We start from the raw sequence: 56,374 nt of genomic DNA, 5'->3' as shown, positions 1-56,374 counted from the left end.
GGATTGTCCACCACTGGTACTGATAGCCGAAATCCTCGCCCGGTCCGGCCGGCTCTGACCCCTCATCGGGAACGGTGGCTTCCTTCACCCAGTCCGCAGAGACGACCTGCGAGCCACCTTCCGAAAGACCATTGTTCAGAAACATCAGGCCGAAACGGGCGTGATCCCGGGCCGTCGCAGCAAGACCGGCGCCGAAGAATTCCCGGCCGACGGACGGCGGACCATCCATGATCCAATAAGCATCGTTTTCCATGCCGGCCGGCTTCCACAGTTTCTCGGACATATACTGCGCCCCGGTCATGCCAACCGCTTTCTCCAGCACACACCCGAGAACGCTCGTGTCGAGCGTGGCATAGTTGAACGCCGACCCTGGAGCGTTGGGACCTCGCCTGGATTCATTTACCGCGTAATCGCACCAGCGATACTTGTAGGCGACAAGTGCATTGTCGTGGACTTTCGTCAGCTGCGTATCGCTGCCGAATTCATAGACCTCAAGCCACTCCACGCCGGAGCGCATACGCAACAGGTCGCGAAGCGTCGGACCGTCGTAACCGCTTCCCTTCATGTCTGGCAGATAGTCGGTAACCTTGTCGTCTAGACTTTTGATAGAGCCATCGGCAAGGGCCATGCCGATCAAGGTCGAAACATAGGACTTTGCAACCGAAAACGTCAGAAATCGGGTGTTTTCATCGCTACCGTTTCGATAGGTTTCGAAAACGACATTCCCATCCTTCACGACGACGAGTGCATTTGTGGATGTGCTCTCGAGAGCTTCCTCCAAAGTCAGTTTCTTCCCATCGATTTCATACTCCCCCTCCAGGGAGACAGGTTTCGAGGGCAGCGCCTTGGCGTCTTCTGCCGCCGCGACCGTGCGCGTCGCGAACATCTGGTCCATGTGCTGGAATGTCAGAAAATTCAAGGCAGGGTCAAACATGCTGGCGCGGCCGTTGATCATTGTCTGAGACAACCAACGTGTGTCGTCGTCGGCAGACGCGGCGATGGGTTGGCTCAGCAGTGCCATCGTCAACACCGCCGAAAACGTCCGAATATTTTTATGAACCACAAGAGCCCTCCTCCAGGCTTCCGATTTTCGTAACGATATGCCTCAGCCTCCGCCGGGCGTGAGACCCGGCGTGGTTTGGCGTTCCAATCAGAGCAGGTTGGCAAGAGCTGTACAGACACATAATGTTGTCTACTGACAACAAAGAGTGGTCACTTAAAGTGAAAACACACCAACTCAAGGCCCTTATAGCGCTTGCCGAAAGCGGCTCAATTCGCGCAGCAGCGCGTGACATGGGCCTGTCTCAGAGTGCGCTGACCAAGACGCTGCGCGAGCTCGAAACGCAAACGGGGGCCGCTTTGCTCGTCAGGGCCTCCCGTGGGACGCGTTTCACACCTGCGGGAAAGGTCCTCGTGGACCACGCACGCCTGATCCTCACCACCATGCGCCGCGCCGAAGAGGAGGTCCGGCGGATATCGGGGCAAGCGATTGCGACTGCGCGCATCGCGGTTACGCCCGTGGTTGCGGTGACGAAGCTCGGCGGGATCATTCACGAATTTCAACGCCGGCATCCGCAGGGCCAGCTTGACGTTGAAACCGGCACGCTGGGGAATATCGTGCCGCGTCTGCTGGATGGGCAGCTTGATCTTGCCCTTGGTATCGCAACGCCCGAAGCATTACCGGCGGATCTGGCGTTCCAACCGTTCACGGAGGTGACGATCTCGCCTGTCAGCCGCTCGAAACGGTTCGCCAATCGGGTGGTTACCTGGGAGGAACTGGCAGGCGAACGCTGGCTCCTCAATCCCGCCCCCGGAAGTGCAGACCAGGTTGCCCTCGATTGGTTGACGCAGAAAAAGATAACACTGGCTCACCCGCCAACCCTGTGCCGCTCCCCCTTTCTACTGGCCGCCTTGAACCGCTCGACGGACCTCATCGCCTTCTGCCCGCCTCAAATTCTGGATGATTCCTTCTGGGGCAGCGGATTGTGCCCGATAGAAGTTCCCGACCTGCCTCCCAAAATGCAGCTGGGTGTTCTAACCCGCAGGTACACACCAAACTCGCTGGTTTCCCGCGATATCATAGACATCTCGACCCGTCTGATCGGAAGCATCTGAGCCTTTCGAAGCATCAGCCGTTTTTCCTGGAATAGTCGACTTGGCGCCAGACCCCACACCCAAGCTCTTGCTGCGTATGAGACGAAGCCAGTTGAGCCAGAGAAGCGCGCATCGGGCTACCCGCTCAGCGGCTCACAACTCGGTTGAAAGAAATAACATCTCATGGTTGCGCATTCACGCACAACGAGGTCAAGATAAGCCATTTCTATCGGTTATAAGGCGGCGCCAAATTGAAAAACAAATTCCGTACTACAGCAGCTTTGATCGCTGCTTCTTTTTTCATAATCAAAATCTTGGTTGCGAGCGACGCGGTCTTGGCTGCGTCCAAAGATTTCCAGTCGGTAGCACAGGGTTTGGTAGGCCTTCCCTATGATGAAGCGAGGCCAATTGTTCTGGAGAACAGTTGGCAGCCTTTCGAAAACCCCGCTCCCGGCGATCTCTTTTTCGTTGCACGCGCAATGTTCGAGGAAGGCTATTTGGAAGTTGGGGCGTGTTCTCCTGTAGGGGACGCCCCTTGCAAGTTTTATTTCCACGGACCCGCCGGACGGTACCTTGAAGTCATGACGAGCGGAGAGATACCACACGTCACACAGGCAAAGGTTTTGACAGCTGAAGAGTTTGACGAAATACGCGCACTCATGTGGGGAGAGTGAGTTGGATATGATCGATGAAGAGAAATTTGTTCAGTCGAAAAGCTCAAATCTGACTGCACACTTTCGTGTCGTGCTTTTCCTGTTTTCAATCACACTTGGCCTGAATCTCGGCATTGGTGTCTCATTGGCTGACGTCTGGACATTCGAAACACCGTCGGAAAACATTCAGTGCACCGTTGGCGAGGACTTCAATGTTCTGTCCGATATCACTTGTACGATTATCGAGCGATCCGGACCGCCTGCACTGCCGAGGCCTGGAGGCTGCAGGCTCGATTGGGGGCATACCTTTACCATGAGAGAGAAAGGCCCGGCGGAGGTCCTGTGTGTTCAAACGGATAGAAACAAAGGCGGATTTGATCGAGCCGAATATGGCGTGACCGGCGAGTTTGGCGGCTTTATCTGCCAGTCCTCACGCAAAGGGTTGAAGTGCAGCAATCGCGACGGTCATGGATTTTTCTTGTCCAGGGCCAAACAAAGCGTTTTCTAGGTCTTTGCGGTGATTGATCGCGCGACGTTTCAGGCGTCGACCGTTGCCTTCACCGAGTTGCGCTCGACCAGCGGACATTCCACCTTTATTTGCGCGGGTCCCGCCTGGCGACCATTGGCATTGTCGAGAAGAAGCTCGAATGCAATCTCGCCCATTTCGTAATGCGGCAGGAGGAGCGTCGACAGCGGTGGATGCATGCTCTTGGAAATCTCGCGATTGTCGAAGCCGATCACCGCAACATCTTCCGGAACCCGGAGGCCGCGCTCTTTCAAGGCATCGTAGCAGCCAAGTGCCATCAGGTCATTGGCGCAGAAAATCGCATCGGGTGGCGTGTCGAGATCGAGAAGCGCATGGGTGTGCTCGTAGCCTGAAAGCGGCTCCCAGTTGCCGGGTTTGACCAACTCGCTGTCGAACGGGATATCGTGACTGGAAAGGGCCTGTCGGTAGCCTTTCAACCGATCTCTGGAAGCATCCACACCCTGCTGCCCGTTGATGAGGGCGATGCGATGGTATCCGGCATTGATGAGATGATCGGTCGCGGTGCGTCCGCCTAACACATCTCCCGGAACCACGGACGGCAGGTCGCGCTCGGGCCGATAGCAGTTCAGCAACACCGTGTGCTGGTCGTCAAAAGCCGGCGACAGATCAACCCGGCGGGTCAGAATTGTCCCGTAGACGATCCCCAGCAACGGCATGTGGCTCATCTGCGAGATGATCATCTTTTCGGTTTCTTCGTCGCCGTGGCTGACCGCAAGGCTGACGTGAATGCCGTATTCATAGGCCTTGTCCCGGACACCCTCGAACGCGAGAGCCATCCAGGGATCTGTCGTGATCTCGTCGGCAATGAACAGGATGTTGGTGCGGTCGCCCATGACCGTTCGGGGGCCGCGGCGCACCAGGGTATATCCGAGCTGCCTTGCAGCTTCGTTCACCCGTCTGCGCGTCGCATCACTCAGTTTCGCGCCCGGACTGCCGTTCAGAACAAGGGAAACTGTTGCCTGCGAAACTCCGGCTGTCGCGGCAACATCCATCATCGTAGGACGTCTATCTGTTCCGAGCCGGCGTTTTTTTGACATTAGTTTCCGGTTTTCCTGACCGTTGAACAAGGTGGCTTTGAAGCCGGCGAATGACTATCCGTATTGCATTGCAAAAGCAATAATTCCAAAGTTGTCATCGCCGGCCAGGTTCACGGTTCTCCAGTGCGTTCAGTCGCTTGAGCTCAAATTTCGGATACGGTCAAAGGCAACGGCAATAATGATGAAGCAGCCGATGAACATTCCCTGCCAGAAGGTCGAAATTCCAAGCAGTATCAGCGAGTTCCGTATAACTTCGATCAGCAGCGCTCCGATCACCGCCCCAAGAGCCGTTCCCTGGCCACCAGCAAGGTTCGCACCGCCGATGACTGCGGCGGCGATCACCGTCAATTCCATTGCCTGACCGAGATTTGTTGTCACGCTGCCGAGCCAGCCAGCCATGAGAATGCCTGCAACGCCGGCTGTCAGCGCAGAGAAGACGTAAATCGAGACCTTGATTCGCTTGACCGGAATGCCCGTGAGCGTCGCCGCCTGTTCGTTGCCGCCGATTGCGAACACATACTGTCCCCATCTCGTCCAGCGATAGACGACGCTCATCACTGCGGCCAGGAAGACGAGAACGTAGATCGGGTGCGGCAGACCGAGGGTCGAGCCGCCGCCAACCCAAAGCAGCAGATCGTGATCGGGTCCGAATTCCCATATCATCTTGTTGTTCGACAGGACCATCGCAAGTGATCGCGCCGCAGACAGCATACCGAGCGTCACGACAAAGGGCGGCATGCCGACATAGGCGATCAAAACGCCATTGAGCAAACCGACAGCAGCGGCAGCGGCGAGCGCGGCTACTGCGGAGATCCAGAACGGATAGCCGGTCGACATCAGCACGCTGATGACCATTGCAGCCAGCACCACCGTGGAGCCGACCGACAGATCAATACCGCCGGAAGCAATCACGGTGGTCATACCGATTGCGATAAGGCCGACGAAGGCGAAGTTTCGCGTGACGTTGAAGAGGTTGCGTTGGGTGGCAAAGGAATCCGTCAGCAGTGTAAGCGCGAGACACGCCAGAACGGCGGCTGCGAACACCCAGAAGATCTGGGAGCCGAGGATCCGGGAGACCGGGGTCCGGTGCTGGCTGAAGTCTATTGCTTGTTCGAGAGTGGTCATCGGAAACTCCTCCTCACGCCGTTTCGATGGCGCCGGTAATCAGGCCGGTCACTTCTTCCGGTGAGCTGTCTTTGGCCAGTTTGCTGGCGACCAGTTCACCCCTGCGCAAGACGGCAATGTGGCTGCACACCGCAAAGACATCGGGCATGCGATGGCTTATCAGGACGACGCTGATGCCCTGGTCGCTGAGCCGGTGGATCAGATCAAGCACCTCGGAGACCTGACGCACCGAGATTGCGGCGGTCGGCTCGTCCATCAGCACGATCTTGGCATTCGACAGCAGCGTCCTGGCAATGGCAACGGCCTGGCGTTGCCCGCCCGACATACGCCTGACGAGGTCCCGAGGCCGGGTTTCCGATTTCAAAATGGCAAAAAGCTCCGCCGAGCGCCGGTGCATGGTGGAGTAGTCGAGAAAGCGGACCCCGGCGACGCGGCGCCTCGGCTCGCGACCGAGAAACACGTTGGAAGCTGCCGACAGGTTGTCGCACAGCGCCAGATCCTGATAGACGACTTCAATTCCCTGCCGCTGCGCATCGCGCGGCTTGTGAAAGTCCACCGTGTCGCCATCGATGGAGATCGATCCGTGCGTGGGTCTGAAATTGCCCGCGACAATCTTCACCAGCGTCGACTTGCCCGCCCCATTATCACCCATCAGCCCCAGCACCTCCCCTGGAGCGACCTCCAGCGAGACATCGCTCAGGGCCTGGATGGCGCCAAAACTCTTTGAGATTCCCGTCAGCCGCAGCCTCGACATTCGATCGCTCCTCCCCAATCGCGGTTCGGTCCGGTTCTGCGACCGTTGCCGACCTCAGCGGTCCGGCAGCGGAGACGACCATTATCATCCCGCCAACCGCTCCCCTGAGACACCGCCGTTCAATCAATTTCGATCCTTGACTAACTAATATTAATAAATACTATTTAATAAACGCAAGGGGGACGTTGAATGAAATTGCTGCTCACTGGTGCCTCCGGAAAGGTTGGACAAAACTTTTTGCCGGAGTTCCTGTCTTCGGACCGGTTCCGGGAGTGGAGCGTCGTGGCCCTTTGCAATAACCGGATGATTTCCGGTGGTGAGCGCGTTGAAGTCGTTCAGGGATCGATTGCCGATCCTGCCGCCGTCGCAAGCGCCATGAGCGGCATAACCCATGTCCTGCATATGGCGGCGGTCAAGGAATCCCCCGATCTGGCAATGGATGTTTCCGTAAAGGGCATGTTCGTTCTTCTGGAGGAATTCCGCAGACAGAAGACCGCCAGTCAGTTCGTTCTCATCAGCGGAGACTGCGCTGTCGGCCATGCCTTTCAGCCATATGAAGGCCCGGTGACGGAAACCTCGGAGCGCAAGGCCTATCCGGGCTGCTATGCCCTGACGAAGGTGCTGGAGGAAGTGATGCTGGAGCAATACCGGCATCAATACGGCCTGAACGGCTGTGTCCTGCGGGCTCCCTGGATCATGGAGAAGGATGACTTCCGCTTTGCGTTCTCTTTCGGGCCGGACCAGTTCGGCGGCCCCCTCTGGACGGAGCTGCTTCCGGAAGAGGATTTACACACCTATGCAGACGGGAACCACGTACCGCTGCTGAAAGACAGGAACGGTCACCCGCTGAAAAGAAATTTCGTCCATGTGGACGACCTCGTCTCGGCCATTCTGGCAGCTCTCGATGCGCCGGAAGCGGAAGGACAGCTCTTCAACATCTCGATGAACGAACCGGTCGACTATGGATGCGCCGCGCATCACCTCGCCGAAACCCGTTCACTGAAGATCGCCGAAATACCGACATCCATGCACAGCAACTGGCTCGACAACACCAAGGCGCGTCTGCTGCTCGGCTGGAGCCCGTCGGTGGACCTCAAGGCCCTCATTGAACGGGCCTGGAATTACAGAAGGGACGAAAAAGATCCCCGCATGATCTGGTACCCGGGGTAATCCGCGCCGGGGCCTGAAAAACAGAAGGGAGTGATACGCATGAGACACAAGATACTGATGTTCGGGACTGCGGTCGTAATGGCTCTTCAGATCGGCTCCGCGCCGGCGCAGGACAAGAAGACGCTCGCGATTGTCGTGAAGGGTCTCGATAACCCGTTCTTCGAACAGATTAATCTCGGTTGCCAGAAATGGATGTCCGAAAACGCGGACAGTGAATACGAGTGCCTTTACACCGGCCCGGCATCGTCTGCTGACGAAGCAGGTGAAGTGCAGATCGTAGATGACCTCCTGACCCGCGGCGTCGCGGCAATCGCGATTTCACCGTCCAACGCACCTGCCATGGCCAACCGCATCCGCCAGATCGCGCCGAATGTCCCCGTCATGACGATCGATGCGGATTTTCTGGCGGAAGACCGGGATTTGCGCAAAACCTATCTGGGAACCGACAACTACCTGATGGGCGTCAAGATGGCTGAGGAAGCGGCCAAACTGAAGCCCGACGGAGGCACTGTCTGCCTGCAGCTCGGCAACGTGGCTGCGGACAACATCAACGCCCGCGCTCAAGGCTTCCGCGACACGGCTTCCGGCGCTAAAGGCACCGACCGGCTGACCGGCCAGAATGGCTGGAGCGAAGTGGACGGCTGCCCGGTCTTCACGAATGACCAGGCTGATCTCGCCAACCAGCAGATGGCCGATACCTTCATCGCCAACCCGGATCTTGATGCATTCATCCTTATTGGGGGATGGGCACAATTCGCGCCACAGGCCTATACGCAGGTCACCGATCAGGTGATGGACAAGCTGAAATCGAAGGATCTGATCATCATCGCGGGCGACACGCTTCCCCCGCAGACGAAGGCGTTCCGCGATGGCAGAAGCCATGCCCAGGTCGGACAGCGCCCGTTTGAAATGGGCTATCGCGCTCCTGACGTGATGATCCAGCTGATCAAAGGCGAAAGCGTCGAGGATCCGCTCTATACGGGCTTGGATGTCTGCAACCAGGAAGATCCGGGGTTCTGCGCGAACAACTAACCCACCAGCCTCTCCTCTGGCCGCCGGATTTGCGCATTGGATCCGGCGGCACTTTTTCTGGAAAGGCTGACAGGGAGAGGCTCCGGCCGGCACGCCGGAAGTGCGAAATCGTGTCTGAAATCAACCTTTAAACAACGAGTGCGGAAGCTTGCCGTAACGGGCCGGACCGCTGAGAGGACCTCCGTCGCTTCCCAAGTATGGCTTGAACTCATTCATTAATAATATTACTAATAATTTGTCGGACACATTAGTTCTGACGTTCTTCACAGGGAGGAGAATATGAAATTCGGGAAAACTCTTTGCATCGCGGCCATTGCCGCCCTCACCGCCACAGCGGCTCAATCCCAGGACAAGCCGCAGCTCGCCTTCGTCGTCAACGCAGCTTCAGATTTCTGGAAACTGGCCGAGGCCGGTGTGAATGCCGCACAGGCCGAATTGCCGGGCTATGATCTGCAGTTCCGTTACCCGGCCCAGGGAACGGCCGCGCTTCAAAACGCGCTGATGGACGATCTCGTGGCCGCCGGTACGGACGCCATCATGATTTCGTCGGTCGATCCGAAGACGTCAATCGACGCCTTCAACCGCATCGCGGCACAGGTTCCGCTGTTCACCACAGACAGCGATGCCCCTGAAAGTGATCGCATCGCCTATCTCGGGTCGTCAAACACGCTTGCCGGCAATCAGGCGGGCGAAATCGCCAAGAAGGCCCTGCCGAACGGCGGCACCTGCATGGGCTTTGTCGGCTTCCTCGGGGCGGATAACGCCAAGGAACGCATCGCCGGCTTCCGGGAAACGGTCAAGGGATCGGGCATCGAACTTGTCGACGTGCGCGGCGATGATGTCGACTTCCCCAAGGCCCGCCAGAATGTCGACGACGTCCTGGCCGCAAATCCTGAAGTCGACTGCATGGTCGGGTTCTATTCCTATAACCCGCCCAAGATCTACGAGGCGCTGCAGGCCGCAGGCAAACTGGGCGAGATCACTGTCATTGCATTCGATGAAGACCCGATCACGCTCGGCGCCATCCGCGAAGGCAGCTTTGCCGGCACGGTGGTGCAGGATCCCTACCAGTGGGGCTACCAGGGCATGCACCTGATGGCAAAGTTCCTGGAAGGCGACAAGAGCGGCATTCCCGGGGACGGCCTCATCATTGTTCCGACCAAGATCATCGACACGTCGAACGTCGATGGCTTCGAGGCAGAACTGAAGGCGCGGATCAAAGGCTAGGCGGAAACTCCCAAGCCAGCCAGCAGGCTGCGCGGACCGAAGATTGCGGCCTGCGCAGCCTACGCCACCGACCTATTGGAGCCAGACCCTTGCCTTCCGGTTTTCAGAAGATATCGCTCGAACTTTCCCGGGTAACGAAGGTCTATCCGGGTGTTGTTGCCCTGCAGGATGTCGATCTCAGTATCTCCGGCGGAGAGATTGTCGGGTTGATTGGCGAAAATGGTGCCGGCAAATCCACCTTGATGAAAGTGCTCGGCGGAGCGGTCTCACCTGACGGCGGCGGCATTCACATCGACGGCCAGCATTATAACGCTCTTTCGCCTGCGGAAGCCGGCCATCTCGGCATCGCTTTCGTTCATCAGGAGCTCAATCCCTTTTCCAATCTCGACGTGACCGCGAATGTATTGCTTGGGCGTGAAATCACGTCAGGTCCGTTGCGGTTGCTCGACCGGCGGGCCATGGAAGCCAAGGTTGCTCCGATCCTGCAGCTGCTTGGAACCCGTTTCGGTCCCGCGGACCCTGTTTCCGGCCTTTCTCTTGCCGATCAGCAATTACTTGAAATTGCAAGAGCGCTTTCGATGAACGCGCGTCTTGTCATCCTCGACGAGCCAACCTCCAGCCTGACCCTTTCCGAAACCGAGAGACTTCTGTCCGTCATGCGGCAACTGCAAAGCCGGGGTGTCGCTGTTCTCTTTATCAGCCACCGCCTCAGCGAGGTTGAAAACGTCGCCGACAGGGTGGTTTGCCTGCGGGACGGAAAAAATGCGGGCGAATTGACCGGGCAACAGATCTGCAAGGACGCGATGGTTCGGATGATGATCGGCCGGGACGTTCACCAGTTCTACGAAAAATCCGCACACGGGGTGTCAACACCTGTTCTTTCACTGCGGGGCGTCCGTACCGGCACCTTTCCTGCTGCCAGTGTCGACCTCGATCTTCATGCGGGTGAAATTCTCGGCGTGGCGGGGCTTGTCGGGGCAGGAAGAACCGAGCTTGCACGGGCAATCTTCGGTGTTGATGCCCTGTCGGAGGGCACGATCCATCTCAACGGCACCGAGTTGAAGTCTCATTCGGTTCCAGAGGCGATTTCAGCCGGGCTTTCGCTTGTGCCCGAAGACAGGAAGGAACAGGGGCTCCTTCTGGACTTTCCGATCGCCGATAACATTTCCCTGCCGTGCCTCAATCACCTCTCGCGTTTCGGCATTGTCGACAGGGAGCGCGAGACAGCCCTTGCCCAGGCTTCACAGGCCCGCCTCGCCATCAAGACGAGTTCCGTATTCCACTCTGCTGCGGAGCTTTCGGGGGGAAACCAGCAGAAGGTCGTTCTGGCGAAATGGCTCGCCACGAGTCCGAAGGTGATCATTTTCGATGAACCCACCCGTGGCATCGATGTCGGCGCCAAGGCAGAGGTCTACCACCTGCTTCAAGCGCTCGCGCGGGATGGGGTCGGCATTCTCATGATCTCAAGCGACATGGAAGAGGTCATCGGCGTCTCCGACCGTGTGGCGGTCATGCGCCGGGGGCATGTCACGGGAATCCTGAACTCGGACGAACTGACGGAAGAAAACATACTCCGGCTTGCAGTCGGATAATCGGTGAGGAATACGAATGCAAAAGAAGGATATCGGGCTGGCCCTGCTCGTTCTGGTCGTCGGATCGGTTGTTGCCTTGATCAATCCGAGGTTTCTGTCGCCGATCAACCTTGCAAACACAGCCAACCTCATCGGTCTTTTCGGCCTGTTTTCTCTGGCCGAGGCCTTCGTGATCGTGACGGCTGGCATCGAGCTGTCCGTCGGCTCCCTCATTGCGCTGCTTGGCGTCCTGTTTGTTGATCTGATCGTCGTCCAGGGCGTGCCCTGGCCGATTGCCGCCGTGATCGTGCTGACCTGCGGCGCCATCTTCGGCACAATTCACGGTTGGCTGATCACGCGTTTGCAGTTGCAACCCTTCATCGTCACCTTGTGCGGTCTTCTGATTTATCGCGGTGTTGCCCGGTTCTATACCAAGGACGGAACCGCCGGCTTCTCCTTCGGCGACGAATTTCCCGTGCTGGAATGGTTGATCTCCGGGCGAACCGGCGGCGTGCCGCACTCGATCATCGCCTTTACCGTCATCGCGGTGATCGCCTGGTTCGTTTTGCACCGAACAGTGTTCGGCAGGCATCTCTTCGCCGTTGGAAAGAATGAGGAAGCTGCGCGCTTCACAGGCATCAACACCAGACAGGTCATCGTACTTGCCTATGTCATCTGCGCCGTTCTGACGGGTCTTTCCGCCATCTTCTTTGCCATGTACACGCGCTCGATTCACCCGGCCTCGCACGGCAACTTCTACGAACTCTACGCAATCGCCGCGGCCGTTCTCGGCGGATTTTCCCTGCGCGGCGGGGAAGGGTCGGTTGTCGGGGTCGTCCTCGGCGTCATTCTGCTGCAGGTCCTGCAGAACCTCGTCAATCTGCTCGGCATTCCCTCTTCCCTCAACTTTGCGGTCATGGGCAGCGTCATCCTCATCGGTGTCATCGCCGACACACAGATCACCAAACACAGAAATTCCAGACGTCAGGCCGTTGCTCTTGCCACGATCAAGGGCGCGGCCCCCAAACCTCAGTCCCTGCCCGAATGACAAAGAGTGCCCAGAACGAGTAGCGCCGCCTGTTTCGCAACGCTCCCGGATCAGGTTCAAGATATCAGGCTTGCCGCCTCTCATCGCGCCGCCAGCCCGAACAGGGATTTAGCCAGGGCAAGCCGCCCTTCCGCCGCCCGCTCGCAACACGCCCGGAAGTAGCCCCCAGGTGAACTGATCTTCTCCGGATCCCGCAGCGCCTTTTCTGCCACCATCGCCAGAATGGCCGCCGCAACATGCCGTCCCAACTTGCCGCATGCCTCGGTGAAGCCTTTTTCGCTCAAGCCGATGCCGATCCTCAGCACATCTGTTGCAGAAATGAGATCAGGCCAGCTTTTGAGAGCTACGCCGAAATCGCTCTGGATGGACGTACACGCGCTTTCCAGCAAAGAGATCGAAACAGCATCCAGGGTTTCAGAACGGACAAAATCCGCCTTACCTGTGCCTTTTTGCCCGGAATAACGCTGGTTTGAACCACCACCCCGACCCGCTTGCTCCTTTTCAGGAGCCATTTCGGCGCCGTAGGCGACGTCAGAATTGATTTGATTTTCATCTGCGTTAGCAGATGTCCGGTTATTAGTATAAGAGTCTGGTGAGCTTGTATTAAATATAGGGGTGACATTCATGTCATCTTCGCATGACGTATTATTGTTTTTAAAGCCTTTTTCCTGAGTATCCGAAGCCTCTTTCAAGGTTTCCATCACAAGATCATAAAGATCCAGAAGCGCTTGGGCTTTGACCTGAATATCCTGCTGGCTTTCCAAAATGGCATGCATCTGATCGAGGAAACCCGTCAGATCTGCATCTTTCGTCGCTTCGACAATATCGACAATTGCTCTGGAAAGTCTCGCAACAGTTCGTTTAGCTTCACGTACGGCATTCAGATGCGCCTGCCACTCGTCTGCCTGCCGCTTGATTTCACGGTAGCGCACTCTTGCCGGCGTAAAATCGAGACCATAGGCAAACGTGATGTCGCCACTGTCATTACGGTGCACCCACCTGCGGCCGGTAGAACTGTCCCGGTAGGCCAGAATACGAGCCTCTACGAGCTGTTTGATGGCACGAATGACCGTGCGTTCGCTCTTGCCGACGTAAGAGGCAAGCTTCTCGTTCGAGATGGCTACGACCGGCCTGTTGTCCCCTTTCCAGTCATCCGGCTTCGAAAGACCAAGTAGGATGTCCAGGACATGATAGGCTGTGGACGTCAGCCCGATCGGCTGCGCCGCCCTTTTCAAGGCAATTGCGACTTCGGATTTTCCAATATCGGGAATGTCGTTCGACATTGCCAGACGCTGGGACGCAAGCATTCCCGGCGTCACCTTCCGAAAGGAAGAGACGTTCGAAACAGCAGGCATGACAACCTCCGTTCGCCGACACGGGCAAACGTGCGGCGTTATGCGTTTCAGGAGGTTCAACTTCGGGAAATCGGCCGAAATCCACCGTTCACACAAGATGGTTCTTGCGCGTGATTCGGAATTCGCCTAAAACAGGGAAGTGTTGAGGTTCCTGTTTGGACGTTCCAAGTTGAACCGTGATTAAAGAGACTGAACGGTTGCCGCCGTTTCGGTCTCTTTTCATTTTGTCTCTATGTGTCTCGCACCGTCTCCTTCTTTAAAATCCCTGGCCGAACTCAGGCCTGTAGTCGAACTGGCTCGGGACGGTAATCATCGAACACCTGCCCCGAAACCTCGTGCGTCCGGCACATCTCATCGAGATGTGCCGCAATCCTTCTCACCCTTTCGGCCGTCCCGTTCCTTTCCGTTGCTGCAGGAAATCGCTGTAGACGTCCGGGAGGTTCTCTTCCAGCCAGCGGCCGAATTCTGCTTCGGTTTTCGGTATCGAGAACACGGTTGCCGCCGATGTTCTCTTCAGTTTCGCCACGACGGTTCCGTTCGAGGTGATCTCCGCAGCAGGATGAGCTGATGAAGCAGACTTCTTTTGCTTGCCCCTTGCCGCCTGCATTGCCATGGCCATTCTGTCCTGGGCCGCGGCAAGCTTGAAATCCTCACTGTCGAGAACTTCGCGTACGCGCTGCTCCGCTGCAGGGTCCTCGAACAGCTTTGCCAGTTCCATCCACGCCGGCCGGCCAACATTTCTGGCCCGTCCAATCGCACGAATGATGTCGTGCGGGATGCTGTCGGCGATCTTGCGCATATTGGAAATGACGGTCTGCACCTGGCCAAGCACAGGCTGCATTTCGCGCTGTTTCAGACCGGCTTCGCGCAACTGGACAGCCCAAAGCACCATTTCGGCGAAAGTCAGGTTCTCGCGGACACCATTTTCAAGAGACTGTTCCTTGATCAGCTCGGCATCGCTCAGCTTGCGGACATAGGCCTTGACCTTGAACGTCTCCGGCTTGCCGGCTTCCGCCATCAACGCCTTGATGGCAAAGAGCCTGCGATGACCGTAGGCAAGCTGATACCTGTCACGTTCCGTGGGATGTGGCCGCACCAGAACCGGGATCTTCTGACCCTCGTCCTGGATGGAAAGCTTGAGCTCTTCCAGGGCCTCCTCAGCTTCGTGGTCGGTTTCGAAACGGTCTGAGAACGGGCTTGGGTCGATTTTCGACGGATCGAGCGCAACGATGCTGTCCTCGCGCATATGCGACAAGGCCCGCCCCATGGAGTTCACCACGGGCGCGGTCACCTTCTGGCTTGCGACAGGCGCCGGCGGCTCCTTCTTGTCGGCGGCGGCCGCCGCCGCATCGGACATCATTTTGACGATCGACTTTTTCATCGTCAAACCTCCCTGCCCCATACACTCTTGATCAGATCGAGAATTTCGGCGTTGACGCGGTCTGCGCTTTCCAGCGCCCGCTTCAGGGTTTCCCGGCCAACTTCACCGGGTTCGATTTCGTAAAGGCTTTTCTTGGCAACTCCGGCAGATGCGATGGCGGTCGATTCAATCGCTTCAGCCACCAGCACGTCCGTCCCGAACAGGTCGCGCATGGTGCCGGACATGATCTTCTGCGGTCCGTCATTGGGGTTGACCCTGGTCAGCAGAAATTTCGTGAAGTCATGTTCGAAAACTGCACCGCCTTCGGAAAGCGTGTGGGTCACATCCGAGATCATCTTCAGGAACTGGGAACACGAGGACACGTCGAGCATGGCCGGATGAACGGTGATGATGAGGCCGGTTGCAGCGTAAAGCGCGGCCATCGTGGTGTATCCAAGCGACGGCGGCGTATCGAGGACAACGATGTCGAAATGATCCTCCACCGACTTGATCACCGCATCGAGCCGCTGGAAGAAGAGGCCCAGCTCATCGGTCGTCCGTTCGGCCAGCGCAGTCGGCGTGTCGTATTCGAAATCCATCAGGCGCAAGTTGCCGCAGGCAAGGTGAATGCCCGGGAAGTAGGTTTCGCGAATAACCTCGGAAAAAGGCACCCGGTAATTGTCATAGCGCAGCGCGTCGTAGGTCGTGTCGGTGCGCTCGTCATCGTCCTCGCCGGAGCGAAGGTCGCGGTCCGGCTGAATGCCGAACGTCGTGGTCATGGACGCCTGCGGGTCCAGGTCAACGCAGAGCACCCTGTATCCCTGAATGGCCAGATAATGCGCCAGATGAACCGAAGTGGTCGTCTTGGAGCTGCCGCCCTTGAAGTTCGCGGCGGCAATCACCTGCAACTTCTCCCCCGCGCGGCGATGCGGCACGAGACGATGGGCGTCATCCGGCCGGAGTTCCGCCAGGAACTTTCTCAACTCCCAAACCTGCTCAACCGTATAGATCCGCCGGTTGTTTTCGGCGCGATGCGGCTGAGGTCCCTTGCCTTCAAGGGTGAGGGTGCGCAGCGTGCTTTCGGGCACGCCCAGCAGGCGCACCAGATCCGTGGTGGAAAACGTCCGGCCGAAAACCTTGCGGGCTTCCGGCGGATAGGTCATTTCGCGCATCGTCTGCAAACGGTCCGAAAGCTTCTGAGTGAAACTTTCGATCTTTGCGGTCGTATCGCGTCCACCGGAAAATTGTTCGGTAACGGCCATCAATGCCCTCTGACGGTTTTATGCCCGATATGAGCGGTAACTCCGTCATGGATGCCGGATTCCGGTAGATGGTGCAAGGAAATTTAAGTTAACGAAACCCTAACCCGCCAGAGTTGAACAAGCCGTTTCGGGCTTCCACGACGATTTTCCACCGCGGTCACAATGAACACCAGCGGGTTTTCCTGCTGCGCGCTTGCCAAGCGACCTATTTTTCTCCTTTACTTTCAATATTTTATCCTGACCTTCCAAACACGTGTGCACCGCGGGCTCTCGCGCTCGCGTTTTCTCGGACGGACCCGAAAAGGCTCATTGAGCTCAAACTTGTCCTGGAATTTTTTTGAGGTGTTTTGCCGGAGAAACGGAAATTTCGCGATCTATCAACAGAATCGCCTGTGTCAAAAACTGTAATGACCACGACAACCGACCGCTACGGAGCTTGCCGGCGTATCCAGTCCTGAGCGGCACAAACCTCAAGAACAAACATCGGCAGAGCGCCGGACATGGTCCCGCATGAAGGAGTGGTTGGCGTCGAGTGGGCATTTCGCAATTTCAGTTGGAAGACTGGACCGAAGTGCAACGACACACTCCAGGGGAGGCGATCAGCAGGTTGCGGCTGTGAATAGAAGACCGCTTGAAGTCATCAGGGCAATGTCTTCCGAATGACGGAACCCGCCTTTCACTGCCTAAATGCCCCCTTCTAGGGATCGTTGAAACTGAAGATATGCGGCGGCGGCTTCAGTCCGGTTCGAAACACCCATTTTCGAGATGATGTGATGGATGTGGAGCTTGATGGTGTGCTCCGACAACGAAAGATTTGCCGCTATATTCTTGTTTTGATGCCCCTGCGCGATCAGCGCCAGCACTTCAAGTTCTCTTGGCGTTAGCGACCCGACCATGTCCACTCCGCCGTTGTTTTTGGTATCTTGAGGACCGCGCGCCTTTTCAAGCCGTGTGCCTGGACCGGCGTCAAGCAGCTCGACAAGATCGGGCGGCATATAGGAACCACCCTGCAGCATTATCTGGATGGCGTAGAGCCACAGATCCAGCCTCAGGTTCATGGGGATGACGTTGTTGATGACGCCGGTGTTCAAGCAGTCCCGGATGTGCTGCCTTGAACCGTATTCACCGTTGAACGTCAAACAAAGGACCGCATTGGGAAACTTTTCCCGAAACTCAGGCAACAAATTCGCATTGGCAGCGCCGAACCCCTCATCGACAAGGATCAGGGTGGGGACCACCTTTTCACGCTCGGCCTTTTTTACCAGTGCTCTCCAGTCAGCTGACACCTGAACGAAGAGATCCGGCAGTTCTCGAAGCAATGCATTTTCCAGGGGCTCCGGCAATTTTTCCCTGGGGCCTATAAAAAATAGATGTCGGAAATGGTCAGACATTGAGAGCCTCCCGAATGACCATGCTCGACCTTTAGAAATTACGCAAAGGAACTAAAGATCATAATGCAGGCTGACAAGGATCAATAAGTTTCTAATTCCATTCAATTTTCAATTTAACGTACATAAAGATCAAAACGGCTGACTTATATGGATGTTTTTACCATGGCAAACTCAAAATCGAAACATGCTTATGCTTGGAGAGATATTTTCAGCATCCGAGAATAATGAAATGCGTTGCGATTTCCATACGGGCCTGAAAATCGACTTCCCCGGCGGCTCTGAAATCCCGGCGCTGGCTTTCTCGTCTGGCCGAACGCAAGCGGCAAGCTTGCCTGTGCCTGCGGGGTGATCACCATGACCTGCAGCAAGGCCAATCAGGCACGACGGAACCCCTTGGCGCTGCTTAGTGCGGCATATCCCTGAAGGGGCATACATCGTCCTCGAAAGGCACATGGCGCCGGCGGAACTCAGTGCCCTGCACGATATGCGGCTTGCTGATCCTGTCCATGCGGAAGTGACGAAAATCCTCACGAACGAAGTCCCAGGCCACAAGATACCAGAGCGGCGGCAAGATGAGCATAGCCTGGGGTTCAACCTCTCTGATCGTTTCAACGCCCTTGGCATCACGATAACAGAACCGCAGATGCAACTGCTGCAGAAACGCCGCCTCGAACGCAGGCAGCAATTCAGGATCAATTGTCCCAAGATTTGAAATGTCCTGCCTGGGCGACAACTGACCGACATACAAGCAGTCCAGAAGCCGGCGCAGGTCACGCACCTTCTCACCGGAAAGCCCCTTCTCAATCTTGGCAAGCCCTGCATCGGCGAGATCAGAAAAGGGAAGAGACCCGGCTGCGCGCATCGACGCCACGCTGATGATGAGCGCAAATACTTCAACCACCGAGAGACGCGCTGTGGTCTGCATCGATGCCGGATCGAGTTGCAGCCCGCCACCCCGACCGGACTCCGAATGAATGACGAAGCCCTGGTCGCGCAGCGCGCCGATGTCGCGCAGCACCGTTCGGCGGGACGCTCCGATTTCCCCGGCCAGGCCATCGACCGTTGAGGTTCCGTTGCGCCGGAGGATGCGGACAATGGCGTCGTGTCTGAGGCGGATGTTCATTTGCTTAAGGTATCACTTTCGGTGACAGAATTTGGCACCGATTTATCTTAGGTGGGTCATGTCAACTCAACAAGGAGAGTGAACATGACATCCCAAGACAAAGCACAAGCCATCTCCGCCAGGCCGGTCATCGTCAATCCGTGCCACCTGCACGATCCGACGCCAAACGGCTATAGCACCGCGGTCATAACCCCCGCCTCCGGTCGGCTCACCTTCATCTCCGGGCAAGGTGGACAGGATCAGACCGGTGCACTGTCGCCGGATTTCGGAGAACAGGTGAAACAAGCCTATGCAAACCTCGCTGCCGTGATCGATGCGCTTGGTGCCCACCCGGATCAAGTCGTGAAACTGACCGTTTTGGTGGTCGACCATGATATGTCCAAACTCGGCGTGTTGACGGAGACTGTGAGCCGAATGTTTGGTGCCGGACTTCCAGCACAAACGCTGGTACCGGTACAAAAGCTTGCCATCGACCCCATGCTATTCGAGGTTGAGGCTGTGGTCTGCCTGGACTGACACCTGCACGGCACCGTTTTGCCTGGCACCCTGGCCTTCGGCCAGAGAGCCGGGGCGCTATGGTACTTTCGAAGTCGACGCCCTACTTAAATATACGCATGAAAAACGCGCATTGAAAATGCGTAAGATTGCAGGTACCTTCTGTCATCAGGATTGGACTGGTTTGGAAACACAATGGCACGCGTTCACCCTCGCAAGGCGACTAATTTGACCATCGATATGTCCCTCGTCGGTTCGGCAAAAGAACTGGGCGTTAATATCTCCCAGGCGGCCGAGGAAGGCATCCGTCGCGCAGTATCGCAAGCCCGTGCGGAACGCTGGAAACAGGAAAATCAGGCAGCCTTGAACAGCTCCAACGACTTTGTCGACCAACACGGATTGCCGCTCGAAACAAGTCGCCTGTTTTAATGGCCAGAAATCAGCTCTACCGCCTGAGACCGGATCGCGTGCTGGTGCTGGACGTGCAGGCCGACCTTCTGGAAAGTCTGAACACGCGTGTTGTCGTGCCGCTTCTGCCAAGGTCACGTGCCCCGGCTCCCGCAGCCTACCTGAACCCGGTCTTCAGCTGGGAGGGCGAGGACTACGTCATGGCAACCCAATTCCTGGCCGCCGTGTCGGTGTCCCTCCTTGGGGACCCGATCGGCAGCCTCGATGAGAACTTCGCCGAAATCACTCGCGCCCTGGATACTCTCTTCCAGGGGTTCTGACTGCCGCAGAAGCAAGGGCATTCGCGCAAAAGCGCCCCTCCTCGCTCAAGCCATGTCCACCCGGGTCTCGCTTTGCGCGTCGAAGTAAATGGCCTGATCGGTGTCATAGCCGATCCAGACCGTTTCATCGCCACCGGCCATATCCTGGCGCGGCGCAGTGACGATCAGCCTGCCGACGTCACTTTCGCAGTGAAGTACCAGATTGGCGCCGGTCATCTCGGAAAAGACAACCCGGGCCGGTATCGCAGCGGCCTGTGGCGATGATGTGTGAACCTTCATATGCTCCGGCCGCATGCCGACGGTCAGGCCCGTTTTGCCGGGCCAGAAAGGCAAGGCTTCTATGGGCAGAAAATTTGTCGGCAGCATGCCCAGGAACCCGGCAACGAAGCGATTTGCCGGCCTGTCGTAGATGGCGCCGGGCGTATCAAACTGAAGCAGATCGCCATCCTTCAGAACCGCGATCCGATCCGCGAGGGAAAGCGCTTCGCTCTGGTCGTGGGTCACATAGACGACCGTCGCCCCCAGTTGCCGGTGAAGCTCCTTGATTTCAGAGCGCATGGCGACCCGCAAAGCGTTGTCCAGATTGGACAGCGGCTCATCCATCAGGAAGATCGAGCTGTTGCGGGCCATGGCGCGGCCCATGGCAACCCGCTGACGCTGACCACCGGACAGAGCGCCCGGCTTTCTGTCGAGATAAGGCTCCAGCTTCAGCGTTCTCGCCACTTCCTCGGCACGGGCGTTGCGTTCCGCCTTGGCAACGCCGCGCAGTTCCAGACCGAAAGCGATGTTCTGGCGCACATTCATATGCGGATAGAGCGCGTAGTTCTGGAAGATCATGGCAATGTCCCGATCCTGCGGGGCAACGTCGTTGACGCGCTTGCCGCCGATCCGGATATCGCCCTGGTCGCATTTTTCGAGACCTGCAATGAGACGCAACAGCGTGGATTTCCCGCAGCCCGACGGACCGACGATGACGATGAATTCCCCGGCACGCATATCCAGCGATACGCCATGCAGGACTTCCGGTCCGCCCGGATAGGATTTGCGGATGTCCGTCAGCTCGATACCGCTCATGACCGTCGCTCCTCCTGCATCCCCTTGCGAATTTCAACCGCAAGGCTCGGCCGGTCGGTGGTGAAGACCTTCACACCTAGCCGAAGCGCTCTTTCAATCTGCTCGGCGCTATGCGCCGCCCAGCAGCCAAACTGAAGACCCGCGGTCTTGGCTGCGGCCATCAGCGCCTGGTCCGCGCAATCGACCTGAACACCGATTTCGGGGATCCCGTGTGCCTTGGCAACTTCAAGCGTACCCGCGGTTCCAAGCTGCTGCAGAACCGGCGGACTGACGAGCCAGAGCCGCGGCCGGTCCGTCGCTTCGGCCAGGTTATCAAGCGTTTCGATCAGAAAGGACGAAAACACCGTGCGCTCAAGCATGCCTTCCGCCGCAAGCAATGCAGCCACCTTCGGCACGAAATCCGCGTAGGGCCTGCGATCCGGCCCGGGCTTTATCTCGCAGCGGAAGTCGACCGAACTTCCGCGGTAAATCGCACAGAGCTCTTGCAGCGACAGCGGATGGCCACCGGCGCCATAATCGATCGTTGCCGCCCTGACCTCGGCTTCGCTCATCTCGCAGATTGCACCGGTCCTGTCGGTGGTCCGGTCAAGGGTCGCATCATGGTGAACCATGATGGCGCCGTCCATGGTCGGGTGAAGGTCGAACTCGACCTCCTCGAGTGCCATCTGCGCGGTGGCTGTGAAACCGGCCGGCGTGCTGTCGCCAAATTCAAGGGTGCCGCCACGGTGGGATGCAATACGTGTCATTGAAACTTCCATTTATTTGATCGCGCCCATGGTGATGCCACGCACCAGGTGCCGTTCGACGAATATGAAACCAAGCAGGACGGGAAGAATTGTGATGGTGGAGGCCGCCATTACCAGCGGCCAGTTGACGACATCTTCGCTCGGATTAACCCGATAAAGCCGCGCAAGGCCGATCTGGAGCGTGTAGAGATCTTTGTCACCGACGGCGACCAGCGGCCAGATGTAGTTGTTCCATTCCGTGATGAAGATGAACAATCCCATGGAGAAGATCGCCGGGCGGGCAATTGGCACGATCACTCGCCAGAGCACCTTCAACGGTGTTGCGCCGTCCATATAGGCTGCCTCGTCCAGGGCAACCGGAATTCCGCGGATGTACTGACGCAGGAAGAACGCCGCAAAGCCGTTGGAAATCGCCGGAAGAATGAGCCCCGCATAGGTGTCCAGAAGTCCGACCTTTGCAAGGGTGAGATAGTTCGGGATCAGCGAGATATGGCTGGGGATCATCAGCGTTGCCACCACGGCGGCAAACAACAGGTTGCCACCTGGAAAGCGGAACCTGGCAAAGGCGAAGGCCGCCATTGTCGACACGGTCAGGGCGATGACGGTGACGGATGCTGAAACGACAATGCTGTTAAGCAGATACCGGGCGAAATTGTATTGCCCGATGGCGAGTTCATAGTTCTCCAGCGTGAATTCGACCTTGCCGGTGTAATAACCGTCCACCGTCTGGAACGACATGAAGACCGAGTAGAGAACCGGCGACAGAAACAGAAGCCCTGCAACCAGGGCAAGGCCCGCGAGAAGGCGGCTGTCAGGCTTCATAGTGCACCCTCCGGCCAAGAACCCGCGCCTTGAAAAGCGCCAGCGCTGTCAGCAGCGCAAAAAGCACGACGGCAAGTGCGGACCCCTGTCCGATATCAAACAGCGTGAAACCGATACGGTAGAGCATGTTGACCAGCATGTCGGTCGCCCCCGCCGGTCCGCCCTTTGTCATGATGTCCACGACGGTGAACACCTGAAACGCCTCGATCACCGAGACGACCAGAAGAAAATAGGTGGTCGGCATCACCAGCGGCACGGTTACACGGCGAAAGACGCGGCCCTTTCTGCCGCCGTCGACGGCAGCGGCGTCATAAAGTTCCTGCGGGATTGCCTGGAGACCGGCAATGTAGATGACGATATCGTAGCCAAGCTGCTTCCAGGTGTTGACGATGATCAGCACGCCAAGCGCAAGCTGGGGGTCCTGGAGCCAGGGAACCTTGCCGAGACCGAGCGTTTGCAGGAAGGCATTGATCATGCCGTAGTCCGTCGCAAACAGCCAGGAGAACACCACCGCGATGGAAACGGTGGACGTGACGGACGGCAGGAACAGCGCACCGCGCAGGATGCGCGAGGGCAAGGCCTCTCGCACCAGATAACTTGCCACCACAAGCGCGAGGCCCAGCCGGATCGGCACGGACACGAGTGCAAAGATTGCAGTCACCTTGAGCGAGTTCCAGAACTCGTGGGACGAGAAAAGCAGCCGGTAGTTCTCAACGCCCACCAGGGGCATCGTCGGCGACAGGAAATCCCATTCCCGAAAGCTGAGATTGAGGCTGGAGGCAATCGGAATGTAGGTAAACACCGCGATGAAGGAGATCAGCGGCAGAACCAGAAAATAGGGTGTCAGGCGGGACAGCATCTGAAAGGCTCCGGAGACACCGGGCTTCTGCGGGAAGCCCGGTGTTTTTGGCGGAAGAAAGGGGCGATCAGTTGGTCCGCTCGGCTTCCTTGCGGGTCCGCTCGGCGAAATCCTTCAGCGTTTCCGCCGGCTCACGCTGACCGAGGGCCATGGCCTCCCACATGTCGTATTCGGTTGCGCGCATCCAGGTGACCACCGGCGGGCGCGGACGGCCACGGGCGAAGTCGAGCTGGTCGATTGCCACCGTGATGCCGGGCTTGTCCTGGACGGCTGCGGCTGCCAGCGGCTGCTCGGCCGTGTGCTTGTTGATCGGCATGTAGCCGGTGCCGGTGAACCAGATGGCGTTGGATTCAGGCGATGCGGCAAAGCTGATGAACTTGTACGCAGCGTCCTGGGTTTCCTTTTCGGCAGTAGACAGGATGCCGATGCCGGCGCCGCCGATCGGCACGGCACACACCTTGTTGCACGGCATCGGACGAACCGCCAGGTTATCGCCGAGTGCCTTCTTGGAGCGGCCGTAGTTGCCGGTCGAATTCAGCATGATGCCGACCTTGCCGGCCAGAAACGCGTCCCTGCCGTTGTTTTCCTTGGTCACGCCGTCGGCGGAGGCAACCTTGTGCTCATGCACCAGCGAGGCCATCCATTCATAGGCTTCGATCGTGTTGGGGCTGTCGATCAGGATTTCGCCGGTCTTGCTGTCGATCAGGTCGCTGTCGTTGTCCATGATCAGACCCCAGCGGGCAAACTGACCCGGTGCGGCAATGCCGGTGATGCCTTCATCGCCCAGCTTCTCGGTGATCTGCTTGGAAACCGCCAGCAGATCATCATAGGTCTTGAGAGCCGGTTCTTCGGCAAAGCCCGCCCGTTCGAAGATTTCCTTGTTGTAGTAAAGAACCGGCGTGGAGGAATTGAACGGCACGATGTAGTTCTTGCCTTCAAAGACGCCGACTTCCCGGGCGAAATCGAACAGGTCGTCCTTCAGCGGATCGGCGTTGACCTTCTCGGTCAGATCCATCAGAACGCCGCGGTCGGCGAAGAGGCCGTAGCGGGTGACTTCCATGATCACGGCGTCAGGTGCCCGGCGCGCCGGAATGGCAGCCTGAAGCTTGGTAACGATGTCGTTGTAGTTGCCAATAAACTGGGCATCTATCTTGATGTCAGGGTTTGCCGCCTGAAAATTTTCGATGATCTTGCCAAGCGCTTCGCCACCGCTGCCATCAAAGCTGTGCCAGAATTCAACCGTGACTTCCGCCTGCGCGGCGCTGAGGCCGCCGGATAGGCCGATAAGACCTGCCAGCAGCAGTTTCTTCAAGTTCTTCAACATGACGTCATCCTTGTCAGAGTGAACTATTTCCGTTTGCGCATGAGAGTTCGCCGCCGGTTCGAACGGCGGTCTTTTTTGGTTTGTTCCGTGATGCCCGTATGCCGCCACGCCCCATGACGAAGGCTCAGCCTGGCAAGCGGGTTTACCTGCGCCAGCGAGGCGGCAGGGATTGACGAAAGGCCTTGAATTCCTCCAGCGAACGGATCGACTTGCCCCCATCGATACCGGCCAGATCGAGAATGATTGCATTGGCGATGGTCATCGGCACGACCAGCGACTGGGATTCGCCCGCCTCACCGCGCGAGGCGCAGATCTGGTGATCGGGTGCGGGGTCGAAGCGGGCGGCAAGCAGGTCCGTCAGCGCCAGCCTTTTTGCGCCGCGCATGGCCGCGATGCCGTTTGCATCGCTGATCTGTTGCGACGGACGGCGAAAGGCGAGCAGCCAGACGACATCCTCCGGCGAAAGCGTGTTCAGCATCTCCGCAAAATGATGCGTGCGATCGCCAAGGTCGGCCACGTCATAGCCGGACCTCTGCAAGCGCAGGGTAATCAATGAGGACAGGCTAGCCGCGTGGCCGCGGCCGAAAATGAAGATCTTGCGAGCGTCCCGCAGGGTTTCGGAGAAACTGCGGATGTCGCTGTCGGGTACGGCAGTGCGCAAGGCTTCAAGCGCCGCGATTTCACTGTCGAGCACCGACGACAGCACCTGCCCTTCCTCCGCCCGCACCAGCCGGGCTGCCATCCGCGCGGCCGGGTTCTCGAAATCGTTGCCTTCGTCGACTAGACTGGACTGGAGGTAGGCCCGGAACTCCGGATAGCCCTCAAAGCCGAGCCGCTTGGCCAGACGAACAGCGGCGGCGGGATGCACGCCCGCACGAAGGGACACTTCCTTGCCGTTTTCAATGGCGGCGCGGACCGGATCCTTGACCAGAACATCGAGAAGCCGTGTATCGGAGCCCGTCAGCCGGGAGGCGTTGCGGGTAATAAGATCGGACAGGAAACCGGTAGATGGCGCAGCTTTTGACATGCCGCCGTTCTAGGCCTGCAATTTGAATTGCAGGCTACAATTCGATGAAATTTTTATTACAAAACCATGCCCAGCCGGCGGCATGGGCGACGAAACAAGCTGTAAACCGTCCAGCCGGCTCAGGTCTTTCGTTGCAGTTTGAACCGCGAGACAAATTCAGCGGCAAGAGACGCGTCTCCCGACACCTCAACCATGCCTTTGGCGATCAGATCCGCAAGCGGAACAGACCCATAAATAGCTGCGGCCATCTGGTTACCGTTGGCCGACAGCACAAAGGGCGCGTCAGCACGGGAAACCGCCTTGGTTTGGACCCTGCCGGAAATCAGCTGCATCTCGAATGCCTCGCCCTTGAAATCGAAACCGGCAAGCGCGTCCTTTTGCGTCGCGGCCTCCGGAACGACGTTGACCCCCATGGATATCATCAAGGCAGACGGGCTTATAAAACGCGTCGGGTCGTGACCGGGCACCAGCAACGCCCACCGGCAGAGCGCTTCAAGTACGGGCAGCAGGGCATGGCCAGCTTCCGTAAGGGAATACACCGCCAACCGCTCGTCGTGATCGACGACATCGACCTCGACGAGCTGGGCCAGCCGGCCGGTCAGAACGCTCGCGGTTATGCCTGGTAATCCGGCGCGGATCATCTGGAAGCGTTTCGCTGAAAACATAAGCTCGCGCACAACAAGCAGAGCCCATCTGTCGCCTATCAGGTTCAGGGCGTGGGCGGCCAGGCAACCCTCGTCGTATCGAAGGCGTGTTGTTGTTTTTGTCTCTTTAGTCATTTTTTCATACTAACAGTTGTTTTTTCATACTAACGCTGTCACGATAATCTGCAACCGGGATGTTCCCATCATCCCGTCAAAACGGAGGAGATGATCGCCATGTCCTATTTCACAGGTGCGGTAGCGGCTGTTCCGGCGGCAAACAAGCAGAAATATGCGGATCACATCACCGCGGCCTGGCCGCTGTTCAAGTCTTACGGCGCTACTCGCATGGTCGAAACCTGGGGCGTTGATGTACCGAAGGGCAAGGTCACAGACTTCTACGGCGCCGTCGACGCCAAGGAGGATGAGGCAATCGTGTTTTCCTGGATTGAATGGCCGGACAAGGCTGCTGCAGATGATTCCTGGAAAAAGATGCAGAACGACCCTGCCATGAAAGAAATCCCGGAGATGCCTTTCGATGGCAGCCGGATGATCTTCGGCGGATTTTCCCCTGTCTACGAGGCAGGCAAACACAGCGATGCTGGCTATTATCAAGGGTTTGTGCTGGCGGTTCCCGAAACGAACAGGCAGACCTACACCGAGATGGCGGACGAAGGCTGGAAGATGTTCGAAAAATTCGGCGCTCTCGGGATGATCGAAAACTGGGGCACGGATGTTCCACGTGGCCAGAAGACCGATTTCTACAGGGCATCCATGGCGGAAGATACGGAAGTTCCCGTCTTCAGCTGGGTCGCCTGGCCGGACCGGGCCACATGTGATGCCGCCGCCAAAGAAATGAAAGCGGGGATGGCTGACATGGACATGTCCGCAATGCCTTTCGACGTAAAGCGGATGATGTGGGCCGGTTTCGATCTGCTCTTCGACTCGGAGGAAGCGGCATGACCCTGATCCTCTACACCTACGACTGGCTGCCGGAGTTTCCCCGTGGGTTCGTAAGGGACCTGCGGGTTCGCTGGTGCCTGGAGGAGATCGACCGGTGCTACCAGGTTGCGACAGTGCCCGCGCACCCCAAGAGCGCCGAACACCGTATGCTGCAACCATTTGCACAAGTACCTGCAATCCGCGACGGCGAGCGGACGCTTTTCGAAAGTGGAGCGATCCTTGTCTACCTTAGCGAAGGCACACAGTTGTTGCCCGACGATCGGAAGGCGGAAATCTGGCAGTGGTTGTTCGCAGCGCTGAATACGGTTGAATTGTCGGTGATGCACTGGGTCAGCATGATCCTGGCCGAGCGGGTGCCCGAGTTCTTTGGCCCTCCTCCGGCTGCGGACGTCACAGCTCACGCCAAGGCAGATGTGGATAGCAAACTGGCTGCACTGCAACAGGCTCTGGGCGAAAGTGAGTGGCTCGCCGGTGACTTCAGCATTACCGACATTGCGATGGTGGAAGTGCTGCGCGTTGTTGCGGCCGAAGAAGCTCTGGAGGACTATCCGCGTCTTGCAGCCTACGTCGAGCGGGCGACGTCCCGGCCAGCTTTCAAGAAAGCCATGGCGGATCACATGGCGCATTGGCAAGCTGCGGACGCCGCGCAAGCGGAACGCAGCGCGGGCTGACCAAGGCTTTCTGCCAGATCATTTCACGCCGTTCAGGGCCCGCTGGTACTGGGCCCTCTTGGGCGACGGTATACCCCCAGGAATGGAAACAATGTCGATTGCTAAGAACACGATTTGCCTCTGGTTCGATAAAGACGCCGAGGCTGCTGCGCGCTTTTACGCAGAAACTTTCCCAGACAGTTCCGTGAAGGCCGTACACCGAGCCCCCTGCGACTACCCTTCCGGGAAGGAAGGCGACGTTCTGACCGTGGAATTCACGGTAATGGATGTTCCTTGTCTGGGGTTGAATGGTGGCCCCATGTTCAAACACAACGAAGCGTTCTCGTTTCAGGTCTCGACCGAACACCAGGAAGAAACCGACCGCTACTGGAACGCCATCGTCGACAACGGCGGTGAGGAAAGCGAATGCGGGTGGTGCAAGGACAAATGGGGCATTTCCTGGCAAATCACCCCGCGCGCGCTGATGGAAGCCCTGGCTGCGGGTGGTGGCGAAGCAAAGCGTGCCTTTGGCGCGATGATGGGAATGAAGAAAATCGACGTGGCCGCCATCGAAGCTGCTCGCCGGGGCGACTGACAGCCCCCGGACGGGGCAGCCTCCTTAGGCCCCTCGCTTCAGCTGGAGCTGTCGGCGGTCGTCTCAGCCAGCGCCATCTTGATTCCGGCCTCCTTGAGCATGATCTCCGAGACCTCGAAACTGTGATCGAGCTTGCCGTCATGCGATGGTCTGGGCGGGCATTCCACGCAGGACAGTCCACTTTGAATGATAGCCCTGGCACAATCGGCGCAGGGGAACCGGTTGACATAGAGTGTGCAGCCGGCAAGCGCGACGCCCGCGCGGGCCGCGTTGTAGATCGCATTGCGTTCGGCGTGCTCCACCCAGAAGAACTTTTCGCCGCTCGGGCGGTCGAGACGGGTTTCGTCCGTGCCGCAGACCCCGCGCGGCAGGCCGTTGTAGCCTGTTGCGCGGATTTCCTGGCCAGGTCCGACAATGACCGCGCCCACCTTGAAGTCGCGATCTACAGACCATTGTGCGATGTGATCGCACAGGCCGAGAAACCGGTTGCGCCATTTGCCGGGATTGCTGTCCAACGTGCTTCTCCTAACCTGCAAACAAGTAGCTTGTCTTGACCGTGGTGAAGAACTCCGCCGCGTAGCGGCCCTGTTCCCGCGGGCCGAAGGACGATCCCTTTGTGCCGCCGAAGGGAACGTGAAAATCAACACCGGCAGTCGGCAGGTTCACCATCACCATACCGGCCCTGACGCGTCGCTTGAAGTCGCGGGCGTGCTTCAGGCTTGTGGTGCAGATACCGGCTGACAGGCCGAATTCGGTATCGTTTGCGACCGTAATGGCTTCCTCGAAGTCTGCCACCTTGATGACGGATCCGCAGGGACCGAAAATCTCCTCCCGATTGATGCGCATGGAAATGGTGGTCTCCAGAAACAATGCCGGAGCCTGAAAATAGCCGGGCACGTGAAGTTCGAGCCGCTCTCCGCCAATCACCTTTGCGCCTTCCTTGCGGGCGAGCTCGACATAGGCAAGGTTCGAGGAGAGCTGCTTTTCGTCGACCACCGGACCGATCTGGGTCGCAGGAGCAAGCGCATCCCCCACCTTGAGGGCGAGCATCGCTGCTTGCAGCTTCTCAACGAAAGCGTCGTGAATGCCTGCCTGCACGATCAGGCGCGAGGACGCGGTGCAGCGCTGGCCGGTGGAAAAGAATGTTCCATTGAGGCACGCGGAGACGGCGACATCCAGATCGGCATCATCCAGCACCACCATCGGATTCTTGCCGCCCATTTCAAGCTGGCACTTGCGTTTCAGCCGTCCGCAGTCGTCCGCGATATGGCTTCCCGTGGCAACGGACCCGGTGAAGGAAACCGCATCGACATCCGGATGGGTGACAATGGCCTCGCCAACGACAGAGCCGCGTCCCATGACCAGGTTGAAGACACCGGGCGGACAACCGCATTCATTCAGCAGTGTTGCAATCACATGAGCGCAGCCCGGCGTCAGGTCGGCAGGTTTCAGGACGACGCAGTTGCCATAAGCCAGCGCGGGCGCGGCCTTCCAGGCGGGAATGGCGATGGGAAAGTTCCAGGGAGTGATCAGGCCGATGACGCCGACCGGCTCTCGCGTGACTTCAACGTCGATATCCGGCCGCACGGAGGCCTGCAGGTCGCCGGACACGCGCAACGCTTCACCGGCAAAGAACTTGAACACCTGCGCAGCGCGCATGGTTTCGCCGATGCCTTCCGCCAGAGTCTTGCCTTCCTCGCGCGACAGCAGGCGGCCATATTCCTCTGCCCGTTCCGCCAGCTTTCGCCCAACCGCTTCCAGGAGATCATGGCGAGCCTGCGGCGTTGCCGCTGCCCAGCCAGGCGCGGCCTTGCGCGCTGCCGCAACGGCGGCGTCGACATCGTCAACGCTTCCCTGGGCATAAAGGCCGACAACATCATCGGTATTCGAAGGATTGCGGTTTTCGGAATAGGTGTTGGAAGGCAGCCATTTGCCGCCGATCAGATTGTCGTGTTTTGTCATTGGGAATTCCGGTTTCAAAGGGTTTCGGCAATGCGGTCGAGAGACCCGCATGCGGCAGCGTCCAGATGTTGAAAGGGAGGCAGGACACGGTTCCAGGCACTTTCAGCCGCGCGCCGACCGACAAGATATTTGACCGCCGGAACCAACGGGTGGGCAGCAATGTCTGCCCGGATGCCGGCAACCCGGTTTGCCAGTGCCTTGTCTGCGGGGTCTTGCAGAAGCTGCGCGCAAAGGGGCGCGCTGATGTTCACGGTTGCGGAAATACAACCTGCGAAACCGGCTCCGGGCCCCTCCGCGAGCGCCGTTTCAGAACTTGGAAACACCTTCAGCTCAGGCAGCCGCCGGACAAGTTCCCGGCAATAGTCGAGATCGCCAGAAGAATCCTTGATACCCGTGAACCGTTTCGGATGAGCTTTTGCCAGACGCTCAACGACATCCGAGGGTATCTTCAAGCCCGTCATCTGCGGGAAATTATAGAAATAGATCTCGATTGGCGTGTCGCCGAGTGCCCGGTCCAGAGCTTCGTACCAGGCAACCAGCCCCTCTTCGGTGACAGGCTTGTAGTAGAACGGCGGCAGGACCAGCGCGACGCCATAGCCCATGTCGGCGGCTGCACGCGTGAGGTCCAGCGTGTCGTCAAGTGACGTCAGCCCTGTGCCAACCATCAGCCGGCTTGTGTCAAAGGCCTCCGCTGCCCAGGCCATCACTTGCTTGCGATGGGCCAGACCGAGAGAATTCGCCTCACCGGTCGTTCCCAGGATGTTCAGGGCATCGCACCCGTTGGCCAGTGCCCAGGCGCAATGTTCCAGAAAGGCGTCTTTCACTGGTGCGCCATGCGCATCAAGCGGTGTCGGCACCGCCGCAACAATCCCCTTCATGTCGTCTGTTCCTCAAAATCTTGTTTGCAAAAGTCCCGCACCGCTGGGTGGTCCCGGAAAGGCGTGTCGCCCCGGGTCCAGCCGCCCGGCGAGACCAGTCCTCCGTCCGGGGCTTGGAAAACATCCTTGTTGATCTCGATGAACGCCCGGTCCGCGCCGGTCACCTCGTCGTCGTAGCGGATCGCGTCGACCGGGCAGATGCTCTCGCACATGCCGCATTCGATGCATTCTTCAGGGTGGATGTAGAACATCCGCTCGCCTTCATAGATGCAGTCGACCGGACAGGACGTGGTGCAGATCCCGTCCTTCACATCAATGCATTCGCTCTTGATGATCAGCGCCATCTTGATCTCTCAACTCATCTGCCTTGCCAGACTGGAGCGCGCTTTTCCCGGAACGCCCGAACCCCTTCGAGGGAATCCTCGGATGTAAGGGCCGCGATCAATTCGGGCGACCGCACAGCCTGGGCCTGGTCGGGCGGCAATTCTGCCGTTTCGCGTACGGTGGTCTTGATCGCCTGCACGCACAGCGGCGCACTTGCCAGAATGTCGGCAATCCAGCGGTCCACCTCCGCATCGAGTTCATCCTGCGGGACGACAGCATTGACGAGCCCGTAGCGCTCCATTTCCGCCGCGCTCGCCATCCGGCCGGTCATCATCAGGCCGACCGCGATGTTTCGGGGGACGAGACGCTGAAGCAGCGTCATCCCGCCAGCCAGCGGCAGGTTGCCGACCTTTGCTTCGGGCAGGCCAAACCTGGCCGTTTCACTGGCAATCACAATGTCGCAACCAAGAACCATTTCCATGCCGCCGCCGAGTGCCAAACCGTTGACACGGGCAATCACCGGCACTTTCAACGAGCGCCTCAGGGCGATACCACCGAACCCCAGCGGATTGGCGGACGCCCAGTATTCCAGCCCGCTCAGGCCGTTATTATCCTTCAGGTCCGCACCGGCGGAAAAGGCGCGTTCCCCCGAACCGGTCAACACCACGCAGCGCACGGTGGGATCGGCTTCGACCTTCCGCCAGATGGTTTCCAGTTCGTCCGAGGTTGCCCTGTCGACCGCGTTCATGCGCTCCGGGCGGTCAATGACGACCCGGGCGACATGGTTATCAAGGGTGAAAAGGACGCTCATTCCGCCGCCCCTGCCACCTGCTGCAGGCCGAACTCCGCAATGACCTCATCGGTGTGTTCACCCAGGCGCGGCGGTGCGTGCCGCAGTTTCAGGGGTGCTTCACTGAGGTGCACGGGTGACCCGACGACCCTTAAGGGGCCAAGGACAGGATGGTCGAAATCCAGCAGCATGCCGTTGATGGCAGTCTGCGGATCCTCAAGTGCCTCCCCGAGCGCACGAACGGGCGCGCAAAGCAGGTCCTGCTCTTCCAGCCTGGCAATCCAGTGCGCCGTCGTGTCGGTTGCGAACACCGCCCGGAAACGGTCCTGCAGGTAGGGCTTGTTGGCACGCTGGCTGGCGAGGTCCGGATAGGTGGGCGAAAGGTCCTCGATGCCGAGCGCGGTGCAGATGTCACGCAGCGGGTTCGCCTTGAAGGCACCGACCACTACCAGAGCACCATCGGTGGTGTCAAAGACACCGGTCAAGGGCATGGCGGCCCAGTTCAGCACTTCACGGTGCTTGGTCCACTGGGCGGCCTCCTGCATCTGCATCGCGATCATGGAATCGTAGAGCGAAACGGAAACCCGCTGGCCGCGCCCGGTCTTCGTCCGTGCCAGCAGGGCCGCCAGAATGCCCTGAACCAGATGCATGCCCGCCGTGTAGTCGCACAAGGTGGTTGGATAGATGGACCGCTCGATCGACGGATCGGCGGTCTTTTCCATGACACCGCTCATCGCCTGGGCCAGAACATCCTGACCGCCCTTGTGGGCATAGGGGCCCTTCTCGCCAAAGCCTGTTCCGGACGCACAGATGATGCGGGGATTGATGGCCTTCAGCGCGTCATAACCGAAGCCCAGCCGGTCCATGACACCGGCGCGGAAATTGTCGACGACCACATCCGCGTTGCGCACCAGATCGTACACCATCTGCTTGCCCTCATCGGACTTGGTATCGATCTCGACAGACCGCTTGTTGCGGTTCAGCGACGAGAAGACGGCATTGTTCATGCCCTCTTCCGACCGCACGTCGAAGAAGTGCCGCGACAGGTCGCCCGCACCAGGGCGCTCGATCTTGATGACGTCTGCGCCGAAGTCGGCCAGCATCTGGGTTGCACATGGGCCCAGCATGACCTGTGTAAAGTCCAGAATGCGGACGCCGGAGAGTGGGAAAGCTTGGGTATTCACGTTTGTTATCCTTTTTATTCTGCAGCGACGGTGCCTTCGACGAGCGCATTTGCTGATGGGATGTCGCCAGGATCTGCGCCCTGGGCACGCATGCGTTTCTGGATGGTTGCAACGTCGGCATCGCGCAGCGCACAGTTCTGTTCCAGCGCGACCGCCACCGCGACACCGGCTGCTTCCCCCTGGGCCATGCACGGCGGAATTTCCCGCGAAAGCTTCTGGGCTTCGCTTTCCACCGAGTAGTGGCGGCCGGCAACGATCATGTTGTCGATGCCCTTGGGCAGCAGAGCCCTATAGGGCGTGTAGTAGTCCCTGCCCCGGCAGACACTGTCGGAGAAATGGCGGCGGGAGCGCACGTCATCCCGCGTAACCACATATTCGCCCTGCAACAGGCGGGTCTGGCGAATGCCAAGCTGTTCGGCGGCGCCCAGCATCTTGGCGTTCTCGAAACCGGGCAGATTGGCGCGCACGAAGGCGAGCAGCTTCATCATGCGCTCGCGGCCTTCAATTTCCGCCCCCAGCATGTCTTCCGGCGACAAGCCGTCATATCCGGGCATGTGCGGGCAGTTGCACCAGACGATACCGGGCAGCGGCGTCTTCAGCCACCACATGCCCCAGGCACCGCCGATCACCCGGCGCACCTGACGGTCCAGGGCCTTGTATTCTTCCGGATTTTCGAATTCGAAGGCTTCTGCCTTGTCCGTGTCGACGTCGCACAGGCGGAACACGGTCGTGACGATGTACTGGCCGGTCTGGAAAGACGCCCCTGCCGAGGAAGCGACATCCAGATCGCCGCTGGCATCGATCACCATCTTCGCCTTGACGGCCTGACGGCCAAGCTTGGTCTGGCAGATCACGCCGGTGACACGGCCATCCTCAACCAGCGCTTCGGAGAACCAGGAATGCAGGCGCAGATGGACACCTGCCTCACGCGCCAGGTCGAGGCTCACCCGTTTCCAGCAGTCGGGATCGAAGGCAACAGCGTGAATGATCGGCTGCGGCATGCCGGTCTTGTGAAAATCGATGCAGCCCCAACGGGACCACTTCTTCCACATTTCCCAGTTGGTCAGACAATCTTCCGGCGGTGGAAACACCGCGCCGTCCTGCGCCGACATCCGGTCGACGAATTCGTTGACGATGCCCGTCGTGACGATTTCATTGCCCTCGTTGACCATGTCGTCGAGCACCAGAACCATTCCGCCGGAGGCCATGCCGCCGAGGTGGTGGTAGCGCTCGAGCAAGGTCACCGAGCAGCCGTTTCTGGCAGCCGATACGGCTGCACTCAGACCGGCGGGCCCTCCGCCGATGACGACCACGTCGCAATCTGCGACGACCGGAACCTGCTCATTGCGGCTCATGGAAATCTGCGTTGTGTTGGTGCTCATTTCGGCGCACTCCTCCCGTTGGGCCGCCAAGCGACGGCCCGGTTTCAGTTCAGGTTTTCGTTTGGTTCAGACCCGGCTCACCACCGCACGATCATGCGTTCTGCAATGGAAACGGCGGCAAACATCAGCACCGACAGGCCCGACGACAGGAAGACTGTCGCGTAGAGCAAGGCGGAGCGGAAATTGAAGGTCGCATCGATGATCAACGCGCCGAGCCCGACGTCGGCACCAACCCACTCCCCGACAATGGCGCCAATGACACAGGTGGTTGCCGCGATTTTCAACGCCGAAAACAGGAACGGCAGTGAAGACGGCAGACGGATCTTCCAGAACACTTCCGACTTGGAGGCGGACAGGATCCGTGCCAGTTCCAGTGCTTGTGGGCTGACCGACTGAAGTCCGCGCACCATGTTGACCAGCGTCGGGAAGAAACAGATCAAGGCAGCGATGACGACCTTTGCGGTCAGTCCGGCTCCGAAGATCAGTACCAGGATCGGGGCAATGGCCAGGATCGGGATGGTGTTGATGAACACCGCGATCGGGAAAAACGCCCGCTCGACCATGCGACTGTGCACGAAGGCCACCGCGATCAGCACTGCCGCCACATTGCCTACGACAAAGCCAAGCACGCTTTCGAACAGTGTCGGCCAGAAGTTCCGCATCAATTGCGGAAATTCGGTCGCCAGCGTCGTTGCGACCTCGCTCGGGGTCGGGGCGATATAGCTCGGCACGCCAAAGGCTCGAACGCCGATTTCCCAGGTGGCGATCAGCCCGACCGCTGTCAGCACCGGCGTTGCGACGGCGGTCAGCCGTGCCCTGCGCGCGATGGCCTTTTCGGCAGCATCATCGTCCACCGGCAAGCCAAGTGTTTCGTCGACGGCGGTCATCAACACGCCTCCAGAAGTTTGCGCAAATGCGCGGAGTATCGGGTGAATTCAGCCGTATCCCGCACCTCGGTGGTGCGCGGATATGGCAGATCGATTTCAACGATCTCGTGCAAGCGGCCCGGATGTGCCTTGAGCATCAACACCTTCTGCCCCAGGAATACGGCTTCCGGGATCGAGTGGGTTACGAACAGGATCGTCACGCCGGTTTCTTCCCAGACTTTCAGAAGCTGAAGGTTCAAGTGGTCGCGTGTCATTTCGTCGAGCGCACCGAAGGGCTCGTCCATCAGCAGCAGTTTCGGTTTGCAGACCAGTGCACGGGCAATCGCCACACGCTGGCGCATGCCTCCGGAAAGCTCGTGCGGCAATGCGTGTTCGCGGCCCTTGAGGCCGACCAGCTCGAGCAGCTCCATCGGCGACTTGTCGCTGACGGGGATCTGGATCCCACGGCTCCGGCCCATCTCCAGCGGCAGCTCGACATTCTCCAGCGCCGTGCGCCATGGCAGCAACGTTGCATCCTGAAACACGAAGGCGAATTCCCGTGCCAGACGGGCAGCTTCTGTCGTCTTGCCGAAAATCGACACGTCGCCGGACGCAGGCGGGATGAGATCAGACACCAGCCGAAGCAAGGTCGACTTGCCACAGCCAGACGGGCCAAGGATGGAATAGAAAGCTCCGGCCTCGATCTCCAGGCTGATGTCCTGGATCGCGGTGAACTGACCGAACTTGACCCAGGCATTGCGCAGGCTGGCTGCAGGCACCATCGTGCCTGCCTCCAGATTTTCCAATACCGCACCCATGGCCTTAACCGACCTTCGGGCGGGTGTCTGCGGTGCTCTCCAGAACCGACAGCGTCATGACATCGTCGACGGCGGGCGCACCGTTCGCGAATTGCTCAAGATTTGCGTAAGTCTCGATCTGGGCCTGCCAGTTTTCGCGGGTCATGGTGCCCCAACCGTTTTCGGCGGTCTTTTCGTTGAAGGAGTAACCGACCACCAGCGGCACCGCCTTCAGCTCGCTTTCCCTGTCCAGGTTGGGAAGACGCTCGACCAGATAGTTCACGGCTTCTTCCTGGTTCTCACGAACCCAGCCCCAGCCCCGCGAGATGGCGCGGATCATGGCCTGCACCTTGTCGCCATGCTCGTTCAGCACAGAGTCCGTGGTGTAGAAGGGATTGGCATAAAGCTGGATACCGGCATCCCACAGGGACATGTCGACACGCTGATCACCCAAGATCGAAAGCGCGTTGACGTTGGTCTTCCAGCCGGTGATCGCGTCGACCTGACCCGTCAGCAACGGTGCCATGTCGCTGCCGATGACCTTCAGTTCGACCTGGTCCTCGGAGATGCCGTTCTTGGCCAGAAGCGCCCGAAACAGGATCCGTCCGGTTGCCTGGGTGCCGATGGTCTTGCCGATCATGTCCTGCGGCGTCTTGATCGGGTTCTTCTTGAGCGAGAAATACGTGTAGGGATGCTGCTGGTAACCGGCGGCAATACATTTCACCGGAATCCCTGCAGAACGCGCCAGCATCAAAGAGGGGCTGGAAGATACCTGGCCGAGATTGGACCGCCCGGACGCAACGGACGCAACCCCATCGACATTCGGCCCCCCCGGCACGATTTCGAATTCCAGTCCTTCTTCCGCGAAATAGCCCAGCTTGTCGGCCGCAATTTCTCCCAGGTTACCGTTGCCGGCCAGCCAGCCAAGCTGCATGGAGACCTTGAAGGTGTCCTGGGCAAAGCCGGGTACGATATTTACCAGTGTTCCGGCGCCTGCCAGACCAGCGCCTGCGGCCATGGTCTTGAGCAGAGAGCGGCGGTTCAATCCATTCGAGAATAGGTATGACATACTGTTGGTCCCCCTCATTTGAGATTGGGCGGTTTGTGGCCGACTGTTCCCCTTGCCGACTTCACATTGAACTCTAACGGGAAGAACCACGGTGCAAAAAGTGCAAAAACATGCTAACGGTGATGCATTAAATGCACCGCACTTTGTGATGCACTGTTTGCCACACTGTCCGGGGGGACATCGTGCATTCAAATTTCCTGCGTTATTTCGACGAAGTCGCCCGCCAGGGCTCCATCCGCAAGGCATCCGCGGTGTTGAACGTGTCTTCCACCACGGTGAACCGGAAGATCATCAGCACCGAAAACGAGATGGGCGTTCGGCTGTTCGAGCGCACACCAGAAGGCGTAACCCTGACCGATGCAGGGGCCATCGTGCTGGAACACTGTCGCAAGACACTGCAGGACTATGAGCGCACCCGCACCTTGCTGGACGATATCCGCGATCTGCGGTCCGGGCACCTCAATATCGCGGCCATAGATTCCGTTACCTACGGTCTGTTGCCGCGTATTCTGCTCGACTTCAACCGGATTTATCCGCAGGTCACCTATTCGATCACGACGGCGCAGCCAGACGAGATCATCACCGCCGTTGCGGGCGGGATTGCCGATATCGGAATTACCTTCACGTTCGATCTGCATCCCAATGTCCGGGTGATCTCCGACAAGACCGCTCCGATCGGCATCATCATGCGATCCGACCATCCCTTTGCCGGGCGAACAAACCTTGCCATTGAGGAACTGTCCGGCCAAAAGATGGTGCGCACCGTGGATGCGCGGGGCCGCAATTCCATCATCGATCAGGCGATTTCGGGCATGTCCTCCGCCCTGTCGACCAATTGCTTTACAGACACCTTGCATGTGGCAAAGCAGATGATCCTGGCCGGCCGAGGCCTCGGCCTTTACACCAAGATCGGCTTCATCGATGAAATCGACCAGGGCATTCTCAAGTTCGTGCCGCTGATGCACGACATCCTGTCCAATCTGCGCATTGGTGTCGTCATGTCCGCCTCTTCGGGCATTTCGCCGCCCGAACGCCTGCTTGGCAACGAAATCAAGCGCGCCCTCACCCAGCTTCGGCTGGATTCTTGATGTTGAGGGAACACTTACGGACACCTGATAACCAACCATCCAATGCCGCTGCCTGTCGGTTACCCGGCACGGATCCGGATCACTATCGGACATTCGAAAGAATAATTGTAATTATCGAAAAAACCGATACAGATAGTTGTTCCAGATTTAGATCCGGGAACAACCCATGCGCGCAAATTTTCTGATCGTCGATCCCGTCAAGGACAAGGCTGCCATGAAGGCAATTGCCTCCCAGCCTCGCCTGCACCTGCTGCAGGAGCTTGTGCGGTCGCCCGGGATGAACATCAACGCGCTTTCGGAAGCCTCCGGCATGCCGCAATCCTCCGTCTCCACCCATATTCAGGTCCTGGAAGAAGCGGGGCTCGTGAGAACGGAAGTGCAGCGTGCACGCAAGGGAAGCCAGAAAACGACTTTCGCCATCTATGACGAGATCATCCTGGCCTTCCGCTCGTCGGAAGAGCGGATCCAGCCGAACCAGATCGAAGTATCGATGCCGCTCGGGCTTTACACCAACAGCCTCGTGACCGGCCCCTGCGGCATCTGCTCGACAGACGGGATCATCGGCCTCCTCGACGTGCCGGAAACCTTCATGGACCCGGAGCGGATGAAGACGGCTTTACTGTGGTTTACCAGTGGTTTCGTCGAATATCAGTTCCCCAATAACGCCAAGCTCACCGGCAAGGAGATCGACGGGCTGGACGTGGTCATGGAGGTCAGTTCCGAGGTGCCGGGCACCATGAGCAACTGGCCGTCCGACATTGTGCTGTCGATCAACGGCAAGGAGATCGGCGTGTGGACGTCACCCGGTGATTTCGGCGACAAACGCGGTGTCTACACACCGGACTGGTGGAAGCTTTCCGGGTCGCAATACGGCATGCTGAAGACCTGGAGCGTCGGCAGGAACGGCACTTTCGTGGACGGCCACAAGATCTCCGACATCAAGACCGAAGATCTCCAGCTCGACGAACACCGCTCGGTCCGGTTGAAGATCGAGGTGAAGGCCGAAGGGCGGCACCCGGGTGGGATCAACGTCTTTGGACGCGGTTTCGGCAACTATGATCAAGACATTATTTTGCGCCTGCACACCCGCGGCTGACCAGAACCACACTTGAAATTTTCGAAGCCCTCCTCATCTTCAGGTTGCACCGCAGCAACTTTGTCCAGTTGACAATTTTTGCGAAGGTCGCATTCTCATCAGAAATAAAGATTCATATCGATTTATTCGATATATATTTTGGGAGAATGCGAATGAAGGCACGTGTCACCGTGCATCGGGATTTCCGGATCAGTTCCATCGATGAGCGGCTTTATTCCGCATTTATCGAGCACATGGGGCGGGCGATCTATTCCGGCATCTACGAACCTGGCCACCAGCAGGCCGACGCGAACGGTTTTCGCAAGGACGTGCTGAAATTCGTTCAGGATCTCAAGATCCCGGCCATTCGTTATCCCGGTGGCAATTTCGTCTCTGCGTATAACTGGGAAGACGGCATCGGCCCGAAAGACAAGCGCCCTGTTCGCCTCGACCTCGCCTGGCGTAGCAAGGAGACCAACCAGGTCGGCATCGATGATTTCGCCATCTGGGCGGAAGACGCCGGCATCGAAATGATGCTTGCGGTCAACCTGGGTTCGCGCGGCCTGGAAGAGGCCCGCAACTTCCTGGAGTATGTGAATTTTCCGGGCGGCACCGAATGGTCGGACCTGCGCCGTTCCAACGGCCGGGCGGATCCCTACGGGGTCAAGATGTGGTGCCTTGGCAACGAAATGGACGGCCCCTGGCAGATAGGTCACAAGGTTGCCACGGAATACGGCCGACTGGCCAACGAGACGGCCAAGGCCTTCAAGGGGTTCGACCCGACAATCGAGACGATCGTCTGCGGCAGCTCCAACGACCGCATGCCCACCTACCCGGAATGGGAGCGGGAGGTCCTGGAAGAGTGTTACGAGAACGTCGATTACATCTCGCTGCACAAATATTTCGGCAACAACAGCAAGGACACGCTGAACTACTTCGGCAAGATCGAGGAAACCGGCCGCTATATCCAGACCATTGGCGGTGTCATCGATTATGTGAAGTCGAAGAAGCGCGCCAGGAACGACGTTCACATCTGCTTTGACGAGTGGAACGTGTGGTATCACATCCGAGAGGATGACGGCCGCCGCATCAAGGAGTGGGACTGGCCGGAAGCCCCCGCATTGCTGGAAGAAAACTACAACTTCGAAGATGCGCTCTTCGTGGCTGGTCTGCTCAACGAATTCATCCGCCGGTCGGATCGTGTGCGCATTGCCTGCATTGCCCAGCTCGTCAACGTGATCGCCCCGATCCGGGCTGAAAAAGGCGGGCCAGCCTGGCGTCAGACCATCTATTACCCCTATCAGTTCGCCTCTCTTTATGGCCGCGGCGATGCGCTGAACGTTGCCGTGGATGCGCCCACCTACAATTGCTCTGTCGCCGATGACGTCAGCTATCTCGACGTTGCCGGCGTACACGACAAGGCTGCCGGAACGCTGACGCTGTTCGTCCTCAACCGGCACCTTACTGAAACGGCGGATCTCGACGTCTCGCTGACGGGCTTCGGCGCACCGTCAATGGCCGAGCATCTGTCCATGGAGGGCTACGGTCTCAACGACACCAACGGCCCGGACAAGCCGGACAACGTGGTTCCCGGCAAGGGGACAGGCGTTGGCGTGGAGGACGGTCAGCTCAAGGGCAAGCTGGCGCCCCTTTCCTATCACGTCCTGCGGCTGAACGTGGCCTGAGGGGAACCATGTGATGGGTGTTCACCTTCGCAACATACGCAAGGTCTTCGGCCCGGTCGGGGTAATCCACGATGTCAGCATGGACATTCCGGCAGGTGAATTCGCGGTCTTTGTCGGCCCGTCCGGCTGCGGAAAGTCGACATTGCTGCGCATGATCGCAGGTCTTGAAGACACGAGTGGCGGCACGATCTCCATTGAAGGCACCGACGTGACCTGGCAGGAACCGGCCAAACGCGGCGTTGCCATGGTTTTCCAGTCCTACGCGCTTTATCCGCACCTGTCCGTTTTCGAGAACATGGCCTTTTCCATGCGTTTGAAACGCGCTCCGAAAAAGGCTGTGCACGACAAGGTGATGGAAGCGGCCCGCATTCTCCAGCTTGAGGAACAGCTAGAGAAAAAGCCGTCTCAACTGTCCGGCGGTCAGCGCCAGCGAGTGGCAATCGGGCGGGCGATCGTGCGTCAGCCCAAGGTCTTCCTGTTCGATGAGCCGCTGTCCAACCTGGATGCCGAACTGCGCGTCCAGATGAGGCTGGAGCTTGCGAGGCTTCACAAGCAGATCGGCGCGACGATGATCTACGTCACCCACGACCAGGTGGAGGCCATGACGCTGGCCGACCGGATCTTCGTTCTGAAGCAGGGTGTCGTGCAGCAGGCCGGCAAGCCGCTGGATCTCTACGACGATCCGGACAACCGGTTCGTCGCCGGGTTCATCGGATCGCCCGCCATGAACTTTCTGCCGGCAAAGGTGCTTGGCCGGGAAGGCGATTGCCTGCGTGTGGCCATTGAGGGAACGGAAGCCAGCCTGCTGGCCCGGGTTTTCGGCGATCTTCCGGCCGGCAGCCGGGTAACTGTCGGACTGCGCCCGGAACAACTGACAACAGCGGACGTAGGCATGCCCGTAACCGTGGAAATGGCAGAGGACCTGGGAGGCGTTTCCTATCTGCACACGCATATGCCGGACGGCCGCGAAATAGTCGTTGAGTGGCGCGGAAGCCGCCACGCCGGCGGCGGGGAAGCAATCAAGCTCACCTGTGCGCCAGACAAGGTTCTGGTCTTCGACGAGCAGGACCAGCGTATTCGGTAGACCGTCAGTCTGCCTGGTACCTTTGAACCGGCCTTGATGGGAAATGCCGGTTTGTCATTTGGGAGGAAGAGTCGATGAAATACCTTAAGACACTTCTGGCAGCCGGGGCGATGAGCCTTGCCAGTCTGCCGGCATTTGCCCAGCAGGACATCACCTGGTGGGACTTTCTGAGCGGTGGTGACGGCGTTCGCATGAAAGCGCTGATCGAGCGCTTCAACGAAGAGCACCCGGACATCAAGATCAACGCGACCACCCTGGAATGGGGTGTCCCCTACTACACGAAGGTGCGCACCTCGGTCGCTGTCGGCCAGGGCCCGGACGTGATGACCTATCACCTGTCGCGCATGCCGCTCGGGCTTGAGGAAAACGTGCTGGACGTGATCAGCGATGATGATCTCGCCACTGCCGGTCTCAGCAAGGACGATTTCTTTCCGGCCTCCATTGCTGCTGCAAGCGACGCTGAAGGCAACCTTCATGCAGTTCCCTTCGATATCCATTCGATCGTGCTCTACATCAACAAGAGCTATTTCAAGGGATCCCGCTTCCTCGATGACGAGGGCAACCTGGCCGGCATTGAAAGCCTTGCCGATTTCGAGGAAGCGCTTGCACTGGCCAAGGAGAATGGGTCTGAAACACCTCTCTCCTATGCCACGGCTGACGATGGCAGCACCTACCGGGTTTTCTTCACCCTGCTCAAGCAGCAGGGCGGCGAATTGATCACCGACGGAGAAGTTCTGGCGGGCGACAACCTGGACAAGGCCGCCAATGCAATCGAGATCATGACCAACTGGTACAAGCAGGGCTGGCAGCCGGAACAGGCAGAATACCCGGCTTCCGTCGCCTTGTTCACCTCGGGCAAGTCCGCCTTTCACATGAATGGCGTCTGGGAGGTTCCCACCCTGGTCGACATGTCCAGCAAGGGAACGCTCGGGTTCGACTGGGGCGCGGTGCAAATTCCCACCTTGCTTGGAACCACGGCCACCTGGGCGGATTCCCACGCATTTGCCATTCCCACGGGCAAGGAGATGAGCCCCGAAAAACGCGCAGCGGTGATGACCGCAATCGGATGGATGGAGAAGAACTCGATCTCCTGGGCCAGCGCCGGGCATATTCCTGCCTATAAGCCTGTCGCCACCAGCGATGAATTCGGAAAGATGGAACCGAATGCGACCTACTCGTCTCTCGCAGAAACCGCGGTCTATGATCCGAGATCGCCAATCGCCGGGGTGGCCTCGCCGGTCTATGACGCGACCATCAACATCATCTCGCCCGCCATGCACGGCTATCTCGAGCCGGCACAGGCTGCCCAGCAGATGAAGGACGAACTTCAGTCGAAGCTTCAATAGGCGCGAGCACACTGCCTGCGATGCCTGCCGCATCCAATGCGATGCGGCAGGCCTTTCACCGGGCGAGCAAAGGACGATTACAAAAGTGGCCATGATTACCAACCGGCGCAGGGAAGTGGCAGTCGCCATGACGCTCATTGCGCCCTTTGTCCTGACCTTCGTGCTGGTCTTTCTCTACCCGACCATCCGGATGATCGAGCTGAGCTTCACAGATGCGCCGTTGATCGGTGCGGGCGAGTGGGTCGGTCTGGCCAATTTCAAGCGATTGCTGACTGACAATCTGTTCTATACGTCTTTGAAGAACAACGGTTACTTCGTTCTCCTGACCGTTGTTCCAACCACCGCCCTGGCCCTTGCCATCGCGATGATGATCACACGCCTCAAAGGGCCGCTACAGGCGCTCATTCTGGCGCTTTTCTTTCTGCCCTACATCCTGCCGGTGTCGGTGGTGACACAAATCTGGACCTGGATGCTGGATTTCCAGTTCGGCGTCCTTCAGCCTGTGTTCGCGTTCTTCACGGGCAAGCCGGTTCCGGTTTTCAAGAACCCCTACTGGGTGATGCCGACGGTTGCCACCGTCACCATCTGGTGGACCAACGGTTTTAATGTTCTGCTATTCATCGCAGGCCTTCGCAACATCTCCAGCGACTATTATGAAGCCGCCGCCCTGGACGGCGCGACACGCTGGCAACTGTTCACGAAGGTCACCTGGCCGCTGCTCTGGCCGGTCACGGCCCTTGTCCTGACCCTTCAACTCATCCTGCAGCTCAAGATATTCGACCAGATCTACCTTCTGTCGTCCGGCGGGCCGTTCAACTCGTCCTACGTGCTGCTGCTGATGGTCTACCGGGAGGCCTTCCAGCTGAACCACGGCGGCTATGCCTCGGCCATTGCCCTGGTGCTGTTCGTGTTGATCGTGGTCGTGTCGGTCTTGCAATTCCAGCTCTTGCGCGCGGGAGGAAACAAGCAATGAAAACCCGCAAACTGGAAAACTGGGTTCTTGGCATCGGCAGCCTGCTGGCGGCCGCCATCTGGGTCTTCCCGCTCTACTGGGCCTTCATCACCTCGATCCGCACCGAGGAAAGGGTCGTCAGCGAAGGCGCGGGGGTCATCCCCGACGAATTCAACCTGTCATCTTATCTTGCCGCCATCTTCGATACCAAGCTGCTCACCTGGTACTGGAATTCGATCGGCACCTCCGTGATCATCACGCTGGTCGTCATCGTATCGGGCATGATGTGCGCCTATGCGATCTCGCAGATGCGATTTCCCGGGCGCCGGCTGCTTTACGGTGTCGTACTCGCCAGTTTCATGGTGCCCTCGCAGGCGCTCGTGGTGACGCAGTTCATCCTGATGAATGACATGGGCCTGATCAACACCTGGGCCGGTATCATCCTGCCCCAGCTTATCGTTCCGGTGGTGATCATCGTCTACAAGCAGTTCTTCGATGCCGTGCCAAAGGAAATGCGCGAAGCCGTTGTTCTGGATGGCGGCGGCGATTACACGCTGCTGTTCAAGATCTATCTGCCGCTGAACTGGGGCATCACCACCGCATTGGCGATCATCACTTTCATCAGCGCCTGGAACCAGTTTTTCTGGCCCTTTCTGGTCATTACAACGGAAAACCAGATGACGATCCCCGTGGGGATCACCCAGGTGAACGATGCCTTCGGCGTTTATTACGCCCGCCTGATGTCCGTCGCGCTTCTGGGAGCGATGCCTGTTGCCGTTGCCTATCTGGTCTTCCAGAAAAAGGTAACGGAAGCTGTCATGATCTCATCGGGCGTGAAGGGCTGACACCCGCCGTTTCTGCGGTCTGCGCCATCGTATTTGCCAAAAATCTCCAGCCCCGCGAACGAATCCGCGGGACAATCGTTCTTCTGCAGGCACTTGGATGCCGGTGCTGCACGTCATATGTCTACGGCAGCAAGATCAGCATGACGAAAACGGTTGAGCACTCACGCCGTGTGTGTTTGGCAGACGGACGAGGAGTTCATAATGACAGTTGGAGCCGGTCTCCCTATCGTCCTGGCGGGACCGATCCTGCGCCGTGTGACGGCGAATAGCGTTAGCATTTGGCTTGCCGCATCGCAGCCTTGTGACGTGCGCCTGGAGTTTTTCCCCGAAGCTCGGCCTGACCTCAACCAGGCAATCGACACCGGCGGTACGGACTGGCCCATCGTGACGGCAGGGAAGCACCTTTATTATCACCTCATCAACATCGAGCTTAAGACATCGCTGCCGATTGACGCACTGATTTCCTATCGGCTGAGCGTCAGGCCTACAGGCGGTGCGCAGGAAGGCTGGCAGGATCACTCGGTCTGGGCGCCCGATCTTTGTTATCCGGGGCGCGACCTGCCCTGCTTCAAGGTGCCCGACCGCATCACCTCTCTCTTGCACGGGTCCTGCCGAAAACCGCATGCGCGCACCCGGGACGGGCTCGCCGGAGCCGACGAGCTCCTGCGGCAGGGTCTCGGTTCCGCAAAGGCAAACGGTTCAGACACCCCCGCGCTGCCGTCGGTGCTCATCATGAGCGGGGACCAGATTTATGCCGACGATGTTGCCGGGCCGATGTTGCAGGCAATTAGTCTGCTCGTTGAGAAACTCGGCCTGCCGGATGAACCGCTGGAAGGTGCCGAGCCCGGCTTGCCTGCATCCGGGAGCGCGCTGCGACAGGCCGGCAACCTGCTATATCGCCGCGATAAACTTCTGCCCCGGGTCTACAAGGACAAAACCGTCTTCGACGTTCTGTTCGGCGGCACGGAGAAGCCGGTGTTCACGACCCAGCACGCCCGTAACCACCTCGTCACACTCGGCGAGATGCTGGCCATGTATCTTCTCGTATGGTCGCCGGCGCTCTGGCAAGACATGCCGGAGGTGGAAGCCCCGGAGGGCCTGGAGGACGAGGATGCGGAGATGTATGCCGAGGAGACGGAAACGCTGAAGGGTTTCCGGGCCGATCTGCCCGCCTGCAGACGGTTGATGGCGCATCTTCCCACGGCGATGATTTTCGACGATCACGACATTACGGACGACTGGAACCTGTCGCTCGCCTGGGAGCAGGCCGCTTATACCCATCCGCTGTCGCGCCGGGTGATCGGCAATGCCCTTGTCGCCTATGCCCTCAACCAGGCCTGGGGAAACCGGGCAGAGGCCATCGGGCCGGATATCATTCCCTGCGTCGAGGCCGCACTCGATGCTCCTGGCTCCGAGGCACATGAAGACGCGATCACAAGACTGCTTGACTACGAGCAGTGGGACTATCAGTGGCAGACATCCCCGCCGCTGATCGTTCTGGACACAAGAACGCGGCGCTGGCGGTCCGAACGCAGCGCCAGCAACCCGTCCGGGCTTCTGGACTGGGAGGCGGTCACGGACCTTCAGACCTACCTGAAAGGCAAGGATGCGGTTCTACTCGTTTGCGCCGCACCGATCTTCGGCGTCAAGCTGATCGAAACGGTGCAGAAGCTGTTCACGCTTTTGGGCAAGCCGCTGACGGTCGATGCCGAATACTGGATGGCTCATCCGGGCACCGCCAGCGCAATCCTGAACGTGTTCAGTCACCGGGGCACACCCCAGCATTTCGTAATCCTGTCGGGCGATGTGCACTACTCGTTCGTCTATGATGTCGAATTGCGGCAGTCTGCACCGAAGCTTTCCGGCGAAATCGGCGACGGGCCGAAGATCTGGCAGATCTGCAGCAGCGGCATCAAGAACAAGTGGCCGGACAAGCTGATCGACATCCTCGACCGCAGCAACAGATGGGCGTTTTCGCCCCGCTCGCCCCTGAACTGGTTCACGAAGCGTCGCGGCATGCGCGTTATCCCCCGCAAGCCCGTCGGCACGCCGCATGGCCGCCGGCTTCTGAACGCATCCGGCATCGGACTTGTGGAGCTGGATGAAACGGGCGCGCCCGTCCACATTCACGAGGTCATGCCGGACGGCTCACTTGTGTCGTTTGAACGCCGTGAAGCGGAAGCCCGTGAAGACTGATGCTTGTCACGCGAGCCTCTTCGTTCAGCGCGTGATCGCCATCAGCGCGCTGCCGCCGATCATGAACCCGCCACCGGCGTACCCCAGGCGCCGCCGGGCCATGCTGGTCTGAAAGGCGTTCCGCGCACGCGTAGCGAGAACGGCATAGCCGGTCAGAAGAACGATGACGACAAGGCTGGAGGTAACTGTCAGCACTGCGAGCTGGACCACCAAATCCCCTGCCGGGTCAATGAACTGGGCAAGGAAGGCCATATAGAAAACGATGGCCTTGGGATTGAAAATGGCAGTCACAGTCCCTGCCCAGAAGCTGCGCCAGAAACTGCCTTTAGGCGAGCGTGTCTGGGCGGACGTTTCAACGCGCCCGCCGTCACGACGGGCCTCCCGGATCTGGCTGTACCCCAGCCACGCAAGATAAAGCACACCAGCCCATTTCACAGTCTGGAAGAGAACGGTGGACGCGGCCAGAATTGCGCCGACGCCTGCAAAGGAAAGGCCTGTCAGAACGATGCTTCCAACAACGTCACCGAGAATGCACATCATCGCCGCGGTCTTCCCCCGCATGAGGGTTTGGCCCACCACGAGCATGACGCTCGGCCCGGGAATGATGGTCAGAACCACACAGGCGAGTGTATAGGCAAGCCACGTTTCCAGAGACACGGTCAACTCTCCTTCGGGGCCGAACACCGGCGGCCGACAGTAAAAGGCATGGAAGCAAGAAGGGCAGCACAGCCGATCAGGGCGATCCTGACACGATTGTCCTGCGCTGTCAGCTCTGCAAGGTGTTCTGCTGGCTGATGCCGCGCCTCTCAGGGTTTCATGCGGCACAAACCGAAATCCAGCTTCGACTTGTCAGCGCTCTTGAACCCTTGACGGAAGCTCGCGAGCCGTTCGACGTCGCTCTTCAGACCACTGGACGGGCGTCATGAGCCACGCGCCTGCTGTTCATGGCATCGGACGAGATTTTCCGGTCTGCGCTTCGTCCCTTTTTAAAGACCTTCCCTTGCCACTGACACCTGAACAGCTTTCAAGCATGCCGCTCCTGTCGCACAGGGTCGTGCCCCAGGACTGGTTTGACTGGCCCGAAGCCATCGGCAGGTCCCGTCCGGCAAATCCGAAGATCATTTATTTCGACAGTTATCCGCTGGTGCTTCAGGCAGCCGTTGCCGGTCAGGGCGTTGCGCTTGGCTGGAGACGCACGGTCAGCGGCCTTATTGAAGAAGGCAAGTTGTGCACGCCCTGCGACATAATCCTGAAGAGACCGAGCGAAATCTCGGTCTACCGGGGCACAAAGCAGTCGCGGCATGGGGCCGTCGACCGGTTGATCGCCTGGCTCCGCGCCGAGTTGGCGTGAACCGGACATGCAGAAACCAGTTGCAACTGGCGGCAGCCAATTTCAGCCCTCAGCGTGCTGGGCGCGGTCCGCGCAATAGGTAATGAACATGTCGACGTTCTCGGGAGAACCGAAGATCAGCGGTATGTTCTGGTGCAGGCTTTCGGGCATCAGGTCCAGAATGGGCGATTGCCCGTCCGTTGCCTTGCCGCCCCCCTGCTCTATCAGGAACGCGATCGGGATGGCTTCATAGATCAGGCGCAGCCGGCCGCTTTCATAACCGGGCCGCTGGTCGCCGGGATAGAAGAACAATCCGCCCTGAAGCAGAATCCGGTGAAACTCGCCGACGGCGGAGGCCAGCCAGCGCATGTTGTAGTTTTCACCCAGCCGTCCCTCCTTGCCCTTGAGAACGTCTTCGGAGAAGCGCTTTACCGCCTCCGGCCAATGGCGGGCATTGGAGGCGTTGAACGCCAATGTGCGGGACTTGGCCGGCACCCGGTGGTTTTCCCGCAACATCCTGAACGTCCCCTCTGCCCTGTCGAAGACAGCAAGGTGAAGGCCATTGCCCAGGCTGAAACCGAGATCTGTCGAATGGCCGAACGCAACATATCCGGCCGCAATGACGGACCGTCCCGTGCACAGGAAGCCTTGTTCGGTTGCCGGCAGGATCGAAAACAGCGTCCCGAGCGGTGCACCCGTACCGATGCTGCCCGAACCGTCGATCGGATCGATGGCAACGTCCAGCGTGCCGTCCGGGTTGAGAAGGATGATCTCTTCCGCTTCTTCGGAAAGCAGTTGCCGAACACCGGCAGCCCGAAGCGCCTCGACCATATGCAGATGCGCGCCGACGTCGAGGGCCTTTTGCCGGTCTCCGCTTTCATTGGTTCCGACGACCTCGCCTGGATCTCCCGGCAAACTTCCCGCAGCCAGCCTGTCTGCCAGCGCGCCGGTCGCATCGGCAATGGCTTCAAGGACGGAGGCCGTATCGCTCGCCGCGTGCTGTCTTGCCAGATACGCCTTCAGCGTCTCAGCCTTTATGTCCGTGTCATTCGGAAGTTTCAGCATGGTTCCTTAATTTCCCGGGCAGGGTCATCTGTTGCGGTTGACCGCATGTTAAGCCGTTTCCAGCGCGTCAGGAGGCTCTGAAAGCAAGATCATGCCCCCTATAAAGGCTTTCGGTTCTGTCTGCTACCAATCGCGCCACGATTACGCCTGTCGGCTGCATGAGCATGTGGCATCGGCCGCCAGTCCATACACCTCTTCTGTGACACCGTTTGATCGTTTGTGACCAGATCGGACCGGCAGCAGGAAACCGCTTGATTTAAAATGTTTGTAATAATAATAAACATAACATCATTCGGAGGACAAAAATGCCGACGTCAGCGATCGTTCAATTCGGGACCAGCCGCTTCTTGCAGGCGCATGTGGATCTCTTCGTGTCGGAGGCTATGGCCGACGGGCAGGACGCAGGACCAATCACGGTGGTGCAGACCAGCGGTGACGCGTCCCGCGCTCATCGTCTGAAGGCGCTGGCGGCACCCTCCGGTTACGAAGTCCGGATCAAGGGCATCGAAAACGGCGCTCTGGTGGACACGAGCAAAACCGTCAGCAGCATCAAACGCGCCCTGTCCTTGCCGGATGACCTTGGCGAGGTAGCGAAGATTGTCGCCGACGAAGCGAAGATCCTCCTCTCCAACACCGCCGATGCAGGGTATCGGCCAAATGAGGCTGACAAGAGCACCGACTTTTTCCTTGAGATGTCCTATCCGGCCAAGCTGACGTGGTTTCTGTTTCAAAGGTTCAAAGGCGGCGGAGCGCCCATTCAGGTCATGCCGGCCGAACTGATCCCTGAAAACGGCAAGGTGCTGCGAGATCTGGTTTTGGGCATTGCCGCACTCTATCCATCCGAATTTTCAGACTGGCTGAGCGCAAAAGTGACCTGGGTGAATTCCCTCGTCGACAGGATCGTCTCCGAGCCGCTGGAGCCCGCCGGTGCGGTGGCCGAGCCTTATGCGCTCTGGGCAATCGAGGATCAGCCGGACCTCATTTTACCTTGCGTGCATCCATGCGTTCAGGTCGTCAAGGATCTGGACCAGGTCGAGACCCTGAAGCTGTTCATCTTGAACCTGGGGCATACCTACCTCGTGTCACGATGGCTGGCAGCAGGCAATTCTCCCCTGCGCTTCGTCCGGGAGCTGATGGACAGCCCCGAGTACGGCCCTGACCTGGAAGACCTCTATCGGCAGGAAGTCATCCCAGCTTTTGCGGCGCGGGACAGGAAACAGGAAGCCGAAGCATATGCCGCCACGACAATCGACCGGTTCAAGAACCCGTTTCTGGACCACAAGCTCGCCGACATCGCGCAAAATCATGATGAGAAGATAAACCGGCGGATATCATCCTTCCTGGCCTGGGCCCGGAAAGCCGCCCCGTTGCTTCAAACGCCCCGGCTGGACGCAGTCGCGAATACATCGGCAGCGGCACAATCATGAGAGCGCTGAAGCTGATTGGCAGAACGGATGTTCAGGTCACGGACATCTCCTTCGGAGCATCGGCTATCGGGAACCTTGGACGGGCCGTTTCGGACCATGAGGCGACCGCGGTCCTTCAATCCGCCTGGGACGCCGGCATCCGCTATTTCGACACCGCCCCGCATTACGGCCGTGGCCGGTCAGAAGAGCGGCTCGGCCGCTTCCTGAAATCGAAGCCGCGTGAGGACTATGTCCTGTCGACCAAGGTTGGGCGCGTCTTATCTCCCGGCCCCACGCTCATTGAGGCCGACGGTTTCATTGATCCGCTGCCAAACAACGTTCGCTACGACTATTCGGGTGACGGCATTGAAGCGTCTCTTGAAGGCAGTTTCGAGCGGCTGCAGATGCGCCATGTCGAAATCGTCTACATCCATGACATCGGCGCCTACACACACGGCGCTTCAAACGAGACGCATATGCGAGACTTGCTTGCGACCGGTCTTGACCGATTGCAACGGCTGAAAGATCGGGGAAGGATCCGTGCCTTCGGGATTGGCGTGAACGAGACGCGAGTTTGCCTGGACCTTCTGACCGAGACCAGCCTGGACGCCATCCTGCTTGCCGGACGGCTGACCCTGCTTGACCGCGAAGCCGAAGACGGTCTTGTCGAAAAATGCCGGCAAAAGGGAACAAGCCTGGTTCTTGGCGGGATCTTCAATTCCGGCATTCTGGCGACGGGACCGGTCGAGGGCGCCTGGTTCGATTACGCGCCGGCCTCAAAAGAAATCCTGGAAAAAGTCACCGCTCTCAAAGCACAGGCGGAGGGCTTGGGACTGTCGCTTGCCAGTGCGGCGCTCCACTTCGCCCACCGCTATCCCGGTGTTGCGTCCGTTCTGCTGGGAACCTCGAAAGTCACGTCGCTGAAACGCAACCTGGACAGCCTCGCGGCCCAACCGCCAGCTGATTTTTCAAGGATGTTCGGCAGCCCGCCGACGGCGAGCTTTCAAGCAAACTTGTGAACCCGCAGCGATTGCAGGAGCGTTTCCTTCGATCGCCGGAGATGCTTGAGCGCGGCAGCCTCCGAACCTTTGCTATCACGCGCAAGCATTGCGTTGATCCATTCCAGATGCTCGTCGATGGCGGCTGCGTTGCGTTCCAACTCATCGCGTTTGTCCCACATGTAGTGGTAATTGAAGATTAGCTTGATGAGCTTTTGAGCTTCGAGAACGAACCGGTTCCTGACCACGCTGTTGATGGCCGAATGAAACTTTTCGTCCAGCAGTGAAAAGTCGTGATACCGGTCTGCAATGACGGACTTCAGGTCCTCATGTTCCCGTTTCAAGACCTTCAGCTTGTCCCAGATTTCATGTTCCGGAGGCAGAGTGAGCAACTGCCTGACCGCGTTCAGTTCCAGCACCATGCGAAACTCGGACAGTTCAACCGCGAACTCCGAGGTAAACCCCAGCAGCGACCAGCCGCCTCTGGGGCGTCGTTCCACCAGACCCAGCCGGCTTAACCCGGCCAAAAATTCCTGCAGGTTGTGAACGGGAACACCGAACTGACGGGAAAGCTGCGCCACATTGAGCGACGTTCCCGCCGGCACATCGAAACGCAGGATCCATTCAAAGAACCTGTGTTCCAGTTCCTCGGCAGACAGTGTGCTTTCGGCGGGAACCAGGCGATCCCCTGCCTGGGGTTTCCGGATCAGCGTCTTGCTGCGGCCTTCCCAGCGGATCAGTTCGTCGCTATCCATCTTTTGCAGCGCGCTGCGCACGATGGTTCTGCTCACGTCCATCCGGTCCGCAAGCGCGGTTTCGGCCGGCAGTTGATCGCCAATCTGCATGCGGCCGCATATATCCAGCAACCTGTTGTACGCGCTTCTGAATCGTTCGTCCGTTCTCGCCATGGCAGCAGCGTAACATATCCAAAACGCCGGACAATTCTGATTGTTTGTATTAAAAAATAAAAAACTGTTGACGCCAAACCCGATCCAAGCTCATATGTTTTTAATTATTAAACTCAATGTCCGGCCCGGGAGGAATTATGGCGGATCTTGATCGAGGCGCTGAGCCAGCATCTTTGACGCTCAAATTGTCAGCCGGCTCCTTTCACAAGCTGTCGGCGTTGCTGACGCTTGCGCTGCTGATCTTCGCGTTTTCCTTTGGCAACGCAGCTTTTTTCTCCATCAACAACGGACTGACGGTGCTTTTGCAGACGTCCGTTATCGGCCTGCTCGGGATCGGGATGACGATGGTCATCATCACAGGCGGTATCGACCTTAGCGTCGGCTCCGTCCTGGCGCTTTCGGGGACCGTCACCGGGTTGAGCATCAAGGCGGGTGTGCCGGTGGCCCCAGCCATGGCCATTGGCGTGATGGCCGGTGCGGCCTGCGGCTTCATCAACGGGTTCGTCATTACCAAGATGCGCATTACCCCGTTTGTGGCAACGCTCGGCATGATGCTGATCGCGCGCGGGGTTGCCCTTCAGTTGACCGGTGCAGCGCCGATTTCACGGCTTGGGGAAAGCTTCGGCCTTCTTGGCAACGGCTCGCTTTTCCGCATCGTTGAGAAAACCGGCGGTATCTTTCCGAAAGTCGTTTTTCCGGGAATTCCCTATCCGGTCATTCTTCTGGCGGTCGTCGCGGTTGCAGGTGCCTATCTGCTCAGGCGTCGCCAGATCGGCCGGCACATCTATGCAACCGGATCGAACGAGGAAGCCGCCCGTCTTTCCGGCGTCCTGGTCGACCGCACGAAGATCTTCGCCTACGTCCTGTCGGGCGCTCTGGCCGGGCTCGCGGGCAACGTTCTGATGTCGCGCCTCGTGACCGTTCAGCCCAATGAAGGTGTCATGTACGAGCTCGACGCGATTGCGGCCGCTGTCATCGGCGGAGCTTCGCTCATGGGCGGCGTCGGCAATATTTCAGGAACGATGATCGGCGCGGCCATCATCGGGGTTCTGCGGAACGGGCTCAACATGGCCGGTGTCTCGGCATTCATCCAGCAAATCGTGATCGGCGTCATCGTCATTCTGGCGGTCTACGTCGATCAGATCAGAAACCGGCGCTGAGAAAGCCGGTCGTTTACCTGAGTAACTTCAGACGGAGGAGAATGAAATGAAGAAGCTTTTGACAACTGCAATGATGGCAAGCGCCTTTGCACTGTCGGCAGCAGCCGCACAGGCCGGAGAAATCGCGGTCATTGTCAAGACGACGAATTCCAACTTCTGGCAGAACGTGAACAAGGGCGCCAGTGCCGCCATCGAAGGTCAGTCAGACCACACGATGACCTTCAACGGCCCGGCATCGGAATCGGCCGTTGCCGATCAGGTAAACCTCGTTGAAAACGCCATCAACCGGGGCGTATCGGGCATTGTTCTGGCTCCATCCGATCCGGAAGCCCTGATCCCGGCCGTGAAGAAGGCCTATGAATCCGAAATTCCGGTCGTCATCATCGACTCCGCTCTCGCAGACAACGGCAAGGAATATTACCAGTCGTTCCTGTCGACCGATAACTGCGCGGCGGGACAACTGGTTGCCGACAAGATGATTTCGGAAGTGGGAACCGAAGGCAAGGTTGCGGTGATGTCCTATGTCGCCGGCGTCGGCTCCGAAATCGGCCGCGTAGGCTGTTTCGTCAAGCAGATCGAAGAGAAGTCGAAGATCGAGATCGTCGGTCCCTATTACTCCCAGTCCCAGATGGCCACAGCCTTGAACCAGACCACCGACGTTCTGGCGGCGAACCCGGATCTTGTTGGTATTTTCGGTGCCAACGAACCGACAGCCATCGGTATGGGCCGGGCCCTGGCGCAAGCTGGCAAGGCGGGCAAGGTGACCGCAATCGGCTTTGACGGCAACACCGACCTGCAGGATTTCGTCCGTGACGGCACCTTGGCCGCAACGGCCGTTCAGGGCTCGTTCCAGATGGGCGAGATCGGTGTCCAGACCATTCTGAAGCTGTTGAACGGTGAACAGGTGCCGAACTTCATCGATACCGGCGTTGTCCTGGCGACCAAGGACAACATCGATCATCCGAGCGTTCAGAACGTCCTCTACTAACGCCATAAAACGCGGCCGGAAGCCTGACATGATCAGGCTTCCGGTCTTTTCAACTGTCGATCGGGACACGGAATATGAAACCAGATGCTCAGTCCGCGACACCGCTGGTGCAGATGGACGCAATCGAAAAGCACTTCGGCGGCATCAGGGCCGTGAACGACGTCTCCCTTGACCTTTATCCGGGGGAAGTCGTCGGCGTCCTCGGCCATAACGGCGCAGGCAAATCGTGCCTGATGCGGATCCTGTCCGGAGCCATGATCCCCAACTCCGGGACGATCAAGGTCAACGGCGAAGTCGCAGATATCCAGTCACCCCATGATGCG

57 protein-coding genes (2 of these 57 cut by a window edge) are annotated in these 56,374 nt (G+C 58.7%); 28 read left to right on the top strand and 29 right to left on the bottom strand.

What is annotated here, in order from left to right; all coding sequences use genetic code 11:
• A protein-coding gene (locus V1T76_RS22260; protein WP_330562879.1) for a serine hydrolase domain-containing protein crosses the window boundary here: on the bottom strand, positions 1-1,021 show its 5' portion. It extends 167 nt beyond the left edge of the window; the window shows 1,021 of its 1,188 coding nt (coding positions 1-1,021); its start codon is at positions 1,019-1,021; its stop codon lies beyond the left edge, outside the window.
• A 200-nt stretch (positions 1,022-1,221) separates the two neighbouring features.
• Between V1T76_RS22260 and V1T76_RS22255 the strand changes: the two genes are divergently transcribed.
• From V1T76_RS22255 to V1T76_RS22245, 3 genes are all read left to right on the top strand, one after another.
• The gene (locus tag V1T76_RS22255; protein WP_330562878.1) at positions 1,222-2,115 is read left to right on the top strand and encodes a LysR family transcriptional regulator; all 894 of its coding nucleotides are present in this window, start codon (positions 1,222-1,224) and stop codon (positions 2,113-2,115) included.
• A gap of 230 nt (positions 2,116-2,345) precedes the next feature.
• Positions 2,346-2,768: a hypothetical protein gene (locus V1T76_RS22250; RefSeq protein ID WP_330562877.1), complete on the top strand. Its 423-nt coding sequence runs from the start codon at positions 2,346-2,348 to the stop codon at positions 2,766-2,768.
• A 7-nt stretch (positions 2,769-2,775) separates the two neighbouring features.
• On the top strand, positions 2,776-3,255 hold the full coding sequence (locus tag V1T76_RS22245; RefSeq protein ID WP_330562993.1) for a DUF6636 domain-containing protein: 480 nt from the start codon (positions 2,776-2,778) through the stop codon (positions 3,253-3,255).
• A gap of 29 nt (positions 3,256-3,284) precedes the next feature.
• On the opposite strand, the gene V1T76_RS22240 is transcribed toward V1T76_RS22245, so the two are convergent.
• The 3 genes from V1T76_RS22240 to V1T76_RS22230 all read right to left on the bottom strand — a co-directional run bounded on the left by V1T76_RS22240 (position 3,285) and on the right by V1T76_RS22230 (position 6,210).
• Positions 3,285-4,289 carry a LacI family DNA-binding transcriptional regulator gene (locus V1T76_RS22240; RefSeq protein WP_330562876.1) on the bottom strand — a complete coding sequence of 335 codons (1,005 nt, stop codon included), beginning with the start codon at positions 4,287-4,289 and terminating at the stop codon, positions 3,285-3,287.
• Between the two features lie 171 nt (positions 4,290-4,460).
• Entirely contained in the window at positions 4,461-5,456 is a 996-nt protein-coding gene (locus V1T76_RS22235; RefSeq protein ID WP_330562875.1) for an ABC transporter permease, read from the bottom strand.
• 13 nt (positions 5,457-5,469) lie between these two features.
• On the bottom strand, positions 5,470-6,210 hold the full coding sequence (locus V1T76_RS22230) for an ATP-binding cassette domain-containing protein (protein WP_330562874.1): 741 nt from the start codon (positions 6,208-6,210) through the stop codon (positions 5,470-5,472).
• Positions 6,211-6,399: 189 nt separating this feature from the next.
• Between V1T76_RS22230 and V1T76_RS22225 the strand changes: the two genes are divergently transcribed.
• From V1T76_RS22225 to V1T76_RS22205, 5 genes are all read left to right on the top strand, one after another.
• The gene (locus tag V1T76_RS22225) at positions 6,400-7,380 is read left to right on the top strand and encodes an NAD-dependent epimerase/dehydratase family protein (RefSeq protein ID WP_330562873.1); all 981 of its coding nucleotides are present in this window, start codon (positions 6,400-6,402) and stop codon (positions 7,378-7,380) included.
• A gap of 39 nt (positions 7,381-7,419) precedes the next feature.
• Positions 7,420-8,412: a substrate-binding domain-containing protein gene (locus V1T76_RS22220; RefSeq protein WP_330562872.1), complete on the top strand. Its 993-nt coding sequence runs from the start codon at positions 7,420-7,422 to the stop codon at positions 8,410-8,412.
• A 279-nt stretch (positions 8,413-8,691) separates the two neighbouring features.
• Positions 8,692-9,639: a sugar-binding protein gene (locus V1T76_RS22215; RefSeq protein ID WP_330562871.1), complete on the top strand. Its 948-nt coding sequence runs from the start codon at positions 8,692-8,694 to the stop codon at positions 9,637-9,639.
• Positions 9,640-9,728: 89 nt separating this feature from the next.
• Positions 9,729-11,231 carry a sugar ABC transporter ATP-binding protein gene (locus V1T76_RS22210; RefSeq protein WP_330562870.1) on the top strand — a complete coding sequence of 501 codons (1,503 nt, stop codon included), beginning with the start codon at positions 9,729-9,731 and terminating at the stop codon, positions 11,229-11,231.
• Between the two features lie 16 nt (positions 11,232-11,247).
• Entirely contained in the window at positions 11,248-12,258 is a 1,011-nt protein-coding gene (locus V1T76_RS22205; RefSeq protein ID WP_330562869.1) for an ABC transporter permease, read from the top strand.
• Positions 12,259-12,338: 80 nt separating this feature from the next.
• Here the strand turns inward: V1T76_RS22205 and repC are convergent, their stop codons facing one another.
• From repC to V1T76_RS22180, 5 genes are all read right to left on the bottom strand, one after another.
• Positions 12,339-13,613, bottom strand: a complete 1,275-nt coding sequence (gene repC, locus V1T76_RS22200) for a plasmid replication protein RepC (RefSeq protein ID WP_330562868.1) — start codon at positions 13,611-13,613, stop codon at positions 12,339-12,341.
• 376 nt (positions 13,614-13,989) lie between these two features.
• Positions 13,990-14,994: a plasmid partitioning protein RepB gene (repB, locus tag V1T76_RS22195; RefSeq protein WP_330562867.1), complete on the bottom strand. Its 1,005-nt coding sequence runs from the start codon at positions 14,992-14,994 to the stop codon at positions 13,990-13,992.
• A 2-nt stretch (positions 14,995-14,996) separates the two neighbouring features.
• Positions 14,997-16,235: a plasmid partitioning protein RepA gene (gene repA / locus V1T76_RS22190; RefSeq protein ID WP_006938437.1), complete on the bottom strand. Its 1,239-nt coding sequence runs from the start codon at positions 16,233-16,235 to the stop codon at positions 14,997-14,999.
• A gap of 683 nt (positions 16,236-16,918) precedes the next feature.
• Positions 16,919-17,626 (bottom strand): response regulator transcription factor, encoded by a 708-nt coding sequence (locus V1T76_RS22185; protein WP_330562866.1) that lies wholly within the window; start codon positions 17,624-17,626, stop codon positions 16,919-16,921.
• A gap of 403 nt (positions 17,627-18,029) precedes the next feature.
• Positions 18,030-18,749, bottom strand: a complete 720-nt coding sequence (locus tag V1T76_RS22180; protein WP_330562865.1) for a helix-turn-helix transcriptional regulator — start codon at positions 18,747-18,749, stop codon at positions 18,030-18,032.
• An 84-nt stretch (positions 18,750-18,833) separates the two neighbouring features.
• On the opposite strand from V1T76_RS22180, the gene V1T76_RS22175 reads away from it, so the two are divergent.
• From V1T76_RS22175 to V1T76_RS22165, 3 genes are all read left to right on the top strand, one after another.
• Entirely contained in the window at positions 18,834-19,265 is a 432-nt protein-coding gene (locus V1T76_RS22175; protein WP_330562864.1) for a RidA family protein, read from the top strand.
• A 174-nt stretch (positions 19,266-19,439) separates the two neighbouring features.
• Positions 19,440-19,673, top strand: coding sequence for a type II toxin-antitoxin system CcdA family antitoxin (locus tag V1T76_RS22170; RefSeq protein ID WP_330562863.1), 234 nt, complete (start codon positions 19,440-19,442; stop codon positions 19,671-19,673).
• Positions 19,673-19,972, top strand: a complete 300-nt coding sequence (locus tag V1T76_RS22165) for a CcdB family protein (protein ID WP_330562862.1) — start codon at positions 19,673-19,675, stop codon at positions 19,970-19,972. Before V1T76_RS22170 ends, V1T76_RS22165 begins: the two co-directional genes overlap by 1 nt.
• 45 nt (positions 19,973-20,017) lie before the next feature.
• Here the strand turns inward: V1T76_RS22165 and V1T76_RS22160 are convergent, their stop codons facing one another.
• The 7 genes from V1T76_RS22160 to V1T76_RS22130 form a co-directional block, all read right to left on the bottom strand.
• Positions 20,018-21,046, bottom strand: a complete 1,029-nt coding sequence (locus V1T76_RS22160) for an ABC transporter ATP-binding protein (RefSeq protein WP_330562861.1) — start codon at positions 21,044-21,046, stop codon at positions 20,018-20,020.
• A complete protein-coding gene (locus tag V1T76_RS22155; protein WP_330562860.1) occupies positions 21,043-21,792 on the bottom strand; it encodes a glycerophosphodiester phosphodiesterase family protein in 750 nt (249 codons plus the stop codon). Before V1T76_RS22155 ends, V1T76_RS22160 begins: the two co-directional genes overlap by 4 nt.
• A gap of 12 nt (positions 21,793-21,804) precedes the next feature.
• Positions 21,805-22,614 carry a carbohydrate ABC transporter permease gene (locus V1T76_RS22150; protein WP_330562859.1) on the bottom strand — a complete coding sequence of 270 codons (810 nt, stop codon included), beginning with the start codon at positions 22,612-22,614 and terminating at the stop codon, positions 21,805-21,807.
• On the bottom strand, positions 22,604-23,473 hold the full coding sequence (locus V1T76_RS22145) for a carbohydrate ABC transporter permease (RefSeq protein WP_330562858.1): 870 nt from the start codon (positions 23,471-23,473) through the stop codon (positions 22,604-22,606). Before V1T76_RS22145 ends, V1T76_RS22150 begins: the two co-directional genes overlap by 11 nt.
• A 67-nt stretch (positions 23,474-23,540) precedes the next feature.
• On the bottom strand, positions 23,541-24,797 hold the full coding sequence (locus V1T76_RS22140) for an ABC transporter substrate-binding protein (protein ID WP_330562857.1): 1,257 nt from the start codon (positions 24,795-24,797) through the stop codon (positions 23,541-23,543).
• Between the two features lie 142 nt (positions 24,798-24,939).
• Positions 24,940-25,824 (bottom strand): MurR/RpiR family transcriptional regulator, encoded by an 885-nt coding sequence (locus V1T76_RS22135; RefSeq protein WP_330562856.1) that lies wholly within the window; start codon positions 25,822-25,824, stop codon positions 24,940-24,942.
• Between the two features lie 119 nt (positions 25,825-25,943).
• Positions 25,944-26,603, bottom strand: a complete 660-nt coding sequence (locus V1T76_RS22130; RefSeq protein ID WP_330562855.1) for a winged helix-turn-helix transcriptional regulator — start codon at positions 26,601-26,603, stop codon at positions 25,944-25,946.
• Between the two features lie 99 nt (positions 26,604-26,702).
• Here V1T76_RS22130 and V1T76_RS22125 point away from each other — a divergent pair, with 99 nt between their 5' ends.
• The 3 genes from V1T76_RS22125 (at position 26,703) to V1T76_RS22115 (ending at position 28,673) form a co-directional block, all read left to right on the top strand.
• Complete coding sequence (locus V1T76_RS22125) at positions 26,703-27,428, top strand: DUF1428 domain-containing protein (RefSeq protein ID WP_330562854.1); 726 nt, start codon at positions 26,703-26,705, stop codon at positions 27,426-27,428.
• Positions 27,425-28,099: a glutathione S-transferase family protein gene (locus tag V1T76_RS22120; RefSeq protein ID WP_330562853.1), complete on the top strand. Its 675-nt coding sequence runs from the start codon at positions 27,425-27,427 to the stop codon at positions 28,097-28,099. The genes V1T76_RS22125 and V1T76_RS22120 overlap by 4 nt, the downstream gene beginning before the upstream one ends.
• A 91-nt stretch (positions 28,100-28,190) precedes the next feature.
• On the top strand, positions 28,191-28,673 hold the full coding sequence (locus V1T76_RS22115) for a VOC family protein (RefSeq protein WP_330562852.1): 483 nt from the start codon (positions 28,191-28,193) through the stop codon (positions 28,671-28,673).
• 38 nt (positions 28,674-28,711) lie between these two features.
• On the opposite strand, the gene V1T76_RS22110 is transcribed toward V1T76_RS22115, so the two are convergent.
• From V1T76_RS22110 to V1T76_RS22065, 10 genes are all read right to left on the bottom strand, one after another.
• Entirely contained in the window at positions 28,712-29,188 is a 477-nt protein-coding gene (locus V1T76_RS22110; protein WP_330562851.1) for a deoxycytidylate deaminase, read from the bottom strand.
• 10 nt (positions 29,189-29,198) lie between these two features.
• The gene (locus tag V1T76_RS22105; RefSeq protein ID WP_330562850.1) at positions 29,199-30,635 is read right to left on the bottom strand and encodes an aldehyde dehydrogenase family protein; all 1,437 of its coding nucleotides are present in this window, start codon (positions 30,633-30,635) and stop codon (positions 29,199-29,201) included.
• Positions 30,636-30,649: 14 nt separating this feature from the next.
• Positions 30,650-31,513 carry a dihydrodipicolinate synthase family protein gene (locus V1T76_RS22100; RefSeq protein ID WP_330562849.1) on the bottom strand — a complete coding sequence of 288 codons (864 nt, stop codon included), beginning with the start codon at positions 31,511-31,513 and terminating at the stop codon, positions 30,650-30,652.
• A complete protein-coding gene (locus V1T76_RS22095; protein WP_330562848.1) occupies positions 31,510-31,857 on the bottom strand; it encodes a 4Fe-4S dicluster domain-containing protein in 348 nt (115 codons plus the stop codon). The genes V1T76_RS22100 and V1T76_RS22095 overlap by 4 nt, the downstream gene beginning before the upstream one ends.
• Positions 31,858-31,871: 14 nt before the next feature.
• The gene (locus tag V1T76_RS22090; RefSeq protein ID WP_330562847.1) at positions 31,872-32,648 is read right to left on the bottom strand and encodes an enoyl-CoA hydratase-related protein; all 777 of its coding nucleotides are present in this window, start codon (positions 32,646-32,648) and stop codon (positions 31,872-31,874) included.
• A complete protein-coding gene (locus V1T76_RS22085; RefSeq protein ID WP_031269506.1) occupies positions 32,645-33,811 on the bottom strand; it encodes a CaiB/BaiF CoA transferase family protein in 1,167 nt (388 codons plus the stop codon). Before V1T76_RS22085 ends, V1T76_RS22090 begins: the two co-directional genes overlap by 4 nt.
• Before the next feature lie 14 nt (positions 33,812-33,825).
• On the bottom strand, positions 33,826-35,193 hold the full coding sequence (locus V1T76_RS22080; protein WP_330562846.1) for an FAD-dependent oxidoreductase: 1,368 nt from the start codon (positions 35,191-35,193) through the stop codon (positions 33,826-33,828).
• Positions 35,194-35,270: 77 nt separating this feature from the next.
• Positions 35,271-36,080, bottom strand: coding sequence for an ABC transporter permease (locus V1T76_RS22075; protein ID WP_330562845.1), 810 nt, complete (start codon positions 36,078-36,080; stop codon positions 35,271-35,273).
• Complete coding sequence (locus V1T76_RS22070; protein ID WP_330562844.1) at positions 36,080-36,877, bottom strand: ABC transporter ATP-binding protein; 798 nt, start codon at positions 36,875-36,877, stop codon at positions 36,080-36,082. Before V1T76_RS22070 ends, V1T76_RS22075 begins: the two co-directional genes overlap by 1 nt.
• 4 nt (positions 36,878-36,881) lie before the next feature.
• Positions 36,882-37,925, bottom strand: coding sequence for an ABC transporter substrate-binding protein (locus V1T76_RS22065; RefSeq protein ID WP_330562843.1), 1,044 nt, complete (start codon positions 37,923-37,925; stop codon positions 36,882-36,884).
• Positions 37,926-38,107: 182 nt separating this feature from the next.
• Between V1T76_RS22065 and V1T76_RS22060 the strand changes: the two genes are divergently transcribed.
• From V1T76_RS22060 to V1T76_RS22025, 8 genes are all read left to right on the top strand, one after another.
• Positions 38,108-39,013 carry a LysR family transcriptional regulator gene (locus V1T76_RS22060; protein ID WP_330562842.1) on the top strand — a complete coding sequence of 302 codons (906 nt, stop codon included), beginning with the start codon at positions 38,108-38,110 and terminating at the stop codon, positions 39,011-39,013.
• 166 nt (positions 39,014-39,179) lie between these two features.
• On the top strand, positions 39,180-40,109 hold the full coding sequence (locus V1T76_RS22055) for an ArsR/SmtB family transcription factor (protein WP_330562841.1): 930 nt from the start codon (positions 39,180-39,182) through the stop codon (positions 40,107-40,109).
• Between the two features lie 152 nt (positions 40,110-40,261).
• Positions 40,262-41,773, top strand: a complete 1,512-nt coding sequence (gene arfA / locus V1T76_RS22050) for an arabinosylfuranosidase ArfA (RefSeq protein WP_330562840.1) — start codon at positions 40,262-40,264, stop codon at positions 41,771-41,773.
• A gap of 13 nt (positions 41,774-41,786) precedes the next feature.
• On the top strand, positions 41,787-42,857 hold the full coding sequence (locus tag V1T76_RS22045) for an ABC transporter ATP-binding protein (RefSeq protein ID WP_330562839.1): 1,071 nt from the start codon (positions 41,787-41,789) through the stop codon (positions 42,855-42,857).
• 74 nt (positions 42,858-42,931) lie between these two features.
• Entirely contained in the window at positions 42,932-44,203 is a 1,272-nt protein-coding gene (locus tag V1T76_RS22040) for an extracellular solute-binding protein (protein WP_330562838.1), read from the top strand.
• 91 nt (positions 44,204-44,294) lie between these two features.
• On the top strand, positions 44,295-45,176 hold the full coding sequence (locus V1T76_RS22035; RefSeq protein ID WP_330562992.1) for a carbohydrate ABC transporter permease: 882 nt from the start codon (positions 44,295-44,297) through the stop codon (positions 45,174-45,176).
• On the top strand, positions 45,173-46,000 hold the full coding sequence (locus tag V1T76_RS22030) for a carbohydrate ABC transporter permease (RefSeq protein WP_330562837.1): 828 nt from the start codon (positions 45,173-45,175) through the stop codon (positions 45,998-46,000). The genes V1T76_RS22035 and V1T76_RS22030 overlap by 4 nt, the downstream gene beginning before the upstream one ends.
• A 201-nt stretch (positions 46,001-46,201) precedes the next feature.
• A complete protein-coding gene (locus tag V1T76_RS22025; RefSeq protein ID WP_330562836.1) occupies positions 46,202-48,196 on the top strand; it encodes an alkaline phosphatase D family protein in 1,995 nt (664 codons plus the stop codon).
• 24 nt (positions 48,197-48,220) lie between these two features.
• On the opposite strand, the gene V1T76_RS22020 is transcribed toward V1T76_RS22025, so the two are convergent.
• A complete protein-coding gene (locus V1T76_RS22020; protein ID WP_330562835.1) occupies positions 48,221-48,853 on the bottom strand; it encodes a LysE family translocator in 633 nt (210 codons plus the stop codon).
• A 265-nt stretch (positions 48,854-49,118) separates the two neighbouring features.
• Here V1T76_RS22020 and V1T76_RS22015 point away from each other — a divergent pair, with 265 nt between their 5' ends.
• On the top strand, positions 49,119-49,547 hold the full coding sequence (locus V1T76_RS22015; protein ID WP_330562834.1) for a LysR substrate-binding domain-containing protein: 429 nt from the start codon (positions 49,119-49,121) through the stop codon (positions 49,545-49,547).
• Positions 49,548-49,589: 42 nt separating this feature from the next.
• Here the strand turns inward: V1T76_RS22015 and V1T76_RS22010 are convergent, their stop codons facing one another.
• Entirely contained in the window at positions 49,590-50,591 is a 1,002-nt protein-coding gene (locus tag V1T76_RS22010) for a class 1 fructose-bisphosphatase (protein ID WP_330562833.1), read from the bottom strand.
• 305 nt (positions 50,592-50,896) lie between these two features.
• On the opposite strand from V1T76_RS22010, the gene V1T76_RS22005 reads away from it, so the two are divergent.
• Complete coding sequence (locus tag V1T76_RS22005; RefSeq protein WP_330562832.1) at positions 50,897-52,018, top strand: mannitol dehydrogenase family protein; 1,122 nt, start codon at positions 50,897-50,899, stop codon at positions 52,016-52,018.
• The gene (locus tag V1T76_RS22000) at positions 52,015-53,016 is read left to right on the top strand and encodes an aldo/keto reductase (RefSeq protein WP_330562831.1); all 1,002 of its coding nucleotides are present in this window, start codon (positions 52,015-52,017) and stop codon (positions 53,014-53,016) included. Before V1T76_RS22005 ends, V1T76_RS22000 begins: the two co-directional genes overlap by 4 nt.
• Here V1T76_RS22000 and V1T76_RS21995 read toward each other — a convergent pair.
• Complete coding sequence (locus tag V1T76_RS21995; RefSeq protein ID WP_330562830.1) at positions 53,001-53,840, bottom strand: GntR family transcriptional regulator; 840 nt, start codon at positions 53,838-53,840, stop codon at positions 53,001-53,003. The two genes, V1T76_RS22000 and V1T76_RS21995, sit on opposite strands and share 16 nt — an antisense overlap.
• 200 nt (positions 53,841-54,040) lie before the next feature.
• Between V1T76_RS21995 and V1T76_RS21990 the strand changes: the two genes are divergently transcribed.
• The 3 genes from V1T76_RS21990 to V1T76_RS21980 all read left to right on the top strand — a co-directional run.
• Positions 54,041-55,063, top strand: a complete 1,023-nt coding sequence (locus V1T76_RS21990) for an ABC transporter permease (RefSeq protein WP_330562829.1) — start codon at positions 54,041-54,043, stop codon at positions 55,061-55,063.
• Positions 55,064-55,109: 46 nt separating this feature from the next.
• Positions 55,110-56,051 (top strand): ABC transporter substrate-binding protein, encoded by a 942-nt coding sequence (locus V1T76_RS21985; protein WP_330562828.1) that lies wholly within the window; start codon positions 55,110-55,112, stop codon positions 56,049-56,051.
• Positions 56,052-56,125: 74 nt separating this feature from the next.
• On the top strand, positions 56,126-56,374 hold the 5' end (the start) of the coding sequence (locus V1T76_RS21980; RefSeq protein ID WP_330562827.1) for an ATP-binding cassette domain-containing protein. It continues 543 nt past the right edge of the window; the window shows 249 of its 792 coding nt (coding positions 1-249); it begins with the start codon at positions 56,126-56,128; its stop codon lies beyond the right edge, outside the window.

Origin of the sequence: Roseibium sp. FZY0029, assembly GCF_036350355.1 — a bacterium.
Classification (GTDB): Bacteria; Pseudomonadota; Alphaproteobacteria; order Rhizobiales; family Stappiaceae; genus Roseibium.
The sequence above is the reverse complement of the archived record's forward strand: the minus strand, read 5'-3'. Positions and strand labels throughout refer to the sequence as shown.

Bases quoted from the DNA above. Each gene is read 5' to 3' on its own strand.
- V1T76_RS22245 (WP_330562993.1), top strand. From the start codon at position 2,776: ATGATCGATGAAGAGAAATTTGTTCAGTCGAAAAGCTCAAATCTGACT.
- V1T76_RS22240 (WP_330562876.1), bottom strand. From the start codon at position 4,289: ATGATGGATGTTGCCGCGACAGCCGGAGTTTCGCAGGCAACAGTTTCC.
- V1T76_RS22235 (WP_330562875.1), bottom strand. From the start codon at position 5,456: ATGACCACTCTCGAACAAGCAATAGACTTCAGCCAGCACCGGACCCCG.
- V1T76_RS22230 (WP_330562874.1), bottom strand. From the start codon at position 6,210: ATGTCGAGGCTGCGGCTGACGGGAATCTCAAAGAGTTTTGGCGCCATC.
- V1T76_RS22225 (WP_330562873.1), top strand. From the start codon at position 6,400: ATGAAATTGCTGCTCACTGGTGCCTCCGGAAAGGTTGGACAAAACTTT.
- V1T76_RS22220 (WP_330562872.1), top strand. From the start codon at position 7,420: ATGAGACACAAGATACTGATGTTCGGGACTGCGGTCGTAATGGCTCTT.
- V1T76_RS22215 (WP_330562871.1), top strand. From the start codon at position 8,692: ATGAAATTCGGGAAAACTCTTTGCATCGCGGCCATTGCCGCCCTCACC.
- V1T76_RS22205 (WP_330562869.1), top strand. From the start codon at position 11,248: ATGCAAAAGAAGGATATCGGGCTGGCCCTGCTCGTTCTGGTCGTCGGA.
- repC (WP_330562868.1), bottom strand. From the start codon at position 13,613: ATGCCTGCTGTTTCGAACGTCTCTTCCTTTCGGAAGGTGACGCCGGGA.
- repB (WP_330562867.1), bottom strand. From the start codon at position 14,994: ATGAAAAAGTCGATCGTCAAAATGATGTCCGATGCGGCGGCGGCCGCC.
- repA (WP_006938437.1), bottom strand. From the start codon at position 16,235: ATGGCCGTTACCGAACAATTTTCCGGTGGACGCGATACGACCGCAAAG.
- V1T76_RS22185 (WP_330562866.1), bottom strand. From the start codon at position 17,626: ATGTCTGACCATTTCCGACATCTATTTTTTATAGGCCCCAGGGAAAAA.
- V1T76_RS22180 (WP_330562865.1), bottom strand. From the start codon at position 18,749: ATGAACATCCGCCTCAGACACGACGCCATTGTCCGCATCCTCCGGCGC.
- V1T76_RS22175 (WP_330562864.1), top strand. From the start codon at position 18,834: ATGACATCCCAAGACAAAGCACAAGCCATCTCCGCCAGGCCGGTCATC.
- V1T76_RS22170 (WP_330562863.1), top strand. From the start codon at position 19,440: ATGGCACGCGTTCACCCTCGCAAGGCGACTAATTTGACCATCGATATG.
- V1T76_RS22165 (WP_330562862.1), top strand. From the start codon at position 19,673: ATGGCCAGAAATCAGCTCTACCGCCTGAGACCGGATCGCGTGCTGGTG.
- V1T76_RS22160 (WP_330562861.1), bottom strand. From the start codon at position 21,046: ATGAGCGGTATCGAGCTGACGGACATCCGCAAATCCTATCCGGGCGGA.
- V1T76_RS22155 (WP_330562860.1), bottom strand. From the start codon at position 21,792: ATGACACGTATTGCATCCCACCGTGGCGGCACCCTTGAATTTGGCGAC.
- V1T76_RS22150 (WP_330562859.1), bottom strand. From the start codon at position 22,614: ATGAAGCCTGACAGCCGCCTTCTCGCGGGCCTTGCCCTGGTTGCAGGG.
- V1T76_RS22145 (WP_330562858.1), bottom strand. From the start codon at position 23,473: ATGCTGTCCCGCCTGACACCCTATTTTCTGGTTCTGCCGCTGATCTCC.
- V1T76_RS22140 (WP_330562857.1), bottom strand. From the start codon at position 24,797: ATGTTGAAGAACTTGAAGAAACTGCTGCTGGCAGGTCTTATCGGCCTA.
- V1T76_RS22135 (WP_330562856.1), bottom strand. From the start codon at position 25,824: ATGTCAAAAGCTGCGCCATCTACCGGTTTCCTGTCCGATCTTATTACC.
- V1T76_RS22130 (WP_330562855.1), bottom strand. From the start codon at position 26,603: ATGACTAAAGAGACAAAAACAACAACACGCCTTCGATACGACGAGGGT.
- V1T76_RS22125 (WP_330562854.1), top strand. From the start codon at position 26,703: ATGTCCTATTTCACAGGTGCGGTAGCGGCTGTTCCGGCGGCAAACAAG.
- V1T76_RS22120 (WP_330562853.1), top strand. From the start codon at position 27,425: ATGACCCTGATCCTCTACACCTACGACTGGCTGCCGGAGTTTCCCCGT.
- V1T76_RS22115 (WP_330562852.1), top strand. From the start codon at position 28,191: ATGTCGATTGCTAAGAACACGATTTGCCTCTGGTTCGATAAAGACGCC.
- V1T76_RS22105 (WP_330562850.1), bottom strand. From the start codon at position 30,635: ATGACAAAACACGACAATCTGATCGGCGGCAAATGGCTGCCTTCCAAC.
- V1T76_RS22100 (WP_330562849.1), bottom strand. From the start codon at position 31,513: ATGAAGGGGATTGTTGCGGCGGTGCCGACACCGCTTGATGCGCATGGC.
- V1T76_RS22095 (WP_330562848.1), bottom strand. From the start codon at position 31,857: ATGGCGCTGATCATCAAGAGCGAATGCATTGATGTGAAGGACGGGATC.
- V1T76_RS22090 (WP_330562847.1), bottom strand. From the start codon at position 32,648: ATGAGCGTCCTTTTCACCCTTGATAACCATGTCGCCCGGGTCGTCATT.
- V1T76_RS22080 (WP_330562846.1), bottom strand. From the start codon at position 35,193: ATGAGCACCAACACAACGCAGATTTCCATGAGCCGCAATGAGCAGGTT.
- V1T76_RS22075 (WP_330562845.1), bottom strand. From the start codon at position 36,080: ATGACCGCCGTCGACGAAACACTTGGCTTGCCGGTGGACGATGATGCT.
- V1T76_RS22070 (WP_330562844.1), bottom strand. From the start codon at position 36,877: ATGGGTGCGGTATTGGAAAATCTGGAGGCAGGCACGATGGTGCCTGCA.
- V1T76_RS22065 (WP_330562843.1), bottom strand. From the start codon at position 37,925: ATGTCATACCTATTCTCGAATGGATTGAACCGCCGCTCTCTGCTCAAG.
- V1T76_RS22055 (WP_330562841.1), top strand. From the start codon at position 39,180: ATGCGCGCAAATTTTCTGATCGTCGATCCCGTCAAGGACAAGGCTGCC.
- arfA (WP_330562840.1), top strand. From the start codon at position 40,262: ATGAAGGCACGTGTCACCGTGCATCGGGATTTCCGGATCAGTTCCATC.
- V1T76_RS22045 (WP_330562839.1), top strand. From the start codon at position 41,787: ATGGGTGTTCACCTTCGCAACATACGCAAGGTCTTCGGCCCGGTCGGG.
- V1T76_RS22040 (WP_330562838.1), top strand. From the start codon at position 42,932: ATGAAATACCTTAAGACACTTCTGGCAGCCGGGGCGATGAGCCTTGCC.
- V1T76_RS22035 (WP_330562992.1), top strand. From the start codon at position 44,295: ATGATTACCAACCGGCGCAGGGAAGTGGCAGTCGCCATGACGCTCATT.
- V1T76_RS22030 (WP_330562837.1), top strand. From the start codon at position 45,173: ATGAAAACCCGCAAACTGGAAAACTGGGTTCTTGGCATCGGCAGCCTG.
- V1T76_RS22025 (WP_330562836.1), top strand. From the start codon at position 46,202: ATGACAGTTGGAGCCGGTCTCCCTATCGTCCTGGCGGGACCGATCCTG.
- V1T76_RS22015 (WP_330562834.1), top strand. From the start codon at position 49,119: ATGAGCCACGCGCCTGCTGTTCATGGCATCGGACGAGATTTTCCGGTC.
- V1T76_RS22010 (WP_330562833.1), bottom strand. From the start codon at position 50,591: ATGCTGAAACTTCCGAATGACACGGACATAAAGGCTGAGACGCTGAAG.
- V1T76_RS22005 (WP_330562832.1), top strand. From the start codon at position 50,897: ATGCCGACGTCAGCGATCGTTCAATTCGGGACCAGCCGCTTCTTGCAG.
- V1T76_RS22000 (WP_330562831.1), top strand. From the start codon at position 52,015: ATGAGAGCGCTGAAGCTGATTGGCAGAACGGATGTTCAGGTCACGGAC.
- V1T76_RS21995 (WP_330562830.1), bottom strand. From the start codon at position 53,840: ATGCAGATTGGCGATCAACTGCCGGCCGAAACCGCGCTTGCGGACCGG.
- V1T76_RS21990 (WP_330562829.1), top strand. From the start codon at position 54,041: ATGGCGGATCTTGATCGAGGCGCTGAGCCAGCATCTTTGACGCTCAAA.
- V1T76_RS21985 (WP_330562828.1), top strand. From the start codon at position 55,110: ATGAAGAAGCTTTTGACAACTGCAATGATGGCAAGCGCCTTTGCACTG.